The 57,514-nt window shown below is 69.9% G+C and carries 46 protein-coding genes and 2 riboswitches (1 of these 48 cut by a window edge); of the genes, 26 read left to right on the plus strand and 20 right to left on the minus strand.

Annotation, left to right across the window (positions count from 1 at the left end; translation table 11 throughout):
• Positions 1-620 precede the first annotated feature (620 nt).
• Both ASE35_RS10850 and ASE35_RS10855 read right to left on the minus strand, forming a co-directional pair.
• Positions 621-1,286: a hypothetical protein gene (locus ASE35_RS10850; RefSeq protein ID WP_057164027.1), complete on the minus strand. Its 666-nt coding sequence runs from the start codon at positions 1,284-1,286 to the stop codon at positions 621-623.
• 161 nt (positions 1,287-1,447) lie between these two features.
• Entirely contained in the window at positions 1,448-3,976 is a 2,529-nt protein-coding gene (locus ASE35_RS10855; protein ID WP_057163833.1) for a penicillin-binding protein 1A, read from the minus strand.
• A gap of 229 nt (positions 3,977-4,205) precedes the next feature.
• Here ASE35_RS10855 and ASE35_RS10860 point away from each other — a divergent pair, with 229 nt between their 5' ends.
• The 14 genes from ASE35_RS10860 (at position 4,206) to ASE35_RS10925 (ending at position 22,315) form a co-directional block, all read left to right on the plus strand.
• Positions 4,206-5,264: a pilus assembly protein PilM gene (locus tag ASE35_RS10860; RefSeq protein ID WP_056179307.1), complete on the plus strand. Its 1,059-nt coding sequence runs from the start codon at positions 4,206-4,208 to the stop codon at positions 5,262-5,264.
• The gene (locus ASE35_RS10865) at positions 5,264-6,118 is read left to right on the plus strand and encodes a PilN domain-containing protein (protein WP_057163834.1); all 855 of its coding nucleotides are present in this window, start codon (positions 5,264-5,266) and stop codon (positions 6,116-6,118) included. The genes ASE35_RS10860 and ASE35_RS10865 overlap by 1 nt, the downstream gene beginning before the upstream one ends.
• Positions 6,115-6,828: a type 4a pilus biogenesis protein PilO gene (pilO, locus tag ASE35_RS10870; RefSeq protein WP_056179314.1), complete on the plus strand. Its 714-nt coding sequence runs from the start codon at positions 6,115-6,117 to the stop codon at positions 6,826-6,828. The genes ASE35_RS10865 and pilO overlap by 4 nt, the downstream gene beginning before the upstream one ends.
• Before the next feature lie 53 nt (positions 6,829-6,881).
• The gene (locus tag ASE35_RS10875; RefSeq protein ID WP_056179320.1) at positions 6,882-7,376 is read left to right on the plus strand and encodes a pilus assembly protein PilP; all 495 of its coding nucleotides are present in this window, start codon (positions 6,882-6,884) and stop codon (positions 7,374-7,376) included.
• Positions 7,377-7,391: 15 nt separating this feature from the next.
• Positions 7,392-9,389, plus strand: coding sequence for a type IV pilus secretin PilQ family protein (locus ASE35_RS10880; RefSeq protein WP_057163835.1), 1,998 nt, complete (start codon positions 7,392-7,394; stop codon positions 9,387-9,389).
• A 159-nt stretch (positions 9,390-9,548) separates the two neighbouring features.
• Entirely contained in the window at positions 9,549-10,586 is a 1,038-nt protein-coding gene (locus tag ASE35_RS10885; RefSeq protein ID WP_082576491.1) for a MoxR family ATPase, read from the plus strand.
• A 51-nt stretch (positions 10,587-10,637) separates the two neighbouring features.
• Positions 10,638-11,534 (plus strand): DUF58 domain-containing protein, encoded by an 897-nt coding sequence (locus ASE35_RS10890; RefSeq protein ID WP_057163836.1) that lies wholly within the window; start codon positions 10,638-10,640, stop codon positions 11,532-11,534.
• Positions 11,534-11,989, plus strand: coding sequence for a DUF4381 domain-containing protein (locus ASE35_RS10895; protein ID WP_057163837.1), 456 nt, complete (start codon positions 11,534-11,536; stop codon positions 11,987-11,989). Before ASE35_RS10890 ends, ASE35_RS10895 begins: the two co-directional genes overlap by 1 nt.
• Positions 11,989-13,005: a VWA domain-containing protein gene (locus tag ASE35_RS10900; protein WP_057163838.1), complete on the plus strand. Its 1,017-nt coding sequence runs from the start codon at positions 11,989-11,991 to the stop codon at positions 13,003-13,005. The genes ASE35_RS10895 and ASE35_RS10900 overlap by 1 nt, the downstream gene beginning before the upstream one ends.
• A complete protein-coding gene (locus ASE35_RS10905) occupies positions 13,002-14,741 on the plus strand; it encodes a VWA domain-containing protein (RefSeq protein ID WP_057163839.1) in 1,740 nt (579 codons plus the stop codon). Before ASE35_RS10900 ends, ASE35_RS10905 begins: the two co-directional genes overlap by 4 nt.
• 14 nt (positions 14,742-14,755) lie before the next feature.
• Positions 14,756-16,462: a BatD family protein gene (locus ASE35_RS10910; protein WP_057164029.1), complete on the plus strand. Its 1,707-nt coding sequence runs from the start codon at positions 14,756-14,758 to the stop codon at positions 16,460-16,462.
• Between the two features lie 45 nt (positions 16,463-16,507).
• Complete coding sequence (locus ASE35_RS10915; protein ID WP_056179337.1) at positions 16,508-17,839, plus strand: dicarboxylate/amino acid:cation symporter; 1,332 nt, start codon at positions 16,508-16,510, stop codon at positions 17,837-17,839.
• 197 nt (positions 17,840-18,036) lie between these two features.
• The gene (gene tkt / locus ASE35_RS10920; protein WP_057160559.1) at positions 18,037-20,037 is read left to right on the plus strand and encodes a transketolase; all 2,001 of its coding nucleotides are present in this window, start codon (positions 18,037-18,039) and stop codon (positions 20,035-20,037) included.
• Positions 20,038-20,230: 193 nt separating this feature from the next.
• A complete protein-coding gene (locus tag ASE35_RS10925; protein WP_157489413.1) occupies positions 20,231-22,315 on the plus strand; it encodes a tetratricopeptide repeat protein in 2,085 nt (694 codons plus the stop codon).
• 9 nt (positions 22,316-22,324) lie between these two features.
• On the opposite strand, the gene ASE35_RS10930 is transcribed toward ASE35_RS10925, so the two are convergent.
• Complete coding sequence (locus ASE35_RS10930; protein ID WP_056179344.1) at positions 22,325-22,801, minus strand: hypothetical protein; 477 nt, start codon at positions 22,799-22,801, stop codon at positions 22,325-22,327.
• 303 nt (positions 22,802-23,104) lie between these two features.
• Here ASE35_RS10930 and ASE35_RS10935 point away from each other — a divergent pair, with 303 nt between their 5' ends.
• The gene (locus ASE35_RS10935; protein WP_056179347.1) at positions 23,105-23,443 is read left to right on the plus strand and encodes a hypothetical protein; all 339 of its coding nucleotides are present in this window, start codon (positions 23,105-23,107) and stop codon (positions 23,441-23,443) included.
• A gap of 51 nt (positions 23,444-23,494) precedes the next feature.
• Here the strand turns inward: ASE35_RS10935 and ASE35_RS10940 are convergent, their stop codons facing one another.
• The 3 genes from ASE35_RS10940 to ASE35_RS10950 all read right to left on the minus strand — a co-directional run bounded on the left by ASE35_RS10940 (position 23,495) and on the right by ASE35_RS10950 (position 27,567).
• A complete protein-coding gene (locus ASE35_RS10940; RefSeq protein ID WP_157489414.1) occupies positions 23,495-24,604 on the minus strand; it encodes a hypothetical protein in 1,110 nt (369 codons plus the stop codon).
• 172 nt (positions 24,605-24,776) lie between these two features.
• Positions 24,777-25,469 (minus strand): hypothetical protein, encoded by a 693-nt coding sequence (locus tag ASE35_RS10945; protein ID WP_056179352.1) that lies wholly within the window; start codon positions 25,467-25,469, stop codon positions 24,777-24,779.
• Between the two features lie 160 nt (positions 25,470-25,629).
• Positions 25,630-27,567, minus strand: coding sequence for an acetyl-CoA hydrolase/transferase C-terminal domain-containing protein (locus ASE35_RS10950; protein WP_057163841.1), 1,938 nt, complete (start codon positions 27,565-27,567; stop codon positions 25,630-25,632).
• Positions 27,568-27,652: 85 nt separating this feature from the next.
• On the opposite strand from ASE35_RS10950, the gene ASE35_RS10955 reads away from it, so the two are divergent.
• Positions 27,653-28,024, plus strand: coding sequence for a BlaI/MecI/CopY family transcriptional regulator (locus ASE35_RS10955; protein WP_056179358.1), 372 nt, complete (start codon positions 27,653-27,655; stop codon positions 28,022-28,024).
• Complete coding sequence (locus ASE35_RS10960; protein WP_057163842.1) at positions 28,011-29,693, plus strand: TonB family protein; 1,683 nt, start codon at positions 28,011-28,013, stop codon at positions 29,691-29,693. Before ASE35_RS10955 ends, ASE35_RS10960 begins: the two co-directional genes overlap by 14 nt.
• A 33-nt stretch (positions 29,694-29,726) precedes the next feature.
• Here the strand turns inward: ASE35_RS10960 and ASE35_RS10965 are convergent, their stop codons facing one another.
• The 7 genes from ASE35_RS10965 to ASE35_RS10995 form a co-directional block, all read right to left on the minus strand.
• Entirely contained in the window at positions 29,727-30,350 is a 624-nt protein-coding gene (locus ASE35_RS10965; protein ID WP_157489443.1) for an ATP-binding cassette domain-containing protein, read from the minus strand.
• Positions 30,351-30,361: 11 nt separating this feature from the next.
• A complete protein-coding gene (modB, locus tag ASE35_RS10970) occupies positions 30,362-31,054 on the minus strand; it encodes a molybdate ABC transporter permease subunit (RefSeq protein WP_057163844.1) in 693 nt (230 codons plus the stop codon).
• Positions 31,055-31,067: 13 nt separating this feature from the next.
• Positions 31,068-31,850, minus strand: coding sequence for a molybdate ABC transporter substrate-binding protein (modA, locus tag ASE35_RS10975; protein ID WP_057163845.1), 783 nt, complete (start codon positions 31,848-31,850; stop codon positions 31,068-31,070).
• Positions 31,851-31,973: 123 nt separating this feature from the next.
• Positions 31,974-32,495 carry a hypothetical protein gene (locus ASE35_RS10980; protein WP_057163846.1) on the minus strand — a complete coding sequence of 174 codons (522 nt, stop codon included), beginning with the start codon at positions 32,493-32,495 and terminating at the stop codon, positions 31,974-31,976.
• A gap of 7 nt (positions 32,496-32,502) precedes the next feature.
• Positions 32,503-33,366, minus strand: coding sequence for an MBL fold metallo-hydrolase (locus tag ASE35_RS10985; protein WP_057160566.1), 864 nt, complete (start codon positions 33,364-33,366; stop codon positions 32,503-32,505).
• A gap of 74 nt (positions 33,367-33,440) precedes the next feature.
• Positions 33,441-34,235 (minus strand): S1/P1 nuclease, encoded by a 795-nt coding sequence (locus ASE35_RS10990; RefSeq protein WP_057163847.1) that lies wholly within the window; start codon positions 34,233-34,235, stop codon positions 33,441-33,443.
• Positions 34,236-34,349: 114 nt separating this feature from the next.
• Positions 34,350-34,976, minus strand: a complete 627-nt coding sequence (locus tag ASE35_RS10995) for an OmpW family outer membrane protein (RefSeq protein ID WP_056179385.1) — start codon at positions 34,974-34,976, stop codon at positions 34,350-34,352.
• 183 nt (positions 34,977-35,159) lie between these two features.
• Between ASE35_RS10995 and gap the strand changes: the two genes are divergently transcribed.
• Positions 35,160-36,164, plus strand: coding sequence for a type I glyceraldehyde-3-phosphate dehydrogenase (gene gap, locus ASE35_RS11000; RefSeq protein ID WP_056179388.1), 1,005 nt, complete (start codon positions 35,160-35,162; stop codon positions 36,162-36,164).
• A gap of 1,169 nt (positions 36,165-37,333) precedes the next feature.
• Here the strand turns inward: gap and metE are convergent.
• The 4 genes from metE to ASE35_RS11020 all read right to left on the minus strand — a co-directional run bounded on the left by metE (position 37,334) and on the right by ASE35_RS11020 (position 44,246).
• Positions 37,334-39,613, minus strand: a complete 2,280-nt coding sequence (metE, locus tag ASE35_RS11005) for a 5-methyltetrahydropteroyltriglutamate--homocysteine S-methyltransferase (protein ID WP_057163848.1) — start codon at positions 39,611-39,613, stop codon at positions 37,334-37,336.
• 209 nt (positions 39,614-39,822) lie between these two features.
• A riboswitch (cobalamin riboswitch) is annotated at positions 39,823-40,030 on the minus strand.
• A gap of 85 nt (positions 40,031-40,115) precedes the next feature.
• Complete coding sequence (locus ASE35_RS11010; RefSeq protein ID WP_057160570.1) at positions 40,116-40,496, minus strand: acyl-CoA thioesterase; 381 nt, start codon at positions 40,494-40,496, stop codon at positions 40,116-40,118.
• A gap of 234 nt (positions 40,497-40,730) precedes the next feature.
• Complete coding sequence (locus ASE35_RS11015; protein ID WP_057163849.1) at positions 40,731-41,747, minus strand: ribonucleotide-diphosphate reductase subunit beta; 1,017 nt, start codon at positions 41,745-41,747, stop codon at positions 40,731-40,733.
• A 153-nt stretch (positions 41,748-41,900) separates the two neighbouring features.
• Positions 41,901-44,246: a ribonucleoside-diphosphate reductase subunit alpha gene (locus ASE35_RS11020; RefSeq protein WP_235567237.1), complete on the minus strand. Its 2,346-nt coding sequence runs from the start codon at positions 44,244-44,246 to the stop codon at positions 41,901-41,903.
• 368 nt (positions 44,247-44,614) lie between these two features.
• Positions 44,615-44,897: riboswitch (cobalamin riboswitch) on the minus strand.
• A gap of 127 nt (positions 44,898-45,024) precedes the next feature.
• Here ASE35_RS11020 and ASE35_RS11025 point away from each other — a divergent pair.
• From ASE35_RS11025 to ASE35_RS11045, 5 genes are all read left to right on the plus strand, one after another.
• Positions 45,025-47,802, plus strand: coding sequence for a DUF2339 domain-containing protein (locus tag ASE35_RS11025; protein ID WP_057163850.1), 2,778 nt, complete (start codon positions 45,025-45,027; stop codon positions 47,800-47,802).
• On the plus strand, positions 47,799-49,181 hold the full coding sequence (locus ASE35_RS11030; protein WP_057163851.1) for a DUF3999 domain-containing protein: 1,383 nt from the start codon (positions 47,799-47,801) through the stop codon (positions 49,179-49,181). Before ASE35_RS11025 ends, ASE35_RS11030 begins: the two co-directional genes overlap by 4 nt.
• A 193-nt stretch (positions 49,182-49,374) precedes the next feature.
• The gene (locus ASE35_RS11035; protein WP_057163852.1) at positions 49,375-50,550 is read left to right on the plus strand and encodes a phosphoglycerate kinase; all 1,176 of its coding nucleotides are present in this window, start codon (positions 49,375-49,377) and stop codon (positions 50,548-50,550) included.
• Between the two features lie 2 nt (positions 50,551-50,552).
• Positions 50,553-51,203 carry an HAD hydrolase-like protein gene (locus ASE35_RS11040; protein WP_056179412.1) on the plus strand — a complete coding sequence of 217 codons (651 nt, stop codon included), beginning with the start codon at positions 50,553-50,555 and terminating at the stop codon, positions 51,201-51,203.
• 223 nt (positions 51,204-51,426) lie between these two features.
• Positions 51,427-51,657: a DUF6289 family protein gene (locus ASE35_RS11045; protein WP_056179417.1), complete on the plus strand. Its 231-nt coding sequence runs from the start codon at positions 51,427-51,429 to the stop codon at positions 51,655-51,657.
• Positions 51,658-52,054: 397 nt separating this feature from the next.
• Here the strand turns inward: ASE35_RS11045 and ASE35_RS11050 are convergent, their stop codons facing one another.
• Entirely contained in the window at positions 52,055-52,642 is a 588-nt protein-coding gene (locus ASE35_RS11050) for a GNAT family N-acetyltransferase (protein WP_082576496.1), read from the minus strand.
• A 71-nt stretch (positions 52,643-52,713) separates the two neighbouring features.
• Between ASE35_RS11050 and pyk the strand changes: the two genes are divergently transcribed.
• From pyk to ASE35_RS11065, 3 genes are all read left to right on the plus strand, one after another.
• Positions 52,714-54,180, plus strand: a complete 1,467-nt coding sequence (pyk, locus tag ASE35_RS11055; RefSeq protein ID WP_056179421.1) for a pyruvate kinase — start codon at positions 52,714-52,716, stop codon at positions 54,178-54,180.
• A 172-nt stretch (positions 54,181-54,352) separates the two neighbouring features.
• Positions 54,353-55,363: a class I fructose-bisphosphate aldolase gene (locus ASE35_RS11060; RefSeq protein WP_056179423.1), complete on the plus strand. Its 1,011-nt coding sequence runs from the start codon at positions 54,353-54,355 to the stop codon at positions 55,361-55,363.
• Positions 55,364-55,661: 298 nt separating this feature from the next.
• On the plus strand, positions 55,662-56,186 hold the full coding sequence (locus tag ASE35_RS11065) for a hypothetical protein (RefSeq protein ID WP_056179426.1): 525 nt from the start codon (positions 55,662-55,664) through the stop codon (positions 56,184-56,186).
• A 362-nt stretch (positions 56,187-56,548) separates the two neighbouring features.
• On the opposite strand, the gene ASE35_RS11070 is transcribed toward ASE35_RS11065, so the two are convergent.
• Together ASE35_RS11070 and cysK are read right to left on the minus strand one after the other, a co-directional pair.
• Positions 56,549-57,178, minus strand: coding sequence for a DUF6498-containing protein (locus ASE35_RS11070; RefSeq protein WP_057163853.1), 630 nt, complete (start codon positions 57,176-57,178; stop codon positions 56,549-56,551).
• 25 nt (positions 57,179-57,203) lie between these two features.
• A protein-coding gene (cysK, locus tag ASE35_RS11075) for a cysteine synthase A (RefSeq protein WP_056179432.1) crosses the window boundary here: on the minus strand, positions 57,204-57,514 show its 3' portion. 646 nt of this gene lie beyond the right edge of the window; only the last 311 of its 957 coding nucleotides appear in the window; its start codon lies off the right edge, out of view — the gene reads right to left on this strand; its stop codon occupies positions 57,204-57,206.

The following is a 57,514-nucleotide window of genomic DNA, read 5'->3' on the forward strand; positions in this document are numbered from 1 at the left end:
TGGGCGAGGATTCGCTTTTGCCTCGCCTTAGGCTCCCTCCTTTGGAAAAGGAGGGCTGGGGAGGATTTGCTGTTGCTTTGCTTTGCGTCTGTTCTTCACGGAAGTCAAAGGCTTCCGCGCGCTGCGCGCATGGGTCACTTTCTCTTGCTAGCCCAGGAGTCCGTCTGGATTCCCTTCGGTCAAAAGTAACCAAAGAGAAGGGCTAGCGTGACCTCCCCTGCGGGTTCGGGGCTGGCGCCGGGATTTCTCGATAGGACATCCCTGTCCTATCGAAAAACGGCGCGCGTCCTGCGCGCCGCCCTTCGGGTCTACGGGTGTCTGTGTGAGTGCGGTGCTTTTGGACTTCAATGCCGCGGCAACGGCAACGGCGTTAACGCCATAGCCCGGCCTTTTTTTGCCGTCATCCCCGCGAAGGCGGGGATCCAGTGACTTCAGCGCGCAGTTGGAGCGCCGACGTAGTCGCGCGTGCTCGGCGGCAGGCGTCGATGTTGCGTCTCCGCATCTCACGGCAAAGCAAATCCCCCTCAATCCCCCTTTTTCAAAGGGGGAAGACGAGCGGGTGCGAGGGGCGCGCGGGCGAACCGCACCATCGCGCCCGCTCGCTGCTCACTCCTCCACGCTCACTCCTGCCTCAACCCCTCGTACCCCGCGATCTCCTCGTCCGCCAGCAACTGTCGCAGCTGGGCGGCCGAGGCGCGCTTCATCGGCTTCTCGTCCACGCCCGACAGCGGGGCCTGGCGCAGCACGTCCAGCGGCAGCACGGTCAGGTCGAAACTCAGATCTTCGGCGCTGAAGATCCAGACCGGGAAGTCGTCGCTGCGTTCGCGATCCAGGCGCAGGCGACGGCTGCGCGCTTCGGCCGGGATGCCGTGCTGGTCGAGGAAGCGCGGGGCGGCGTCGGCGTCGTCGCTGTACAGCTGCAGCGCGACCGGGCTGCGCGCGTCGGCGGTGCCGTCCAGGACCGGGCCGACCAGGCGCGGTTCGAACGCGGCGAAAAACTCCATCGCGCGCAGCGCGGCTTCGCGGCGCTGGCGCAGGCCGGTCGCGTTGTCGCGCTGGAACAGACGCTGGTACTCGCGCAGCGCGTCCTCGATCTCGCGATTACGCGGCAGCGAGGCGTCGTCGAAGATGCCCAGGCGCTCGGCGGCCTTGAGCTTGGCCTGGTGGTAGTCGCGGATGCCGCCCTCGGCCATCAGCCGCGCGGCCTCGTGGGCGAGGCGGTGGCGGCGTTCGCGGGTGCGGGTTTCGGCGTGCTGCTGTGCGTGCTGACGGGCGTGATGTGGCATGACGACCTCCGCGGCGGGCACGGCGTCGGCGAGGGGACTCGCCGCGGCCGGCGACGCGTGCCGGCGGTTCAACGCTATCACGCCGATGTGGTTTTTCTCATCACATCGGCGCCGGAACGGTGGACGCCCGCGTCGGGGCGGGCGTCCGTTGCGGATCGGGCTCAGAAGATGTCGAAGGACTCTTCCGACGGCGCGGCTTCGGCCGGGCCGTAGTCGACGTAGGACTGCATCTTGTCCAGGTCCTCGGCCTTGACCCATTCGGTGATGCCGCCGCCGCCGTCCGGCATCAGCGCGCCGTTGGCGCCGACCGAGACCTTGACCATGCCCTGCGGCGGTTCGTTGGGGGCGATCGGCTTGTCCTTGAGCGCGGCGCGCATGTAGTCGATCCAGATCGGCAGCGCGGCCTTGCCGCCGTATTCGCGGTAACCCAGCGACTTGTAGTTGTCGCGGCCGACCCAAACCGTGGTCACCAGCGGGCCGCCGAAGCCGGAGAACCAGGCGTCGCGGTGGTCGTTGGTGGAGCCGGTCTTGCCGCCGATGTCCTCGCGGCCGAGCACCTTGGCCGCGGTACCGGTGCCGCGCAGGACCACGTCGCGCAGCATCGACACGATCTGGTAGGCGATGCGGTCGTCGATCGCGCGCGGCGCCATCACCAGGTCCGCCGGCGGCTTGGCCGCGGGCTTGGCCGGCTCGGAGGCCTTGGCGCTGGCCTTGGGATCGGGCTTGGCCTCGCCTTCGGGGCCGAAGTTGAAGCCGTCGACCACGGTGCTGGAGCGCACGCTGGTGCCGGGGCCGCGGCCGCCGCATTCCGGGCAGGCGGTCGGCGGCTTTTCCTTGAACACCACCGCGCCGGCGCGGTCCTTGATCTCGTCGATGAACCAGGGCGTGATGCGAAAGCCGCCGTTGGCGAAGGTGGCGTAGCCGCGGGCGACCGACAACGGGGTCAGCGAGGCGGTGCCCAGCGACATCGACAGGTTGGGCGGCAGCTGTTCGATGTCGAAGCCGAAGTTGGCGATGTACTTGCGCGCGAAGTCGACGCCCATGGCGTCGAGCAGGCGCACCGAGACCAGGTTGCGCGACTGCACCATGGCTTCGCGCACGCGCATCGGGCCGGCGAAGTTGCCGCCGTCGTTCTGCGGGCGCCAGATATGGCCGCGACGGTCGCGGAACACCACCGGGGCGTCGAGCACGATCGAAGCCGGGTTGTAGCCGCGTTCGAACGAGGCCGCGTAGACGAAGGGCTTGAAGCTGGAGCCGGGCTGGCGGCGGGCCTGGGTGGCGCGGTTGAACTTGGCGCCGGCGAAGCTGAAACCGCCGGACAGGGCGCGCAGGGCACCGTTGGACGGTTCCAGCGAGACCAGCGCGGCCTGCGCCTGCGGCAGCTGCTCCAGGCGGTAGCCCAGCGGCGCGCCGACCACGGGCGGGGCCGCCGCGACCACGGCGTCGGGGTTCTTGGGGTCGGGTTTGGGCGCCGGCGGTTCGATCCGCTCGATCCGGACCAGGTCGCCGCGCTTGACCAGGCTGCCCGGGCTGCGGCCGCCCCAGCCCTGGTTGGGCGCCAGCGTCACTTCGCTGCCGTCGGCCAGGGCCAGGCGCGCGCCGCCGCCCTCGTTGCCGAGCACGATCGCGGGCAGCAGGCCGGCCTGGGCCGGAATCGAGCGCAGGCGCTGCTTGGCGGTGGCCGCGTCCTCGTTGGCGGCCAGGTCGAAGTGCTGCTCGACCCCGTGCCAGCCGTGGCGGCGGTCGTAGACCTTGAGGCCGTCGCGCACCGCCTTGTCGGCCGCGACCTGCAGGGTCGGGTCGATGGTGGTGGTGACGTGGTAGCCCTTGGTCAGGGCCTCGGCGCCGTAGCGCTCGATCATCTGCTGGCGGACCATTTCGGCCACGTAGGGCGCGTAGACCTCGACCGGGCGTTCGTGCGGGGTGGCGTGCATCGGCACCGCCTTGGCCTGGGCGGCCTCGGCGGCGCTGATGTACTTGAGTTCGGCCATGCGGTCGAGGATGTAGTCGCGGCGTTCCTTGGCGCGCTCGGGGTTGCTCAGCGGATTGCCGCTGGACGGGAACTTGGGAATGCCGGCCAGGGAGGCCATTTCGTCGAGCGCAAGCTCGCTCATCTTCTTGCCGTAGTAGAACTCGGCGGCGGCGCCGACGCCGTAGGCGCGGTTGCCGAAGAAGCTCTTGTTCAAGTACAGCTCGAAGATCTCGTCCTTGCTCAGCTCGCGCTCCATGCGCATGGCCAGCAGCATTTCGCCGAGCTTGCGCTTGTAGCTGTATTCCGAGCTCAGGAAGTACTGGCGCGCGACCTGCTGGGTGATGGTGGAGCCGCCCGGGACGCGCTTGTCGTCGGTGGTCGCGAGCAGCCAGACGGCGCGCCCGATGCCCTTGTAGTCGATGCCGTGGTGCTTATAGAAGCGGGCGTCCTCGATCGAGATGAAGGCCTGCTTGAGCCGCAGCGGCACGTCCTCGATCGCCACCGGGTAGCGGCGGGTCTCGCCGAACATGGCCATCAGGCGGCCGTCGGCGGCGTAGACGTACATCGGCTCCTGCAGCTCGATGGTGCGCAGGGTCTCCACGTCCGGCAGCTTGGGGGCGATCAGGTAATACAGGGTGCCGGCGGCGATCACCCCAAGCAGGGTCAGGCCGGCGAACGCATACAGCGCCCAGCGCAGAAGGCGGCGAAGACGGGGCATCGAAGCGGGTTCCGATTGCGGGTTGTAGTGGCCGTGGAGTATAGAGGAGCGGGGACACGGACCGCCCCAGGGGGCAGGCGGCCGGTGATTTCCGCTAAGGCCGTTACGCAAAAAAGGCGGTCTAGGTTGGCATTCCTGAAAGAAATGGTTGCCAGCCTGTGAAAAGTCCGTTATCTAAGGCGGGGCCACACGAAGTGCGCGTAAGCGCTTGTGGCATGGGGAGAAAACAGTGGGCGTCATCACAAAAAGCCAGCCGGCCCTCGTCGGCGTGGATATCAGTTCGACCGCAGTGAAGCTGTTGCAGCTCTCCCGAGCCGGCAACCGCTACCGGGTCGAGCATTACGCCGTCGAGCCGCTGCCGCCGAACGCCGTCGTCGAGAAGAACATCGTCGAGGTCGAGGCCGTGGGCGAAGCGATCAAGCGCGCGGTCGCGAGGTCCGGGACCCGGGCCAAGCACGCCGCCGCGGCGGTGGCCGGGTCCTCGGTGATCACCAAGGTGATCCCGATGCCGGGCGACCTGGACGGCGAGGAACTCGAGTCCCAGGTCGAATTGGAGGCGGTGAACTACGTGCCGTATCCGATCGAGGAAGTGAATCACGACTTCGAGGTCCTAGGCCCGATGCCCAACAGCCCTGACATGATCCAGGTGCTGCTGGCCGCCTCGCGCTCGGAGAACGTCGAAGTGCGCGCCTCGGCGCTGGAGATCGGCGGCCTGACCCCTCGGGTCATGGACGTCGAAGCCTTCGCGGTCGAGAACGCGTTCGCGCTGATCGCCGACCATCTCAGCACGCCGCGCGACGGCATCGTCGCCCTGATCGACTCAGGCGCGACCATGACCACGCTCAACGTGCTGCGCAACGGCCGCAGCCTCTACAGCCGCGAGCAGGTGTTCGGCGGCAAGCAGCTCACCGACGAGGTGATGCGCCGCTACGGTCTGAGCTACGAGGAAGCGGGCCTGGCCAAGCGCCAGGGCGGCCTGCCCGAGAGCTATTCGGCCGAAGTGCTGGAGCCCTTCAAGGAAGCGATGGTGCAGCAGGTCAGCCGCCTGTTGCAGTTCTTCTACGCCGGTAGCGAGTTCAACCGCGTGGACCAGATCGTGCTCGCCGGCGGCTGCGCCTCGATTCCCGGCATCGCCGAGATGGTCGAGGAGCAGTTGGGCGTGCCCACCATCATCGCCAATCCGCTGGCGCACATGACGCTCGGTCCGCGCGTGCAGGCGCACGCGCTAGCGCAGGACGCGCCGGCGTTGATGATCGCGTGCGGCCTCGCCCTGAGGAGCTTCGACTGATGGCACGCATCAATCTTCTCCCGTGGCGAGCCGAACGCCGTAAACAGCGGCAGAAAGAGTTCGTCACCATGATCGTGGCGGCCGTGTTCGGCGCCCTGGTTCTGTCCGCGCTGATCGTCATGTTCTACAACGGCCAGATCGACGGTCAGAACAACCGCAACAACTACCTCAAGGACCGCATCACCGAGGTCGACAAGCAGATCAAGGAGATCGAGGAGCTCGACAAGAAGAAGTCGAAGCTGCTGGCGCGCAAGGAAGTGATCGAGCAGTTGCAGTCGAACCGTTCGCAGATGGTCCACTTGTTCGATTCGCTGGTGCGCACGATCCCCGATGGCGCGGTGCTGACCGCGATCAAGCAGGATTCGGACACCCTGACCCTGGAAGGCCGCGCGCAGTCCAACGCCCGCGTCAGTACCTATATGCGCAACCTCGAAGGCTCGGGCTGGATGACCAATCCGGACCTGTCGATCATCGAGGCCAAGGGCACCGACAAGGGCCTGCCGTACGAGTTCAAGTTGCAGGTCAAGCTGGCTAACCCGAACGCGCCCAAGGACGAGAACGGCGACGGCCAGCCCGATGCTCCGGTCGCTGGCGCCGACGCCGCGACGGCCGACGCCGCTGCGGCCAGCGCGACCGCTCCGGCCGCGACGCCCGCCGCCGCGGCGCCTGCCGCGAATGCTCCGGCCGGCGCCGCCGCACCGGCGGCGATCGCTCCGGTGGCTCCGGCAAGCCCGGCCGCCGCGCCCGCCGCCGCACCGGCTCCGAGCAACGCTCCGGGCGGCGTCCCGACGCCGGTCCAGGAACAGCCCGCAGCGGCTCCGGCCGCAGGCAACAACAAGGGGGCCGAATCGTGAGCCAGAAGAAGATGTCGCTCAAGGACCTCGACTTCAACAACATGGGGTCGTGGCCGCAGCAGGCCAAAATCGGCTTTTGCGTGATCATCGGCCTGGTGATCGTGGGCCTCGCTTGGTACCTGTTCGTCAGCGACAAGCGCACCCAGCTCGAAGGGCTGGAACGCACCGAGAACGACCTGCGCGCCGAGTTCGAAACCAAGCAGGGCCGCGCCGCCAACCTGGAACCGCTGAAGCAGCAACTGGTGCAGATGGAGCAGCAGTTGCAGCAGATGCTGCGCCAGCTGCCGAGCAAGACCGAAATGCCCGACCTGATCGTCGACATTTCCCAGACCGCGCTGGCCACCGGCATCACCAACGAGCTGTTCCAGCCCGGCCCGGAGCAACCCAAGGACTTCTACGCCGAGAAGCCGATCGCATTGCGCATGGTGGGCACTTACCACCAGTTCGGCGCCTTCGTCAGCGGCGTGGCCTCGCTGCCGCGCGTGGTCATCATGACCATGCACGACATCTCGCTGCGTCCGCGCGGCGCCGCGGCCGGCGACAAGACCGCGGTGATCACGCCCAACAGCCCTCTGGAACTGGCCGGCACGGTCAAGACCTACCGTTACCTGGACGAAGAAGAAGTGTCGGCGCAGGAAAAGGCCAACGGCGATCCCAATGCCGCGGCCGCGCCTGCCGCGCCCACTGGCGACAAGAAGGAGGGCGGCTGATGCGTACGACATTCAACGCGGGCGCTCGCGGCCGTCTCCTGATCGCGGCGACGATGCTGCTGGCGGCCACGGCCTGCTCGCGCGGCATCACCAGCACGCCGGGCGACGCGCCGAACCTGGAAAAGTGGATCGCCGAAGTCAAGGCGCGTCCGGCGCCGCCGCTGGACCCGCTGCCGGTGATGCAGCAGTTCGAAACCTTCGAATACGCCGCGCAGACGCTGCGCGATCCGTTCAGCAACGCGTTCACCGACCAGGGCGGCGGCAGCGGCCCGCGTCCGGACTCGACGCGTCGCAAGCAGACCTTGGAGCAGTTCCCGCTCGACAGTCTCGACATGGTCGGCACGCTCGGCCGCGGTCCTGGGGTGATCGCCCTGGTGATGGCGCCCGACAAGGTGACCTATCGGGTACGGCCGGGCGCGTACATGGGCCAGAACGACGGCCGGGTGACCAGCGTGTCCGAAGACCGGATCGAGCTGGTGGAACTGGTGCCGGATGGCGCGGGTGGTTGGCTGGAACGTCCAGCCACCGTGGCGTTAGAAGACAATTGATTGGGGGATAGCACGATGACCGTATTCAACGCCAAATGCTCGCGGCCGGCCCGGCGCCCCTTGGCTTTCAGCACGCGTAGCGCCGGCCTGGTGGTCGGCCTGCTCGCGGGACTCAGCGCCGCGCACGCCGCGACGCCGGCGTCCGAAGCCGCGGCACCGGTCGCGGCTCCCGCCGCGCCCGTGGTCGCTCCCGCGCACAGCCTCGACCCGGCCAAGCAGCTGCCGGGCGCGATCTCGGTCGCGAACATCGATTTCAAGCGCGGCGAAGGCGGCTCCGGCAAGCTGATCCTGAAGTTCAGCGGCGACGGTGCCGCGCCCGACCTGCGCAACCAGGGCTCGAGCGTGATCATCAACGTCGGCAACGCGCAGTTGCCGGCCGCGCTGCAGCGACCGCTCAACGTCACCGACTTCGCCACCCCGGTGCAGCGCATCGACGCGCGCGCCAGCGGCAACGGCACCCAGTTGGTGCTCAACACCAACGGCGGTTTCGAGTCGCTGGCCTACCAGACCGGTCGCGAGTACATCGTCGAGATCGTGCCCAAGTCGGCGGCCGCGGCGTCCAGCCGTGCGGTCGGCGCCAGCACCATCAGCAGCACCACCGATGCCAGCAAGCGCGGCTACAGCGGCCGTCCGGTGACCTTCAACTTCCAGGACGTGCCGGTGCGCACCGTGCTGCAGTTGATCGCCGAAGAGTCCAATCTCAACGTGGTCGCCGCCGACACGGTCCAGGGCAACGTCACCCTGCGCCTGGTCAACGTGCCCTGGGACCAGGCCCTGGACATCGTCCTGCAGGCCAAGGGCCTGGATAAGCGCCGCAGCGGCAACGTGGTGTGGATCGCGCCGCAGGCCGAGATCGCCAAGTACGAACAGGACAAGGAAGACGCGCGCATCGCGCTCGACAACCGCGTCGATCTGGTCACCGAATACATTCAGGTCAACTATCACAACGCCGGTGCGATCTTCAAAGCGCTGACCGATGCCAAGGGCGTCGGCGGTGGCGGTGGCGGTGGTAGTGGCGGTCAGAACCAGAGCGAGAACGGCTTCCTCTCGCAGCGCGGCCGCCTGGTCGCCGACGAGCGCACCAACACGCTGATGATCAGCGACATCCCGAAGAAGGTTCAGCAGATGCGCGAACTGGTTCGGGTGATCGATCGCCCGGTCGACCAGGTCGTGATCGAGGCCCGCATCGTGATCGCGACCGAATCGGTCTCGCGCGAGCTCGGCGCCAAGTTCGGCATCAGCGGCAACAAGGACAACTCCTACTTCAGCGGCAACCTCGACGCCAACACCGCGACCCGCAACTCGCAGGTCGCCGCCGATACCGCCTACGCCAACGCCTTCCGCGACTGGCTCAACGGCGGCTCGGTCGGCAGCCCGCCGGTGCGCACCCTGGGCGCGATCACCCGCGGTCTGATGACCAACCTGGGCGTCGACAACCCGGCCGGTTCGCTGGCGCTGTCGATCCTCAACGCCGGCTACCTGCTCGACATCGAGCTGTCGGCGATCCAGGAAGAAGGCCGCGGCGAAGTCATCTCCAACCCGCGTGTGGTTACCAGCAACCAGCGCGAAGCGGTGATCAGCCAGGGCCAGGAAGTGGGTTACGTGACGATCTCTCCGCAGCAGGGCGGCAACAACACGCCGATCCCGAACGTCCAGTTCAAGGACGTGCTGCTGGAGCTCAAGGTCACCCCGACCATCACCAATGACGGCCGCGTGTTCCTGAACATGGCGGTCAAGAAGGACGAGGTCGACGGCCAGCTCAACACCTCGATTGGTCAGGTGCCGATCATCGCCAAGCGTGCGGTCAACACCGCCGTGCTGGTCGAAGACGGTCAGACCGTGGTGATCGGCGGCGTGTACGAGTTCCGCGACCGCAGCGACATCACCAAGGTGCCGTTCCTGGGCGACATCCCCTTCCTGGGCAACCTGTTCAAGAAGAAGGGCCGTTCCAAGGAAAAGGCCGAGCTGCTGATCTTCGTCACCCCGAAGGTGCTCAAGGTCGCGCAGCGCTAAGCGCCCGCCGCCGCAGCCGAAATACGCGAGAGGGCCTACGGGCCCTCTTCGCGTTTATGGAGCCGGGCGGACGGCCGGGAACTGAACGTGCCATCGGTTGGGTGAACCCGGGCCGCCAAGTTCGGTCAAAATCGGACCTCGCCCCGCGTCGGACCCTCGATGGATACCCCCGAAAGCCTCGCCGGCCCTGCGCCGGACCGTACGCCCGTCCTCCCCGACGCCGAGTTGGCGCGTCTGCACGACGCCTTCCGCGGCCTGCGCGAGGCGCTCGCGGCCGAGATCGTCGGCCAGGCGGCGTTGATCGAACGCCTGCTGATCGCCCTGCTCGCCGACGGCCATCTGCTGGTCGAGGGCGCGCCCGGTCTGGCCAAGACCAGCGCGGTGCGCGCGCTGGCGGCGCGCCTGGAAGCCGACTTCGCGCGTGTCCAGTTCACCCCCGACCTGCTGCCGGCCGATCTCACCGGCACCGAGGTCTGGCGCCCGCAGGACGGCCGCTTCGAATTTCAGCCCGGGCCGATCTTCCATCCCATTCTGCTCGCCGACGAGATCAACCGCGCCCCGGCCAAGGTCCAATCGGCCTTGCTGGAGGCGATGGGCGAGCGCCAGGTCACGGTCGGGCGCGCGACCTACGCGCTGCCCTCGCTGTTCCTGGTGATGGCGACCCAGAATCCGATCGAGCAGGAAGGCACCTTTCCCCTGCCCGAAGCCCAGCTCGACCGCTTCCTGATGCACGTGCGCATCGGCTACCCGGAAGCCGCGGCGGAAGCCGAGATCCTGCGCCTGGCGCGCGAGCGCGCGCGCGATTCGCTGCGGGCGACGGCGCCGATCGAAAACCGGATGCCGCTGACCGACGTGTTCGCGGCGCGCGCGGCGGTGCTGTCGCTGCACGTGGCGCCGGCGGTGGAGCGTTATCTGATCGAACTGGTGCTGGCCTCGCGCGACGCCGCGCGCTACGACGGCGCGCTCGCGCGCCGGATCGCCTGGGGCGCGAGCCCGCGCGGCTCGATCGCGCTGGAGCGCTGCGCACGCGCGCACGCCTGGCTGGCCGGCCGCGACTACGTAACCCCGGACGACGTGCGCGCGATCGCGCCCGAGGTCCTGCGCCATCGCATCCTGCCCAGCTACGAGGCCACCGCCGAAGGCTGGGACGGCGATCGTCTGGTCGCCGAGCTGCTGCAGCGCGTGCCGCTGCCCTGATGGTCGGGAGCGCGCGTTCGTGATTCGCGATCGAGCCCTGCGGGGCGACGCATGAGCGACGGCATCGTCCCCAGCCTGGCCGAGCTGGTCGCCTTGCGCGCCGCCGTCGGCGGCCGCCGCAACGCGCGCCTGGGCCGCCACGGCGTGAGCGGGCATGCGCTGTCGCCCCTGCGCGGGCGCGGCATGGAGTACGCCGAGTCGCGCGAGTATTCCAACGGCGACGACGCCCGCCATATCGATTGGCGCCTGACCGCGCGCACCGGGCGCGCCCATACCAAACTGTTCCAGGCCGAGCGCGAACGCCTGAGCCTGATCGTCGCCGACACCGCGCCGGCGCTGTACTTCGGCACCCGCGTGCGCTTCAAGTCGGTGCAGGCCGCGCGCGCGGGGGCGATCGCCGCCTGGGCCGCGGCGCGCGACGGCGACCGTATCGCGGCTTTGCGCGGCAGTCTGCGCGAGGCGCCGGTGCCGCCAGCCTCAGGGCCGCGCGGCGCCTTGCGCGCGCTGGACGCGCTGGTGCGCTGGTACGCGCGTCCGCCCGAGGACGACGCCGGGCTCGCGGTCGCGCTGGATCACGCCGAACGCCTGCTGCGGCCGGGGTCGCGCCTGGTGGTACTGGCCGATCCGCGCAGCCTGGCGCTGGTGCCGGAGCGGCGCTGGCCGGCGCTGGCCCAGCACCACGAAGTGATCGTGCTGCTGCTGACCGATCCGTTGGAACACGCGCCGCCGTCGTCGGCCTTGGCTTTCCGCAGCGGCGAGCGCCGGATCCAACTGGATCTGGCCGTGCCCGCGCAACGCCAGCGCTGGGCCCAGGAGTTCGTTGCGCCGGTCGCGGCGGCGCTGGAAAGCCTGCCGCTGCGCGGCGTGCGCGCGCAGGCCTTGTCCACCGACGCGCCCAGCGAGTCCTGGTTGCCTTTGCTGGGCCGGGCGCGGCCGCTGGTGGCGTGATGGCCGATCCGACCCTGCTGCTGCGCGATGTGCACGACAGCGCGACGCCCTCGTGGTGGCCGCCGGCGCCGGGCTGGTGGATGGTGTTCGTCGCGGTGGCGCTGATCGCCGCTGCGGTGTGGTTCCTGCGCGCGCGCCGCCAGCGCAAGCGGCGCACGGCCGAGCGTTTGTTCGACGACGCGATCGCGGCCGCGGCCTCGCCGGCGGCGCAGGTCGCGGCGATGTCGGAACTGCTGCGCCGGGCCGCGCGCCGGCGCGACGGCGCGGCCGATCGTCTGCAGGGCGAGGACTGGCTGGCTTTCCTCGACCGCGGCGCGAAGTCGCCGCAATTCGTCGAGGCCGCGGGCCGGCTGCTGCTGGACGGCGGTTTCCGCCGCGACGTCGATCCCCTGCATGTGGAAGCGCTGCGCGAGCCGGTACGCGCGCGTTTCCTCGAACTGATGGGCGTGCGCTGATGGACGCGCTGATGCGCGCCCTGAGCGATGCGCGCGATGTGTTCGCGTGGCCGTGGTGGCTGCTCGCCTTGCCGCTGCCGTTGCTGGCGCGCTGGTGGCTGCCGGCGGCGCGCGATGGCTCGGCGGCCTTGAAGGTGCCGTTCGGCGAGCGCCTGGATGCGGTCGCCGCGGTCGGCGGCCACGGCCTGCGCGGGCGCGGCCCAGGCTGGCTGATGTGGGCGGCGTGGGTCCTGCTGTGCATAGCCGCCGCGCGCCCGCAACAACTCGGCGACGCCGTGCAACCGCCGCAAGTGGGACGCGACCTGATGCTGGCGCTGGACCTGTCGGGCAGCATGCGCGAGCCGGACATGGAACTGGGCGGGCAACCGGTGGACCGCCTGACCGCGGCCAAGGCCGTGCTGTCGGATTTCCTCGACCGACGCGTCGGCGACCGCGTCGGTCTGCTGGTGTTCGGCCGGCGCGCCTATGCCTTGGCGCCGCTGACCCTGGACCGGGCGACCGTGCGCGACCAACTCGCCGACAGCGTGGTCGGCCTGGCCGGCCAGGAGACCGCGATCGGCGATGCGATCGCGCTGGCGGTCAAGCGCCTGCGCACGCAGCCGGCCGAGCAGCGCGTGCTGATCCTGCTCACCGACGGCGTCAACACCGCCGGCGCGATCGAACCCAAGAAGGCCGCCGAACTCGCCTCGGCCGATCAGGTGCGCGTGCACACCATCGCCTTCGGCGGCGACGGCGCCCTGTCCCTGTTCGGCATCAAGCTGCCGATGCCGGGCGCGGGCGACGACATCGACGAGACCACCTTGCGCGCGGTCGCCAAGCAGACCGGCGGCCGCTTCTTCCGCGCCCGCGACACCGCCGAGCTGGCCGGCATCTACGCCGAGATCGATCGCCTGGAGCCGATCCAGCGTCCCGGCCAGGCCGTGCGTCCGCGCATCGAGCGTTACGCCTGGCCGCTCGCGGGCGCGTTCGCGCTGGCGCTGCTGGCGTTCGCGCTGCAGGGGAGGCGACGCGCATGAGCGACTGGTTGAGCGGCTTGGCGAGCGCGTTCTCGCACTTGCATCTGCTGCGCCCGCACTGGCTGTGGGCCTTGCTGGCGCTGCCGCTGCTGGCGTTGTGGTGGCGCGCGCGCCGACGCCGCGCCAACGCCTGGCGCGATGCGGTCGATCCGCATCTGTTGCCGCACCTGCTCGAGTCCGGGCAGGACCGCCGCACGCGCTACGGCGTGTGGCTGGCGATGCTCGCCGGCGTGCTGGCCGTGCTCGCGCTGGCCGGCCCGAGTTGGCGCCAGACCGAACAGGCGCTATGGCAAAGCCGGGCACCGCTGGTGATCGCGTTGGACCTGTCCAGCGCGGCGCTCGCCGCCGATCTGCCGCCTTCGCGCCTGGCCCAGGCGCGCGCCAAGATCGCGACTCTGCTGCGCGAGCGCGACGGCGGTCAGGTCGGCCTGGTCGTCTATGCCGGCGACGCCTACACCGTGGCTCCGCTGACCGACGACGTCGCCAACGTGGCGCTGTTCCTGGACGCGCTCAATCCCGATGTGATGCCCGTCGACGGCCAGCGCGGCGATCGCGCGATCGCCTGGTCGGCGCGCCTGCTGCGTCGCGCCGGCTTCGAGCGCGGCGACATCCTGCTGCTCAGCGACCACAGCGATGCGCGCACGCGCGCGGCCGCGGCGGAGGCGGCGGGCGAGGGCTATCGCGTATCCGCGCTCGGCCTGGGCAGCGTCGCCGGCGCGGCGATCCGGCGCGGCGATGGCAGCATCGTCGGGGTCAAACTCGATCCCGGTTCGCTGCGCGATCTGGCCGCGGCCGGCGGCGGCGCCTATGCGGCCGTGGTCGGCGGCGACGAGGATCTGCAGGCGCTGGGCGTGCTCAAGCCCAAGCCCACCGACGCGACCGCGGCCAAGGGCGAGAAAGGTCGGATCTGGCAGGACGAAGGCTATTGGCTGTTGCCGCCGCTGCTGCTGCTCGCGCTGTTCGCGTTCCGTCGCCGTGGCGGCGCGCTGGCGGTGCTGCTGCTGTGCGCATGGTGGCCGCTGCAACCGGCGCGCGCGGCAGAGCTGTGGCAGCGCCCCGATCAGATCGAGCACAAGCGCATGCAGGAAGGCAGCCGCGCCTACCGCGGCGGCGACTACCCGGGCGCGGCGCAGTTGTTCCGCGGTTCCGACACGGCCGACGCGCACTACAACCTCGGCAACGCGCTGGCCAAGGCCGGGCAGTACCCGCAGGCGATCGCGGCCTACGATCGCGCCTTGCGCCTGCAGCCGGGCATGCCCGACGCCCTGGCCAACAAGCGTGCGGTCGAGGCGGCGATGAAGCGCAAGCCGCCGCCGCAGGACAAGTCCAAGCAGAACCAGTCCTCGCAGGGCGGCAAGGGCCAGCCCCAGCAGCCGCAGCAGGATCCGCAGCAGGGCCAGCAGAAACAGCAGAAGCCGGCGCCGGGCCAGCAGAAACCCGAGCGCGACGAGTCCGCCTCCAAACCCGAGCAGGACCCGGCCGCCGCGGCCAAGGCCCAGGAGCAGGCCGACCGTGCCCAGCGCGAGCGCATGCAGCGCGCGCTGCAGCAACAGCCGCGCGGCGAGCAGCCGGCGCAGGCGCGCGCGCGCGGCAAGGAAACGCCGCAGCAGCGCGAGATCCGCGTCGCCAACGAAGCCTGGCTCAAGCGCGTGCCCGACGATCCGGGCGGGCTGCTGCGCGAGAAGTTCCGTATCGAGCACGAACGCCGCCAGGTCCTGGGCGAGCAAGGAGATTGACCGCGATGCCGCGCATGCCATCCGCCCACGTCCGCACCGCCGCCGCGTTCGCGCTGTGGCTGCTGCTGTGCGCCGTCAGTTTCGGCGCGATCGCGCAGCCGCGCGCCTGGCTGGATCGCGACAGCATGAACGCCGGCGAGACGGTCACGCTCAATATCGAGACCACCTCGCTCAGCGGCGCCGGCCCGGATTACGCGCCGCTGGCCAAGGACTTCGAAGTCAGCAACAACACCAGCCGGCGTTCCTTCGAGCGCAGCAACGGCCAATTCGTGACCCGCTCGCTGTACGGCGTGGCGCTGCGCCCGCGCCGCGACGGGCGCCTGACCGTGCCCGCGCTGAGCGTGGGCGGCGAGCGCACTTCGGCGCTGACCCTGGTGGTCGCGCCGGTGGCCGCGCGCGCGCCGGCGCGCGCGGGCGACGATGTCTTCATCGAGAGCGAGGCCGACGACGCCGACCCCTATGTGCAGCAGGCGGTGGGCTGGGTGGTGCGGCTGTACTCGGCGGTGCCGATCGTGGCCGGCCAGCTCGATCAGCCGGCGCCGGAAGGGGCCTCGTTCCAGCGCGTCGGCGACGATGCCCAGTATTCGCGCGAGCTCGGCGGGCGCCGCTACAACGTGGTCGAGCGCCGCTACCTGCTGGTGCCCGAACGCAGCGGCGAAGTGACGGTGCCGGGCGCGCGCTTCGAGGGCCGCGGCGCGCCCAGCTTCTTCGAGGACATGTTCGGCAGCAACGGCGACAGCCTGCGCACCGCCGCCGCCGCCAAGCGCCTGCAGGTGCGGGCGATGCCGGCCAACGCGCCGCAGCCCTGGCTGCCCTTGCGCGATCTGCAACTGCGCTACCAATCCGCGCCGCAGGACCTGCGCGCGGGCAGCGCCGCCACCCTGACCGTCGAGGTCAGCGCCGACGGCGCCACCGCCGCGCAACTGCCGGAGCTGCAGCTGCCGCCGATCGACGGCGTGCAGGTGTTCGCCGAGCCGCTGCAGTCGGACGAGAACTTCGTCAACGGCCGGCCGCGGGTCAAGCTCACGCGCAAGTTCTCATTGGTGCCCACGCGCACCGGCGATGCGCGTCTGGACGGGCTGCGCCTGGCTTGGTGGGACGTGGGCAGCGGCAGCGCGCGCACGACGCAGCTGCCGGCACTGAGCTGGAAGATCGCGGCCGCCGACGGTTCGACCCCGGCGCCGTTGCCGGCGCCGGCCGGCGCCGATGCCAAATCCGCTTCGACCGCTTCGCCGATCGCGGCGATCGCCCAGGATCCGGCCGCGCGCTGGTGGGCGCTGGCGGCGCTGGTGTTCGCGGCGCTGTGGCTGGCGACCCTGGTCTGGGCGCTGCAGTTGCGCGCGCATCCGGCGCCGGCGCGCACCGGCGCGGCGGCCTTGTCCGCGGCCACGGGGGAGGGTGCCGCGCAGCCGATACCTGGCTCGGGCCGACGCGGCTCGCTCAAGCAGGTCCTGGACAGCGGCGATTTCGGCGAGGTCGCGGCCGCGCTGTGCGCGCTCGCGCAGCCGCCGGCGGTCGATGTCGACGAACTGATCCAGCGCCTGGACGATCCTGCCCAGCGCGCGGCCTTGCAGGCCATGCAGCGCGCGCGTTGGGTCGGCGGCGACGGCCTGGCCGCGCGCGCGCAGCTGCGCGCCGCGTTCGCATCCGGCCCGCGTTGGCGTGCCGCCCCCGCGCTGTTGGCCTCGCCCTTGCCGCCGCTGTACCCGCCGGGACGGTGACCGGGCTGGTGTACTCTTTCCGGCTGACGCACCCGGGAGTACCGCATGAGCCACGCCAGCCTGCCTGACGCCACGCCGTCCAAGGGCATCCCCCTGCACATCAAGGTGTTGATCGGTTTCGTCCTGGGCGCCGTGATCGGCCTGGTCGCGCACTTCGTCGCGCCGGGCTCGCCGTTGGTGTTGGGACTGGTCGCTTACGTTGCGCAGCCGATCGGCCAGATCTTCCTGGCGCTGCTGTTCATGCTGGTGTTGCCGCTGATGTTCTCGGCGCTGGTGCTGGGCGTGGCCGAACTGGGCGACGTCGCCAGCCTCGGCCGGCTCGGCTGGCGCACCTTGCTCTACACCGCGGTGGTGACCCTGATCGCGGTGGCGATCGGCTTGCTGATGGTGAATCTGATCGGACCCGGCCACGGCCTGGACCGCGCCATGCTCGACCAGGCCATGGCCCAGGGCGCGCAAAAGGCCGGCGAGATCGCCGCCACCGGTCAGCAGATGGATTTCATGAAGCTGCTGCTGGGCATCGTGCCCAAGAACGTGGTCGCCGCCGCGGTCGACGACAAGCAGAAGCTGGGCGTGATGTTCTTCGCCCTGATGATCGGCATCGGCCTGGTGATGACGCCGACGCCGGCCACCAAGGCCTTCAAGACCGCGCTGCAGGGCCTGTTCGAGATCTGCATGCGCTTGATCGGCATGATCATCAAGCTGGCGCCGTACGCGGTGGCCTGCCTGATGTTCGCCCTGTGCGCGCAGTTCGGCTGGGAGCTGCTGCTGGTGCTGGGCAAGTTCGCCCTGACCGTGATCCTGGCGATCGCGGTGCACATGTTCATCGTGCTGCCGCTGTGGGTGAAGTTCGCCGGTGGCATGAGCCCGCGCGCGTTCTTCCGCGGCAGCGAGGAAGCTCTGCTGACCGCGTTCGCGACCGCGTCCTCGACCGGCACCCTGCCGATCACCCTGCGCGTGGCCGAGCAGAACCTGCACCTGCCGCGCAAGGTCTCGCGCTTCGTGCTGACCGTGGGCGCCTCGGCCAATCACCACGGCACCGCGCTGTTCGAGGGCATCACGGTGCTGTTCCTGGCCCAGGCCTTCCAGATCGAGCTGACCCTGGTCCACCAGATCATGGTGCTGGGCCTGTGCCTGCTCGGCGGCATCGGCACCGCCGGCGTCCCGGCCGGCTCGCTGCCGGTGATCGCGATGATCTGCGGCGTGCTCGGCATCCCGCCCGAGGGCGTGGGCATCATCCTCGGCGTCGACCGCTTCCTCGACATGTGCCGCACCGCCCTCAACGTCACCGGCGATCTGGCGACCGCGGTGGTGGTGGCCAATCGCAGCGGCGAACTCGCCGACGAGGCGCCGGAAGCGCCCGAAACCGTCGCCTGAGCCCGGCGCCGCCGTCCGGCGGCGTCCAGCCAGGATGCGCAAAGCCCGCTACGGCGGGCTTTGCCGTTTTCGGGCCCGGCCCGCGCCGATCCGGCGCGACAGGGCGGCGCGCGGATGGGACAATGGCCGGTCCGCCCGGCTGGTCCAGCCGCTCGCGCGGGCGCCTCCCGCCTCCAGAAGACCCCGTGCCCGACGCCATGACGACGCCCAGCCGCCGCGACCTCGCCAACGCCATCCGATTCCTCGCCATCGACGCGGTGCAGGCCGCCAACTCCGGTCATCCGGGCATGCCGATGGGCATGGCCGACATCGCCGAAGTGCTCTGGAACGATTACCTCAACCACAACCCGAACAATCCGAAGTGGTTCAACCGCGACCGCTTCATCCTCTCCAACGGCCACGGTTCGATGCTGCAGTACGCGCTGCTGCACCTGGCCGGCTACGACCTGTCGATCGAAGAGCTCAAGCGCTTCCGTCAGCTCGAGTCCAAGACCCCGGGCCACCCCGAGAACTTCATGACCCCGGGCGTGGAAACCACCACCGGCCCGCTCGGCCAAGGCTTCGCCAACGCCGTCGGCATGGCGTTGGCCGAGAAGCTGCTCGCACAGCGCTTCAACCGTCCCGAGCTGGCCGTGGTCGATCACCGCACCTGGGTGTTCATGGGCGACGGCTGCCTGATGGAAGGCATCTCGCACGAGGCCGCGTCGCTGGCCGGCACCTGGGGCCTGGGCAAGCTGGTCGCGTTCTGGGACGACAACAAGATCTCGATCGACGGCAACACCGACGGCTGGTTCACCGACGACACCCCGGCCCGCTTCGAGGCCTACGGCTGGCGCGTGATCCGCAACGTCGACGGCCACGATCCGGTCGAGATCAAGACCGCCATCGACACCGCGATGGCCAAGACCGACAAGCCGACCCTGATCTGCTGCCGCACCACCATCGGTTTCGGTTCGCCGGCCAAGGCGGGCAAGGAGTCCTCGCATGGCGCGCCGCTGGGCAAGGACGAAGTGGTCGCCACCCGCGAGGCCCTGCACTGGCCGCATCCGGCGTTCGAGATTCCCGAGCCGATCTACGACGGCTGGCGCGCGCGCAGCACCGGCCAGGTACGCGAGGACCAGTGGAACCGTCTGTTCGACGCCTACGCCGCGCAGTACCCGAACGAGTCGGCCGAGCTGGTACGCCGCTCGCACGCCGAACTGCCGCAGACCTTCGCCGCCGATGCCGACGCCTACATCGCCAAGCTGCAGGCCGACGGCCAGACCATCGCCTCGCGCAAGGCCTCGCAGATGGCGATCGAGACCTTCGCGCCGCTGCTGCCGGAACTGATCGGCGGCTCGGCCGACCTCGCCCACTCCAACCTGACCTTGTGGAAGGGCAGCAAGTCGGTCGCCAGCGACGATCCGAACGCCAACTACATCTACTTCGGCGTGCGCGAGTTCGCGATGACCGCGATCAGCAACGGCCTCAGCCTGCACGGCGGTTTCATTCCCTACGACGCCACCTTCCTGGTGTTCAGCGACTACGCGCGCAACGCCGTGCGCATGAGCGCGCTGATGGGCGCGCACGCGATCCACGTCTACACCCACGATTCGATCGGCCTGGGCGAGGACGGCCCCACCCATCAGCCGATCGAGCATCTGGCCAGCCTGCGCTACATCCCGCACAACGACGTCTGGCGTCCCTGCGACGCGGTCGAATCGGCGACCTCCTGGCGCGCCGCCATCGAGCGCAAGGACGGCCCGAGCTGCCTGATCTTCTCGCGCCAGAACCTCACCCATCAGCCGCGCAGCGACGAACAGCTCAAGCAAATCGCGCGCGGCGGCTACGTGCTGCGCGACAGCGAGGGCGCGCCCGAGCTGATCCTGATCGCCACCGGTTCCGAGGTCGGCCTGGCCACCCAGGCCGCCGACGCGCTGAGCGCCGAAGGCACCAAGGTGCGCGTGGTGTCGATGCCGTCCAGCGACGTGTTCGATCGCCAGGACGCCGCCTACCGCGAATCCGTGCTGCCCAACGCGGTGCGCAAGCGCGTGGCGATCGAAGCCGGCGTGAGCGATTTCTGGCGTAAGTACGTCGGCCTGGACGGCGCCGTGATCGGCATCGACAGCTTCGGCGCGTCGGCGCCGGCCGAGGCGCTGTTCCCGCACTTCGGCTTCACGGTCGAGCGCGTGGTCGCGGCGGCGAAGGCGCTGGTCTGAGCCCAGGGGCCGCGCCGATGAGGCCGCCGGCACCGAAACTGTCGAACGCGGCTCGCGCAGCGCGAGCCGCGCGAGCCGCCGCCGCGCAAGGGCGCGACGGTTGATCGTCGCGCCGGCCCGTAGACGGTGCTCGCCGCCCGCGCGGCGTCGGCCTCTCGCGCTGGCCGCGGCTTGCGCCGCGCTGTTCCTGATCGTGATCGGCGGCGCGTCCGCCGCGCCGCCGCGGGTGCTGTGCGATGCCGCGCCGACGCCGCGTCCGCTGCCGGATCCGGCCACCTGCCCACGCCGGCTCGGCCTGCCCGCCACCGCGGCGGCGCCGACCGCGGCATCCACCGCCGAAGCCTTGCTCGCGCAGGCGCGCGAGCGCATCGGCGGCGGGCGTTTCGATGAGGCCGGGCAGGCCCTGGATTGCGCGGAGGCGACCCTGGGCCGCGATGCCGACTGGTCCTTGCACTACGAACTGGTGCGCCAGCGCGGCATCCTCGCGTATCGGCGCGAACTGATTCCCGAAGCCCTGAGCCGTTTCGAATGCGCGCTCAAACTCTCGACCGCGCACGAGGATCGTGACGCGATCGCGCGCGATCTCAAGAACGTCGGCAGCGCGCTGCGCCGGCTCGGCGATTTCCGCGGCGCCCTGCGCACGCTCACCGCCAGCCTGCGGATGCAACGCGCCCAGGGCGAAGTCGGCGGCGCGGTGCTCAACAACATCGCCGACGTCTACCGCGAGCTCGACGATTCCGACGAGGCGACCCGGCATTACCGCGAGGCGCTGGTCGCGTTCCGCGCCCAGAACAACCGCGTCGAAGCCGGCCACGTGCTGGAAAGCCTGAGCGAGCTCAGCCTGGACCGCGGCGACGCGGCGCAGGCGCAGCGCTGGCTGCAGGAGGCCTTGCAGACCTACCGCGAAGCCGGCAACCGCGCCTACGAGTTGCGCGTCTACGCCGGCCTGATGCGCACCGCCTTGTCGCGCGCCGACCTCGCCCAGGCGCGGCAGTGGCGCCAGGCCGCGTTCGCGATCGCGAGCGAGCACAAGCTCGGTCTGCCGGCCAGCCTGCAATTGCAGATCGCGCGCAGCGAACGCCTGGAAGGGCGCGCCGATGCGGCCGCCGAACGCCTGCGCGCGGCGATCGCGGCGCTGCCGGAAGGCGGCGTGGAACGCATCGCGCTGCTCGAGGAACTGTCGCTGGCGCAGGAGGCCGCGGGCGACCGCGCCGCCGCGATCGCGACCCTGCGCGGCGCCCACGAACAGGAACGCATGCTCAGCCGCGCGCAACAGGATCGCCAACTGGGCTGGCTGCGCACGCGTTTCGAAACCGCCGAACGCGACCGCACCATCGCCGGGCTGGAGAGCGAGAACCGCTTGCGCCGCGGCGAGCTGCGCCAGCGCACCTTGCTGCTATGGCTGACCCTGGCGGCGAGCTTGGCCGCGGCGCTGGCGGTGGGCCTGCTGTGGATGCGCCGGCGTCAGCGCGCGCGCCTGCTCGACGCCGAGCGCGAGGTGCGGGAAGAGGAGGCGCTGGCGCGTTACCGGCGCGAGACCGAGGCTCTGGCCGAAGACCGCAGCCTGCTGCAGGCCCTGCTGGACAGCCGCCAGGACGCGGTCTGCCTGATCGACGCCGAGGGCCAGGTGCTGGCCGCCAATCGCGCCGCCTGCGAACTGCTCGATGCCGACGCCGCCTCGCCGGTGGGCCAGGCCCTGGGCGACTACCTCGGCGAGGCCGATCGCGAAGCGTGGGCCGCGGCGCTGGAGGGCATGGAGGACGCCAGCGAACAGACCCTGGCCTGCGCGCGTCGCGATGGCGCGATCCGCCTGCAGGCGCGGCTCACGCCCTGGCTGCGCGGCGACGGTCTGATCGTGCTGGGACTCCGCGAGGACGTCGCCGGCGCGGTCGCGATGACGGGCTTGTCCGAAGCGACGGCCAACAGCGACGACTCCGCCCACGACGCGCACCTGCGCGAGGACTTCCGGCGCGCCCTGGTCGAACTGATGCTGGCGGTGGTCGAGAGCTGGGAGCGCAGCACCGGCAGCAGCCGATTGGAGCTGGCCGAACGCAGCCGCATCTGGCGGGTGACCGTCGACGACGGCCGTCTGCGGGTGCGGGCGATGGAGCGATATCTCAGCCTGGCGCGGCTGCCGCGGCGACCGCGTTGGCGCGACGTGCTGCGCTCGGCCTACTACGTGCTCAGCCACTGCACGATGACGGCCCAGGAGCGCGAGGACCTGCAGCGCCGGGTCGACGCGGCGCTGGCCTATACCCGGCGCCGCGCGCTGGTCTGAGGCGCGGCCTCAGCGATCGGGCAACAGCGGTGCAGCCTCGACCCGGTTGTCGACGCAGACCACGCATACGCCCTGCAGGTTGCCGTCCTTGAAACGGTAGAGGTCGTGGTGGTCGCCGTTGTCGGGGCTGAAATCGACGGGCCCCTGCACGAACGGCACCGCCTGCGCCGCGGGGTCGGTCGATTTGACGCCCAGCGCCGAGCACTGGTCGTGCGCCGCCTCGTTGGCCCAATACCACTCGTCGACGATGCCGCAGGTCTTTTCCGGCACGCAGTAGGTCGCGCCGGCCGTGCCCAGCAGCGGCGCGTGCTCGGTGCGGTACTGCGACAACGCCGCCGGCGTGATGCTGAAGGTGCTGACGATCTGGGGTGCGGTGTTCGGGTCCAGGCACCACTTCTTGTTCTTGGCCAGAGGGTCGTGGGCGTGGGCGCCGGTGGCGAACAGCAGGCTGAGGCTGAGCAGGCAGAGCAGGCGATGGCGCGTCATGGCTCGGTCACGGTAGGTGGATGGCCCGCTCAGTGTAGGCGCCGGCGCGGTCGCGGCTCCAACGGTTTCGGGGGCACAAACGGGGTACGAATCCGCGCCAAGCGATTGATTCTTCGAAGCATCGGCGCGATTCGTTCCCGCCGCGGTCCGATTTGGTCCCGTGCGCGCACTGGCCGCCGGGCGGCGCCGCTCCTAGCGTGATCGGACCCGGTCGGCCGTCGATCACGCGATCGCAAGGCCGGCCCCGGGACCCGCAACCGTCCAATACCGCCGTCGCCACGGCGGTCCCACCTGGAGATCGCTATGAAGCTCAAGCTGTTCAACCTGGCCCTGATGACCACCGTGCTGATCGGCGCCAGCCTCGCCTCCGTTCCCGCCGGCGCCGCCAACGGCGTGCCGGGCCGGGTCATCCACGACCGCGACGATCCGGTCGGCCCGGCCACCGGCACCTGGCGCGGCAGCTACTACACCCAGTACAGCGTGTGGGGCGACGGCATCGAACACATCGGCGAGATCGGCACCACCTTCCGCACCGGGCACGAGGTCTTCGGCAACTCGTACCAGAGCTGCCACAGCGCTCTGATCGCGGAAATGAACGCCGTCGGCGGCGTGGCCGGCTGGACCGACTGCTCGCAGCTGTAATCGTTTTGGGGAGTCGTCTCGGGGGATCGCGCGCCGTCCCCGCGGCCGCGATCAGCCGGCGGGTCGTTCGCCGCGCACGGTGACGCGTGTCGGCGGCTCGTCGGTCTCGAGGCGGCCCGGATACCTGTCGTACTCGGACATGGGGCTGTCCTGCGCGCAGCGCGCGTCGGGGAAACCGTAGCGCTGGCGCAGCGCCAGCCCGCATTCGGCCATGGCCTGGAAGGCCTGGCCGACCTGCATGCACTGCTTGTCGAAATCGCGCCGGAACGCATCGCGGCGGCGCATGAAATCCTCGCCGCATTTGCGCCCGACCCGGATCCGGTCGAGATCGTCCTGGGCCGCGTTGGTGCCGGCCAGGCCGTACTCCTTGAGCTCGGCCTCGCTGAGGATGCGCAGGTCGCGGTTGGCGACCGTCATCATCTGATCGGCGACCGCGGTGGCCACGCCGTTGCGCTCCAGATAATCGCGTACCTGGGTGTTGATGGCCTTGAGCTCGGCGCTGAGTTCGGCGCGCGAGGTGGCGGTGGAGCGGTCGCGGATCAGGCGGTGGATGCCGACCTTGCCCGAGATCGAACGGGTGTCGCCCGCGGCCAGCACCAGCACGCAGGCGCTGTGGCATTGCGAATCCTCGCGGATCCAGATCGCCCAGCGCGATTCGGCGATCGAGTCGCCGGCGCGGATCGCTTCCTCGACGTGGCCGCCGGTCGAATCCAGGTCGAGGATGCGGGTGGGGATTTCCATGCGGTCGGCCATCGCCGCCACGCGCTGGACCAGGGCGGTGAAGCCGGCGCCGATCTTGCCGCGGTAGCGCACCCGCACCATGCCCTGCGGCTGGCAGGCGCGCAGCGCGTCGACCAGGCTGAAGAACTCCAGCGAGGTCAGCGCTTCGCCGTCGCCGTGCTGGGCGTAGTCGTATTCGCAGCTGATCGAGGCCTCGCCGGAATCCAGCTTGGCCGGCGGCCAGTAGGTGCCTTTGAGCGCGTCGGCCTTGACCGGCGCCTGGTCGTCGGCGGGGGCCGCGGAGCGGTCGCCGGACTGGTCGCCGATGGTGACCGCCTCGGCCCGGGCCGTCGCATCGTCGCCGCTCGCCGGCCGCTGGCAGGCCGCGGCCAACAGGCTCAGTGCCAGCAGACCCGACGCGAACAACCACCTCTTCGACATGCCTTGCTCGTCCTGGTTACGGTTGCGGCCGACGCCCGCGCGCCGGTCGGCACGGGATTGGACCGTGCGGCCGGCGCCGAGTTTCGGCGACCGACCCGATCATGATCGCGCGCGCCGGATGAACGCGAGCGTGATCCCGGGCGGCGTGGACGGCGCCGCCCGGGCTGTCGCCTCAGGCCGACGGAGGCGGCGTGTCGTAGCGCTTGAAGTAGCGGTGGTGGCGCAGATGGTCGTGCTGCTGGCCGATCCCGAAATAGGCCTTGCCGCCGCGCCGCCCGGGCTGCAGGCAGGGCAGTTCGTGCTGGGCATCGGGGTTGTTGGTGTAGTAGGCCGGGATCTTGTCGATGAAGCGGCTGAGCATCTGCGGCCCGCACTCGACGCCGTCGTAGCTGTCGAAGCCGAAGCGCGGATGGCCGATGTTGAAGTCGTCGACGCAGACCACGCCGTTGTCGATCAGCGACAGCTCGCGCTCCAAGGGCCAGGCGTCGTACCAATGCGCATCCAGGTAATACAGCGGGCAGCGGAACTGGTCGCGGAACTTGGCGATCAGCTCCGGCGAGTCCAGCTTCTCCACGTGCGTATGCGGCATGAAGCCGACCCGGCGCTTGACCAGCTCGACATAACGGTCGACCACGTCGCAGGTGACGATGTTGAGGTGCGGGTAGGCGCGCGCGAGGTACTCGGTGGTGTCGCCGACGTTGGAGCCGGTCTCGATGATCGCGTCGCACTGATAGCGCTCGATCAGATAGTCGAACTCCAGCGCGGTGGTGATGTCGAAGCCGAACGGCCCGCCGTCGTCGCTGAGCTCGGCCGCGCCCAGGCGCATGGTGCGGTAGAAATGCTTGTAGACGTTATCCGACGACATCCGCGAGGCGCTCCCTGAAACCCGGTCAGTGACCGAAGTATATGCGGCGTCCGCCCCCGCTTCCTGTGCGAGCGGCGGCAGCCGCGATCGCGAACCCGACCCGGACCGCGCCCGCCACGACCGGCGCCGGCATGCTTTCGCTGCCGCGCCCGGCGATCGCTCAGGGCGCGCGCGTTTCGTGCAATCCCAGCGCCAGTAGTCGCGCCAGCAGGCGTTCGCCCAGGCCCGAGGGTGCGGCCAGGTCCATGCGCGCCAGCGCCTCGGCGTCGTCGCTGCGCGCGCCGGTCAGGGCGCGCGCGATCGTGGCCAGCTTGCCGCCGCGGCTGGCGGTGGCGGTTTTGAGCCAGCCCAACGCACGCACCAGGCGCTGTTCGACCGCGCTGAAATCGCTGCCCAGCGGATAGTCGGGCAGCAAGCCGTCGCGGCGCAGCGGCGCCAGCGCCGCGCGCAGGTGCTCGGGCGTATTGTGCCGCGCCGGCGCGGCGATGGCGTAATCGGCGCGCAGCTTGCCCTCGCGGCGCGCGGTGTCGAGCAGGCCGCCGCGGTAACGCGCGTCGGCGATCGCGGCCATGGCCAGCACGCAGTCCTCGTCGGCGCGGCCGCGCAGGTCGGCGATGCCGTACTCGCTGATGTAGATATCGCGCAGGTGGCGCGGGATGGTGGTGTGGCCGTAGTTCCAGACGATATTCGAGCTGGCCTGGCCGCCGGCCTCGCGGCTCGCGCGCAGCATCAGCACCGAGCGCGCATCGGGCAGCGCGTGCGCCATGGCGACGAAGTTGTACTGCCCACCCACGCCCGACACCACCCGGCCGTCGGCCAGCCCGTCGGACACCGCCGCGCCCAGCGCGGTCGCCATCATGCAGGTATTGAAGAAGCGCGCGTCGCGGCGTTGCAGGCGCTCCAGCGCCTCGTGGCCGCCGTAGAGCTCGTTGACCTCGCTGATCCGGCGCATGCCGATGCCGCGGCGCTGCTCGTCGGGCAGTCGGCGCAGCCAGTCGTAGAACTCCGGCGAGCCCAGATAGAAGCCGCCGTGCAGATATTCGCCGTCGCGTTCCAGCGCGGCACGGTCGGCGTCGTCGGCGCTGCCGTCGGCGAGGCGCCGCATCAGCGCTTCGTCGTCGACCACCTTGCGCCGGATCACCCCGACCTCGACCAGGCGACGGAAGCCCTCGTTGATCATCTCGCTGCAGCCGTACAGGCCCTCGGCGAACGGGGCCAGATCCGCGCGCGCGGCCAGCGCCGGATCCAGCGCGGCCAGCACGCGCCGGTAGCCGGCGTTGTCGGCGTGGCGCAGCGCCAGCGCGTGGCAGAGCGCGTCGGCGAGCGCGCCGATGCCGATCTGCAGGGTGCCGCCGTCGCGCACCAGGGTGCTGGCGTAGAAGCCGATCGCGTAGTCGGCGTCGGTGACCGGCTGGCGCGGCAAGCCGAACAGCTTGGGGTGCGGGCCGGGCGGGGTCAGTACCACGTCGAAATAGTCCTCGGCGACGGTGGCGCTGCCGCCCAGCCAGGGCAGTTCCGGATCGACCTCGGCGATCAGCAGCGGCCGCGGCAGGCCGCGCGCGACGATCGCATCCACCGCGTCCTGGGTCAGGTCGGTGTTGCACGACAGCGACAGGCGCGTATCGCCGTCGCGGCGCGCGACCTTCTGCACGATCGCGTTGACGCCGCGGTCGGCCAGCGCGCGTGCGACATGGGTGTAGTTGAGGCTGGCGTAGCGCTGCTGCGCCGGCGGCGAATGCAGCAGCGCGCCGGACTGCAGATAGAACTCTTCGATCTCGATGTGCGCGGGCAGGGCGTCGCGCTTGAGCGCGCTCACATAGCGCAGGCGCGGGAAGTCGTCGCCGAAATGGCGGCTCGCGAACGGCCCGATGAAGCGGCCCTCCAGGCCTTGGCCGGCGCCGGGCGGATCCAGCGACAGCGCGGTGTACAGATGCAGCGGCCGCGAAGGGTCGGCTTCGGCGCGCGCGTAGATCGCGTTCAACAGCCGGTGCGGCTTGCCCAGGCCCAGGGGCGCGCCCAGGTGCAGCGGGCCCTGGATGCGGGTGTAGAGGAAATCGACGGCGTCGTCGAGGCGTTCGTAATGGGCGGGGGCGGTCATGGCCAGGAGTATCGCATCGCCGCGGTGGCTGGCTTGACAACTTCGATTACGGGTGTAATCTCAAGAAAAATTACGGATGTAAACGATGCAGATCAGCGAAGCCGAATCGGTGGTGATGGACGTGCTCTGGCGCGAGCATCCGCTCGCCGCCGAGGACGTGGTCGCGGCCCTGGCCCAGCGCCAGGATTGGCAGGAGGCAACCATCAAGACCCTGCTCAACCGGCTCTTGAACAAGGGGGCGGTGCGCGCCGAGAAGCAGGGCCGGCGCTATCTCTACGCGCCCGTGCTCAAGCGCGAGGACTGGGTGCTGGAGGAGAGCCAGGGCCTGCTGCAGCGCTTGTTCGACGGTCGGGTCGCGCCATTGGTCGCGCACTTCAGCGAGCAGCGCAAGCTCAGCCGCAAGGACATCGCCGAACTGCGCAAACTGCTGGAGGAGCTCGACGATGAGCAGCGTTGATATCGCCGCCGTGCTGTTGGAAACCGCGCTGGCGAGCAGCTTCGCGATCGCCGTGGTGCTGCTGTTGCGGCGCCCGCTGCGGCGCGGCTTCGGCGCGGCCGCCGCGTACGCGCTGTGGGCGTTGGTGCCGGTGGCGGTAGTGGCCGTGCTGTTGCCGGCCGCGCCCGCACGCCTGCCGCTGGCCTTGCCGGTGCAGGCCATGGTCCAGGCCCCGTTGACGGTGGCCGCGCCGCAGGCGTCCGCCATCGCGCCGGCCGCCGCGGTCGTGCTGGTCTGGCTGGCGGGCGCGTTGCTGGCCTTGCTCGCCCTGGCCTGGCAACAGCGTCGCTTCGTGCGCGCGCTGGGCGTGTTGCGCGCGCGCGCCGATGGATCGCGCCAGGCCGACGCGGTGGCCGGCCTGCCGGCCGCGATCGGTGTGCTGCGGCCGATCATCGTCGTGCCCGAGGACTTCGAGCGGCGCTACAGCGTCGAACAGCAGGCGCTGATGCGTGCCCACGAGCGCGAGCACATCGCGCGCGGCGACCTGGCGCTCAACGCCCTGGTCGCGCTGCTGCGCTGCGTCTACTGGTTCAACCCGCTGCTGCACTACGCCGTGCGCCACTACCGCCACGACCAGGAACTGTCCTGCGATCAACGCGTGATCCGCCGACATCCGCAGGCGCGTCGCGCCTATGGCGAGGCCATGCTCAAAACCCAACTGGCCTCGCGCCCCGTGCCGCTGGGCTGCCACTGGGGCCACAGCCATCCGCTCAAGGAGAGAATCGAAATGCTGAAGCATGCGAACGTATCGTCGAAGCGCTGGATCGCGGGCGGCGCCCTGGTGGCGCTGCTGGCCGCAGCCACCGGCGCGGCCGCATGGTCGGCGCAGCCGCAACGCGCCCCGGCCGCCGCGGCCGCGTTGCCCGATGGCTATGCCCTGCTGAAGTTCGAGGTCAGCCTGGACGGCGGCGACCCCAGCACTTTCCGTGTGCTCGAACGCTACGGCGAATCCTTCGGCGTGAGCGGCGACGACGGCGGTTCGACGTGGTCGCTGCATGGCCGGGTATCGCCGCTGGGCGAAGGGCGGTCGCTGCTGGTGGCCTCGCTGCAACGCGACGGCAAGCCGCTCGGACAACCGCGTTTGACGATGCGCAACGGGGAACCGGCGCGTATCAGCATTGGCAGCGTGCGCGGATCTAGCAACGCCGAAGTGCTGCAAGGCATCGACATGACGGTGACGGTGAGCGCCGCGGCGGATGCGCGGCCCGTGGTCCAGCCGCGACCGGCGGCCGAACCGCGGGCCGTGTCCAAGCCCGCGCCGAAGCCGGTCCCCAACCCTTACGCACAAACGGTGGATATGACCGCCGCGGCCTACGGCGCACTGTCGCCGCCGCCGTACCCGAAGGGCCGCAAGGTCAACGGGCGGGTGCTGTTGGAGATCCAGGTCGGCAGCGACGGCGGCGCACAGCAGGTGCGGTTGGCGCAAAGTTCGGGCGATGCCGAGCTCGATGCCAGCACCGTCGAGGCCGCGCGCAAGTGGCGCTTCCAGCCTGCGACCCAGAATGGCCAACCGGTGGCGTCGTGGGTGCAGGTGCCGGTCGATTTCGCCGCCACGTCCGGTCCGACCGCTGCGGCGCCGTTCGACGCGGCGACGGTCGCCCTGGATCCGATCCAGGTCACGGACGAATGATCGCGGCCGCGTAGCGGCGCGCATCGAAGCGGCTTAGCCGCCGACGATATGAACCTCGTCGGCGATGCGCCGCACTTCGTCGGGGTAGTGACTGACGTAGATCATCGGCAAGGCCACCTCGTCGCGCACGCGCTGCAGATAGGGCAGCAATTCGTCGCGGCGGCTCATGTCCAGCATCGACAGCGGCTCGTCCAGCAGCAGGATCTGCGGTTGCGACAGCAGCGCGCGGCCCAGGGCCACGCGCTGCATCTCGCCGCCGGACAAGCCTGCGGTGGAGCGCGCCAGCAGCGCGCCTATGCCCAGCAGTTCGACGATCGCCTCCAACTGGAACCGCGGCGCTGCGCGCGCCTCGCCGCGCAGGCCGTAGAGCAGGTTGCGGCGCACGTCCAGATGCGGGAACAGCCGCGCGTCCTGGAACACGTAGCCGATCCGGCGCCGATGCGCGGGCAGGTCGATGCCGGCTTGGGCATCGAACAGGCAGCGCCCGCCGATCTCGATGCGACCGCGCTGCGGCCGCAGCAGGCCGGCGATGGCATGCAGCAGCGAGGTCTTGCCGGCGCCGGAATCGCCGACCAGGGCGATCACGCGCTGCCGGCTGCGGATGCTCACGCTGCGCTCGAACGCGCCGCGCCGCAGGGTGAAGTCGAGCACATGCAGCGGCGACTCGCTCATGCGCCGCGCTCGCGGCGCTGGCGCTGCACCAGCCATTCCGACAACAGCACCGCGCCGAACGAGATCGCCACCGCGACCACGGTCAGCCGCCACAGCCCCGATTCGGCGCCGGGCACCTGCAACATGCCGTAGATCGCCGAGGACAGGGTCTGGGTCTCGCCGGGGATGTTCGACACGAAGGTGATGGTGGCGCCGAACTCGCCCAGCGCCTTGGCGAAGGCCAGCACCGCGCCGGCGATCACGCCGGGCAGGGCCAGCGGCAGGGTCATGCCGAAGAACACCCGCCACGGATTCGCGCCCAGGGTGGCCGCGGCGTGCTCCAGGCGCTGGTCCACGGCTTCGATCGACAGCCGGATCGCGCGCACCATCAGCGGAAAGCCCATGATCGCGCAGGCCAGCGCGGCGCCGGTCCAGCGGAACGCGAAGCTCACGCCGAAGCTGTCGGACAGGAAGCGGCCGATCGGCCCCTGATTGCCGAACAGGATCAGCAGCACGTAGCCGGTGACCACCGGTGGCAGCACCAGCGGCAGGTACAGCATCGCGTCGAACAGCAGCTTGCCTGGGAAGCGCTTGCGCGCGAGCAACCAGCCCATCGCCACGCCCAGCGGCAGGCTGCACAACACCGCCACGCTGGCGACCTTGAGGCTGAGCGCGATCGCGGTCAGCTCGGCCGGGCTGAAATTGAACATGCGCGGCCCGCGTTTACTTCAGCACGCTGAAGCCGTGGCGGCGGAACAGGGTCGCCGCGGGCGCCGTTTTCAGCCAGCGCACGAACCCGGCCGCCTGAGGGTGTTTGCTCGCGCGCAGGCGCGCGACCGGATAGACGATGGCGGGATGGGTCGAGGCCGGGAAGGTCGCGAGCACGCGCACCTTGGGTTCGGCGCGCGCATCGCTGGCGTAGACCACACCCAGAGGCGCCTCGCCGCGCGCGACCAGCATCAGGGCCGCGCGCACGTTCTCGGCTTCGGCGACCTTGGGCTGCAACTGTGTCCATGCGCCCAGCGATTCGAACGCGGCGCGCGCGTACTTGCCGGCCGGCACGCTTGCGGTCAGCGCCAGGGCCAGACGGCCCTCGCCCAGCAAGGGGCGCAGATCGACGCCGGGCTTCAAGCTCAGCGGCCGAGCGGTACTGGTCTGCGGCGCGATCAGCACCAGCGTATTGCCCAGCAGATTGCGCCGGCTGGATTCGTCGATGAGCTTGCGCTGCTGCAGGTAGTCCATCCAGTCCAGGTCGGCGGACAGGAACACGTCGGCGGGCGCGCCTTGCTCGATCTGGCGCGCCAGCGCCGAACTGGCGGCGTAGGACACCCGCAGCGGTTGCCCGGTCTGGGCCTCGTAGGCGACCGCGGCTTCGTCCAGCGATTCCTTCAGGCTGGCCGCGGCGAACACCGTGATCGGCTCGGGCTTGGGTGGCGCGGCGAGGGCGGACCAGGACAGGGCCAGCGCGCAGAACGCGATGAGCCAGCGGCGACGCGACAGCAGCATGGCGGGGCTCCGATGGGCGACGGCGGCAGGGTAACGCGAAAAGCGAGGGGTGAGCGTGGAGGAGTGAGCGTAAGCAAGCATTGCACTTACTCACTCCTCACTCCTCCACGCTCACTTCTCGCTCTAAGGCGCGTCGATCACCCGGATCGATTCGATCTGGCGGATCCAGCGCGCCGGTCGCGATTCGCCCGGCGCGATCAGGCGCCAGGGGCCGTCATCGGCGTCGAGCGCGGTGCCGTCGCAGCGGTCGCTCAGGACCACCTCGCGCGCGCCCAGGCTGGCGTCGAGTTCCGCCAGCGAATACGCGACGCGGTAGCCGTCGCGCGCCGACACCACCACCATCCTCGCCAACTGCGCGCCGCGCAGCGGCTCCTCCGGCATCGCGCCGGACGCGCGCAGCAGCGCGGCCAGCGACACGCCTTCGCAGCTCAGGGTCTTGCCGTGCGCGGTGCCGGTGGCGGTCGTGCGCGGCAGGCCGGCGATCTTCGCCGCATCCAGCGCCACGTCGATCGGCGCCATGCGCTGCGGCGGGTCGGAGGCGTGCGCATGCGCGCTCTTCTCGGGCTCCGCTGCGGCCGCGATCAGGCACCAGCCCAGGCTCAGTGACAGACAGGCCATCGCGAGCGGCGTACGGGTCGGATGCATGACGGCCTCAGAGCTGGTTGAGCGGGATCTTGAGGTAGCGTACGCCGTTGTCCTCTGCCTCGGGCAGGGCGCCCGCGCGCAGGTTGACCTGCAGCGCCGGCAGGATCAGCGCCGGCACCGCCAGAGTCGCGTCGCGCGCCTCGCGCATGCGCACGAAGTCGGCTTCGGCGGTATCGGCGCGCAGGTGGATGTTGGCGCGCTTCTGCTCGCCGATGCTGGTCTCGCAGCGCGGTGCGCGGCCTTCGGGGCCGTAGTCGTGGCAGACGAACACGCGGGTGGCGTCGGGCAGTTCGTACAGGTGGCGGATCGAGGCGTACAGCATGGCCGCGTCGCCGCCGGGAAAATCGCAGCGGGCGGTGCCGCTGTCGGGCATGAACAGCGAGTCGCCCACGAACACGGCGTCGCCGATCAGGTAGGCCAGGCTGTCCAGGGTGTGGCCGGGCACGGCGAGGGTACGCGCGTGCAGTTCGCCGATCGCGAAGTCCTCGTCGTCCTCGAACAGGTGATCGAACTGGCTGCCGTCGGCCACGACCTTGGCGTCCAGGCCCAGCACCGGCACGAAGGTGCGCTGGACCTCGCGGATGCGCCGGCCGATCGCGATGCGCGCCTGCGGCAGGCGCTGCTTCAGCCAATGCGCGGCGCTGAGGTGGTCGGCATGCGCATGCGTTTCCAGCAGCCAGCGCACCTGCGCGCCGCAGGCCTCGGCGGCGTCCAGGATCGCTTGCGCGGAGGCGCCGCCGGTGCGGCCGGAGCGGGCGTCGTAATCGAGCACCGGATCGACGATCGCGGCCTGCGCGGTCGCGGGATCGACCACCAGGTAGCTCCAGGTCCCGGTGTCGGCATGATGGAAAGACTGCACCTGCGGGGACATCGGATTCCTCTTGCTGGGGCGTCCGTGCGATTCGTGCGCCCGCGCCGGGCTCGGCGCGCGGCGGTGTATTGCGCTCAGCGCTTCAGCGCGGCGTTGAGCACGGCGGCCAGATGGCTGCCGCCGCGGCGTAACTGCGCCTCGGCCTCGGGACGCCAAGTCTGCACGTAATTTTCGTCGACCGTCGCCTTGGCCGGATACAGGCCCGGCTGCAGGGCGATCCGGCACGAGGCCTGCGCCCAGGCGGGCGAGTCCGGCGGCAGCGCGGGCTCCGATACCGTCACCGCCAACGGCAGCGCGCGCAGGCGCAGCAGCCAGGCGTTCTCGTCCAGGCCGGCGGCGTTGAGCATGCCGCTGTCCCATAGCTGGTGCAGATTGCTGCCGCGGCCGTTGAACTGGATCTGCACGTCGCTGCCGCCCTTGTCGCGGGCATAGCCGGCGTGCAGCGGCTGGTGCACGTCGCCGACGAAATGGACCACGAACTTCAGCGCCTGCAAGCGTTCCTCGCGCGTGCGCTTGCGGTCGGACAGGATCTCGGTCTGCTTGCGGATCGCCTCGATCACGCAACCGCCCATGGGGCAGTCGCGCGCGGGCTCGTAGGCGCAGTTTTCTTCACCCAGATTGACGTAGTGCCACTTCGCGCTTTGCTTGCCCAGGTTGGGATCGTGAGCGCGCAGCTCGTCGGCCCAGTTGGCGATCCCGGCCAAGGTCGGATCGGGTTCGCCGACGAGCAGGGCGTCGATGTCGCGGCGCACGGCCGGATCGAGCTCGCCCAGGGCCAGCAGCGCGACCAGGCGATGGCCGAGCGTGCCCCAGGCCAGGGCGTCGAACGGCAGCAGGAACAGCAGGGCGATGAAGAGGGCGCGGATCATCCCGTCACTTTACTAGAGGCAACCGCGTTCCCGCGCCGCGCCGCGGCGCGCGGACGATGCCGCTCTTGTCGTTTCGCGCCCCGGCGTCGCGACCGCGGCGCCGGGGCGAGCGCCTCAGAACGTCCAGACGTAGGCGATGCCGTAGGTCAGCGGGTCGATCTCGGCGGTGCCGATCTTGACGCCGTTGAGCTGGACCTCGCTGTCGATGTCCATCCAGCGCACGTCGACGCGGATCGCGCCGCGATCGCCGAGCGGGAAGTCCAGGCCGGCGTGCGCGGCCGGGCCCCAGGAGTCCTTGAGCTTGAGCTTGGTGCCGGCCAGTGCGCCGCGGGTGTCCTCGCTGAAGAACGCGGTGTAGTTGAGGCCGACGCCGACGAAGGGCGAGACCACGCCGTGGCTGTTGAAGTGGTACTGCACCGACACCGTCGGCGGCAGGTGCTTGGTGCTGCCGACCCGGCCGACGCCGACCACGTCGATGTCGTGCTCGAACGGGATGGCGGCCAAGACCTCGATGCCGACGTTGCCGTGCACGAAGTACTCGAAGGTGATGGTCGGGCGCGCGTCGTCGCCGATCTCCAACTGCGCGGTGCCGCCCAGGACGGTGCCGTTGTCGGATTTGGGCGAGACCTGATGGGCGCCGACCCCGAGGGTCCAGGTTCCGGCCTGCTGGGCCAGGGCGGGTTGGGCCAGGCAGGCCAAGGCCAGGGCCGCGAGCGCGGCCCGCTGCGAACGCTTGTTCATTCCGTGAGTCCCCTGAGTGATCCGGCTTGGATCAGATGGCACTTTAGTGGCACGTTCAGCTTGGGAACCATGACTTTCGTTGCAATATCGCCCGCCCGGGGCTCCCGGACCGGGCCCAGGCCTGGGCTTGCTAGAATAGGGGTTTCCCATCCCACCGCTGTGCGGGCGCAGGAGCTTGAAGAAATGGCGATCAAGGTAGGCATCAACGGCTTCGGCCGCATCGGCCGCAACGTGCTGCGCTCGGCGGTGCAGAATTTCGGCGGCGAGATCGAGATCGTCGCGATCAACGACCTGTTGGAGCCGGACTACCTGGCCTACATGCTCCAGTACGACTCGGTCCACGGCCGCTTCAAGGGCGACATCGCGGTCGAGGGCAACACCCTGATCGTGAACGGCCAGAAGATCCGTCTGACCCAGGAACGCGACCCGGCCAACCTCAAGTGGGACGAGGTCGGCGCCGAGGTCGTGATCGAGTCCACCGGCCTGTTCCTCGACAAGGCCACCGCCCAGAAGCACCTGGACGCGGGCGCCAAGAAGGTCGTGCTGTCGGCGCCGTCCAAGGACGACACGCCGATGTTCGTCTACGGCGTCAACGACAAGACCTACAAGGGCGAGGCCATCATCTCCAACGCCTCGTGCACCACCAACTGCCTGGCTCCGCTGGCCAAGGTGCTGAACGACAAGTGGGGCATCAAGCGCGGCCTGATGACCACCGTGCACGCCGCCACCGCCACCCAGAAGACCGTCGACGGCCCGTCCAACAAGGACTGGCGCGGCGGCCGCGGCATCCTCGAGAACATCATCCCGTCCAGCACCGGCGCGGCCAAGGCGGTCGGCGTGGTCATTCCGGAACTCAACAAGAAGCTCACCGGCATGTCCTTCCGCGTCCCGACCTCGGACGTGTCGGTGGTCGACCTGACCGTCGAGCTCAACCAGGACGCCACCTACGCCGAGATCTGCGCCGAAATGAAGGCGCAGAGCGAAGGCGCGCTCAAGGGCATCCTGGGCTACACCGAGGACAAGGTGGTCGCCACCGATTTCCGCGGCGACACCCGTACCTCGATCTTCGACGCCGACGCCGGCATCGCCCTGGACGGCACCTTCGTCAAGCTGGTGAGCTGGTACGACAACGAGTGGGGCTACTCGAACAAGTGCCTGGAAATGGTCAAGGTGGTCGCGGGCAAGTAAGCCGCGGCGATTGTTGCGATACGAAGAGCCCCGCGCATGCGGGGCTTTTCTTTTGGGCGGGCGCGATATCTCTAGCCGGCTCCCCGTCGCCCCCTTTGAAAAAGGGGGCGGGCGCCCTTTGTGAATCGATATCGATTCTTTGCTAGCGGCGCCGGGGGATTTGCTGTTGCTGTTGGCGCCGGCCAAAAGCAAATCCCCCCTAGCCCCCCTTTTTCAAAGGGGGGAACTCGTGCGAAGGGGCCGCTTTCGAGCTCGACGTCAAACCGCCGCGGTCGCCGACTCGCGCAAACCCTGCGGCGCCTGCACCATCTCCATCGCCCCCTTTGAAAAAGGGGGCGGGTGCCTTGTGTGAGTCGATGTCGATTCGTGGCTAGCGGCGCCCGGGGATTTGCTGTTGCTGTTGGCACCGGGCAAAAGCAAATCCCCCCTAGCCCCCCTTTTTCAAAGGGGGGACTCGTTCGAAGGGGCTGCTTTCGGGCTCGACGTCAAACCGCCGCGGTCGCCGACTCGCGCAAAACCTGCGCCGCCTGCACCATCCCCATCGCCCCCTTTGAAAAAGGGGGCGGGCGCCTTGTGTGAGTCGATGTCGATTTGTGGCTAGCGGCGCCGGGGGATTTGCTGTTGCTGTTGGCACCGGCCAAAAGCAAATCCCCCCTAGCCCTCCTTTTTAAAGGGGGGAACTCGTGCGAAGGGGCCGCTTTCGGGCTCGACGTCAAACCGCCGCGGTCGCCGACTCGCGCAAACCCTGCGCCGCCTGCACCATCTCCATCGCCCCCTTTGAAAAAGGGGGCGGGCGCCTTGTGTGAGTCGATATCGATTCTTTGCTAGCGGCGCCGGGGGATTTGCTGTTGCTGTTGGCACAGGGCAAAAGCAAATCCCCCCTGGCCCCCCTTTTTCAAAGGGGGGAGCTCGTGCGAAGGGGCCGCTTTCGGGCTCGGCGTCAAACCGCCGTGGTCGCCGACTCGCGCAAAGCCTGCGCCCGCCTGCACCATCTCCATCGCCCCTTTGAAAAAGGGGGCGGGCGCCTTGTGTGAGTCGATGTCGATTCGTGGCTAGCGGCGCCGGGGGATTTGCTGTTGCTGTTGGCACAGGGCAAAAAGCAAATCCCCCCTAGCCCCCCTTTTTCAAAGGGGGGAACTCGTTCGAAGGGGCCGCTTTCGGGCTCGGCGTCAAACCGCCGCGGTCGCCGACTCGCGCAAAGCCTGCGCCGCCTGCACCATCGCCTTCAGCGCGGTGCGCACCTCCGGCCAACCGCGGGTCTTGAGGCCGCAGTCCGGATTGACCCACAACTGCGCGGGCGTGAGCACGTCCAGGGCTTTGTCCAGCAGTTCGCGCATCTCGTCCACGCTGGGCACGCGTGGCGAGTGGATGTCGTAGACGCCGGGGCCGATGCCGTTGGGGTAGCGGTAGCGCACGAACGCGTCCAGCAGCTCCATGCGCGAGCGCGAGGTCTCGATCGAAATCACGTCGGCGTCCAATGCGGCCACCGCCTCGATGATGTCGTTGAACTCGGCGTAGCACATGTGGGTGTGGATCTGGGTGGCGTCGTCGACGCCGCTGGCGGCCAGGCGGAAGGCTTCGCCGGCCCAGGCGAGGTAGGCCGGCCAGTCGACGCGGCGCAGCGGCAGGCCTTCGCGCAACGCGGGCTCGTCGATCTGGATCACCGCGATGCCGGCCGCCTCCAGGTCCAGCACTTCCTCGCGCAAGGCCAGGGCGATCTGGCGGCAGGTGTCGGCGCGCGGCTGGTCGTCGCGCACGAACGACCACTGCAGGATCGTGACCGGCCCGGTCAGCATGCCCTTGACCGGGCGCGGCGTCAGCGACTGCGCGTAGCGCGCCCAGTCCACCGTCATCGCGCGCGGGCGGGCGACCTCGCCGTACAGCACCGGCGGTTTCACGCAGCGCGAGCCGTAGCTCTGCACCCAGCCGTGGGCGGTGAAGGCGAAGCCGGACAGTTGCTCGCCGAAGTACTCGACCATGTCGTTGCGTTCGAACTCGCCGTGCACCAGCACGTCCAGGCCCAACGCTTCCTGTTCGCGCAGGCACAGCTCGGTCTCGCGCTCGAGGAAGGCGCGATAGCCGGCGTCGTCCAGGCGCCCGGCCTTGTGCTCGGCGCGCGCTTGGCGCACCTGCGAGGTCTGCGGGAACGAGCCGATCGTGGTGGTCGGGAAGTCGGGCAGCTTCAGACGCTGCGCCTGCACCTGCGCGCGCTGCGCATAGGCCGAATCGCGTTGGGTCATCGCCGGCACCACCGCGGCCAGCTTGGCGCGCACCTGGGCGTCGCGCAGCAGCGGCGAGGCCAGGCGCGCGGCGCGCGCGCTCGCGGCCGCGCCCAAGGCGCCCGCCGCACGGTCGTCGTCGGCCAGGGTGTCGGCGAGCAGGCGCAGTTCCTCGAGCTTCTGCTTGGCGTAGGCCATCCACTGCTGCAACGGCGGCGGCAGCTTGCGTTCCAGGCCCAGGTCGATCGGCACGTGCAGCAGCGAGCACGACGGCGCCAGCCACTGCGCGCGCGTACCGGCGCGGCGCGCCAGACTGAGCGCCGCGTCGAGATCGGCGCGCCAGATGTTGCGGCCGTCGACCACGCCCAGACTGAGCGCGCGGTCTTCGGGCAGCTTGGGCAGCAGCGCTTCGAGCTGGCCGGGCGCGCGCACCAGATCCAGGTGCAGGGCCTGCACGGGCAGGGCGGCGGCCAGTTCGGCGTTGTCGCCCAGCCCGCCGAAGTAGCTGGCGAGCAGGCGCGCGGGCGCGTCGACGCCGGCGAGCGCGTCGTAGGCGCGGCGATAGGCCCGGCGATCGTCGTCATCGAGATCCAGCGCGAGGCAGGGCTCGTCCACTTGCACCCATTGCGCGCCGGCCGCCTTCAGTCGCGTCAGCAGTTCGGCGTAGGCCGGCAGCAGCGCGTCCAGCAACTCGCGTGGATCGCCGCCGTCGCGGCGCTTGCCGAGCTTGAGCAGCGACACCGGCCCCAGCAGCACCGGCCGTGCCTGCAGGCCAAGCGCCTGCGCTTCGGCGAGCTCGGCCAGCGGCTTGTCGCCGCGCAGCGCGAAGCGCTGATCGCACTCGAACTGCGGCACCAGGTAGTGGTAGTTGGTATCGAACCACTTGGTCATTTCCAGGGCGCGCAGGTCGTGGCGCGCGTCCTGCAGGCCACGCGCGAGCGCGAAGTAACCGGCCAGGGGGTCGGCATCCAAGGTATCGCGATAGGGTGCGGTCACCGCGTCGAACAGGACGGCGGTGTCCAGCACATGGTCGTAGAGCGAGAAGTCGTTGCAAGGCACGACGTCGGCGCCGGCGTCGCGCGCCAGCGTCCAATGCCGGGCGCGCAGCGTGCGTGCGGTGTCGTGCAGATCGCCGGCCGCGGTCTCGCCTTTCCAGAACGATTCCAGGGCCTGCTTGAGCTCGCGTCGCGCGCCGATGCGCGGGAAGCCGAGGTGGGTAACGCTGATCATTGAAGTCTCCTGCGATGCGTGTGGGCATGAGCAGGGCAACGAAGGAAGGCGGGTACGCACGCGCGACCGCCCGCCGCGGATGCGGCGACGCCGGAGCACGACCTGCCTTCGACCTTCGCCCCCGCGGGCGAACCGGTCCCGTGGAGGGCGAGGGCGAACGGCCATGGCCGCACGCACGCGCCGACCCGCGGGGCCGGAGTCGGACGGAGGGCGGACCCTCCGGTCATGGCAGGTCTTCGGGCTTGGGGCATGGCGTGGTTCGACGCCGCCTACTGTCCGTCGCTTCCCGGGCTCGCACCCAGTGCCTGACGGAGGTCGTTCCCTATACCGCTGCGGGGCAGCTCCGGAATTGGACGCGAGTCCGTACCGGATTCCCTCTAGCCGTCGCCGGCGCGAACCGACGGCGTCTTGTCGCATCGCTTCATCTTTATGAAGCGATGGTCACCATGACGGCTGCCAAAGTACGCCTCGGGGCGGGGCGCGTCAATCGACGACTGCGGGTTCAGTCCGCGGCGGAATCCAGTGCGGGCACCGGCGTCGGCACGCCGTCGCGATCGAGCGCGATCATGGTGAAGCGCCCGCGCGTGGCCAGTTGCGATTCGCCGCTGAGCAGGTCCTCGCAATGCATCTCGACCTCGACCTGCATCGAGGTGCGGCCCACCGAGACCACGCGTGCGATCAGCTCCACCAGCGCGCCCTTGGGCACCGCGGTGTGGAAGTCGATCTGTTCCGAGCGCGCGGTCACCACCGTGCGGCGGGCGTAGCGCGAGGCGGCGACGAAGGCGGCCTTGTCCATCCAGGCCAGGGCCTGGCCGCCGAACAGGGTGCCCAGGTGATTGGTGTGATCGGGGAAGACGATCTCGATGATGCGGGCTTCGGTCATGGCTTTGTTTCCCGGCGGAGCGAGGAGAGCGACGTCGTAGCGAACAGTTCCCTCTCCCGCTTGCGGGAGAGGGATAGGGTGAGGGGCGCTTTTGCTTTAGCGGCTAGGAATCAAAGCAGAGGCATTCGCGCCGTTGGCGCTCACGCCCTCACCCCAACCCCTCTCCCGGGAGCGGGAGAGGGGCCTTAAGCAGGTCGGAGAGGTTTCGGCGCGCGGGTATCTCACCCGCCTAAATCAAAACGCCTCGTCGAACGCCACTTCGCCCTGTACGCCGACCTGATACGCCGAGACCCGGCGCTCGAAGAAGTTGGTCACTTCCTGCACGTCCTGCAGGTCCATGAAGCCGAAGGGGTTGGTGGCGCCGAAATGCTTGGGCATGCCCAGCTGGGCCATGCGCTGGTCGGCGCAGTACTCCAGGTACTGGCGCATGTCCTTCAGCGACAGGCCGACCACGCCGCCGGACAGCACGTCCTGGGCGAACTGGAGTTCGCAGTTCACCGCGTCCTCGAACATCTTCACCACCTGCGCGCGCAGGTCGGCATCGAACAGGTCGGGCTCTTCCTCGCGCGCGGTGCGGATCACCTCGAACGCGAACGCCATGTGGCAGCTTTCGTCGCGGAACACCCAGTTGGTGCCCGAGGCCAGGCCGTTGAGCAGGCCGCGCGAGCGCAGGTAATAGACGTAGGCGAAGGCGGCGAAGAAGAACAGGCCTTCGATGCAGCCGGCGAAGCAGATCAGGTTGAGCAGGAACTGGCGGCGCTGCTCGCGCGTCTCGATGCGCTTGAGGTCCTGCACCGAGTCGATCCAGCGGAAGCAAAACTCGGCCTTGGCGCGGATCGAGGGGATGTTCTCGACCGCGTCGAAGGCCTTGGCGCGCTCGTTCGGGTCGGGTAGGTAGGTGTCGAGCAGGGTCAGGTAGAACTGCACGTGCAGCGCTTCCTCGTACAGCTGCCGCGACAGGTACATGCGCGCCTCGGGCGCGTTGATGTGCTGGTACAGGTTCAGCACCAGGTTGTTGGCCACGATGCTGTCGCCTGTGGCGAAGAACGCGACCAGGCGTTCGACCAGATGCCGCTCGGCCGGGCCGAACTTGTGCTTGAGATCGTTGACGTCCTGCGAGAAATCGACTTCTTCGACGGTCCAGGTGTTGCGGATAGCGTCGCGGTACATCTCGTAGAAATGCGGATAGCGCATCGGCCGCAGGGTGAGATCGAAACCGGGGTCGAGCAGGCGGGGCGGGGCGAGGGACATGGGATTTCCTTGAATTGCTTTCCTTCTCCCGCGAGCGGGAGAAGGTGCCCGGAGGGCGGATGAGGGCGCTCGACAATCGGCTACGGCGCGAGTCGCAGGGCGGCCCTCACCCCAACCCCTCTCCCGCGCGGCGGGAGAGGGGCTAAAGCGGGTTTACTGGCAGGCTTCGCAGGACTCGGGGTTTTCCAGCGAGCAGGCGATCGCCTCGTCCTGGGTGTACTCCGGCTTGGGCGCGGCTACCGGCGCGCTGACCGTGCTCTTGGCGATCTTGGTGGCCGGACGCGAACGCAGGTAATACGTCGTCTTCAGGCCCTTCTTCCAGGCGTACATGTACATCGAGCTGAGCTGGCCGATGTTCGGGCTTTCGATGAACAGGTTCAGCGACTGGCTCTGGTCGATGTAGGCGCCGCGCTCGGCGGCCATGTCGATCAGCGAGCGCATCGGCAGTTCCCAGGCGGTGCGGTAGACCTGGCGCAGCGACTCGGGCACTTCGTGCACGGACTGGATCGAGCCTTCGGCCATCTTGATGCGGTCGCGCATCTCGGCGGTCCACAGACCGAGCTTCTTGAGCTCCTCGACCAGGTACTTGTTGACCACCAGGAAGTCGCCCGACAGGGTCTCGCGCTTGAACAGGTTGGACACCTGCGGCTCGATGCACTCGTAGCAGCCGGCGATCGAAGCGATGGTCGCGGTGGGCGCGATCGCGATCAGCAGCGAGTTGCGCAGGCCGTGTTCGGCGATGCGCGTGCGCAGGGTTTCCCAGCGCTCCGGCTGCGACGGGGTCACACCCCAGGCTTCGAACTGCAGCTCGCCGACGCTGGCGCGGGTGTCGTCGAAGGACGGGTGCTTGCCGTGCTCCATCGCCAGCTCGTTGGAGGCCGACAGGGCGTGGAAGTAGATCGCCTCGGCGATCTCCTGGGCCAGTTTGCGCGCCGGCTCGGAATCGAAGGCCAGGCGCAGTTTGAAGAACACGTCCTGCAGGCCCATGCTGCCCAGGCCGACCGGGCGCCACTTCAGATTGGCGCGGCGCGCGGTCTCGATCGGGTAGAAGTTCAGATCGATCACGCGGTCGAGCTGGCGCACGGCCAGGCGCACGGTTTCGGCGAGCTTGTCGAAATCGAAGGCGCCCTTGCCGTCTTCGTACATCTCGACGTGGTGCGACAGGTTGATCGAGCCCAGGTTGCACACCGCGGTCTCGTCCTGCGAGGTGACCTCGAGGATCTCGGTGCACAGGTTGGACAGGTGGATGACGTTGCCGTCGCGCAGGGTCTGGTTGGACGCGCGGTTGGACTTGTCCTTGAAGTTCATCCAGCCGTTGCCGGTCTGCGCCAGGGTGCGCATCATCCGGCCGTAGATGTCGCGCGCCTTGACCTTCTTGACCGCCAGGCCGGCCGCTTCGGCGGCGTGGTAGGCGCGGTCGAAGGACTCGCCCCACAGGTCGGTCAGCTGCGGCACCTTGGCCGGGTCGAACAGCGACCACTCGGCATCGGCCTCGACGCGGCGCATGAATTCGTCGGGAATCCAGTTGGCCAGGTTGAGGTTGTGGGTGCGGCGCGCTTCGTCGCCGGTGTTGTCGCGCAGTTCCAGGAACTCCTCGACGTCGGCGTGCCAGGGCTCCAGGTACACGCAGGCGGCGCCCTTGCGCTTGCCGCCCTGGTTGACCGCGGCCACCGAGGCGTCGAGCGTCTTCAGCCAGGGCACGATGCCGTTGCTCAGGCCGTTGGTGGAGCGGATCAGCGAACCGCGCGAGCGGATGCGGGTGTAGCTCAGGCCGATGCCGCCGCTGAACTTGCTCAGCTTGGCCACGTCCATGTAGCGCTTGTAGATCGCTTCCAGCGAATCGTCGGGCGAATCGAGCAGGAAGCAGCTCGACAGCTGCTCGTGGGTGGTGCCGGCGTTGAACAGGGTAGGCGAGGACGGGATGTAGTCGAGCTGGGCCATGCGGCGGTACAACGCGAGCGCGTCGCCGACGTCCTCGCTGAGGGCGCAGGCGATGCGCAGGAAGAATTGCTGCGGGGTCTCGATCACGGTGCGCGCGGTCGGATGGCGCAGCAGGTAGCGGTCGTACAGGGTACGCAGGCCGAAGTAGTCGAAGCGCGCGTCCAGGCTGCGGTCGATGGCGTCGTTGAGCTTGCGCGCGTTGGCCTGCACGAAAGTCAGCAGGCGGTCGTTGATCAGGCCCAACTCGTGGCCGCGCACGACCGACTGCGAGAACGCGTGGATCTCGATGCCGGCGACTTCCTTCTCGATCACGTTGCTGAGCAGGCGCGCGGCGAGGCGGCCGTACTCGGGCTCCTCGGCGGTGAGCAGGGCGGCGGTGCGGATCGACAGTTCGTCCAGCTCGCGCGTGGTCGCGCCGTCGTAGAGGCCGGAGATGGTGCGGGTGGCCACGCGCATCGGATCGACCGCGTACAGGCCCTCGCCGCAGCGGGTGACCGCGCGCACGATCTTGTTGAGGTCGACCGGTTCGCGGCGACCGCTGCGCTTGGTCACGCTCATGGTGAGGTTGGCCGCCGGCGGGGTCAGGGCGAAGCCGGGCGCAACGTCGGGCTTGCGCGCCGGTGCTTCGGCGGCGGTGGGGGAGGGGGAGGTGCTCGCAACGGCGGGCGCTTCGGTGGTGGTGGTCATAGGGGCTCCGATGCGTGGGCGCACGGGTCGTCGGCCTTCCCACGAGGGCCGACGTGCGCGGACGCAGACGCAACGCCGAGGGTCGGCGTTGCGGCTTGCGCCCCCGCGGGCGCGAAGTGTTCGAGGATGACGACAGGGTGTCGCGCGGGCCGAGACGGACCGCGGACCGCGACGGCGAACCGTGGCGGGGCGACACCGGCCGTCTTCCCCCGAAGACTCCTGAGCCGGTACCGCGCGGTGTGCGACGCGCGGTTGTCGGCAGGTCTTCGGGCTCGGGACTTGTAGCCAGGAACGAGTCGAGAGCAACGAGTAACGAATGGGTGCTCGTTACTCTCGACTCGTTCCTGCTACGCCTACTGGCGGCCGCTTCCCAGGCGCTGGGCGCCCAGTGCAATGACCGCGTTCGTTTCCCATACCGCTGCGGGGCAGCGCCGGCTTTGTCGCCGCCCTTTCGGGGCGGGTCCGCACCGGCTTCCCTTTTAAGCCGATCTCGCGATCGGCACCGACGGACACAACATATTAGGGGTGCCCCGATCCGTCAACACGATATGTGGTGAGCGACCGCAGATTCGCAACAAAAACTTCGGCGCCGTTGCGGCGCCGCGCTTGGTGTTAACGTGCGTGGCGACAAGGACAGGGATGGGGCGCGATGGAGGGTCTGTTGGCGTTGTTGGTGCTGGTGCTGCTGGCCGTGCCGGTGCTGTTGATCATCGCCTTGGTATCGATCTCCGGGCTCAAGGCCCGGGTCGGGCTGTTGGAGGCGCGCATCGCCGAACTCGCGCAGCGCGCCGCCGCGCGGCCGACGGCGGCCGTCGCCGTGGCCGACGAGCAGCCCGGCGAGCGCGAACCGACCCTGGGCGAGCTCATGCGCGACGCGCCGCTGCCGCCCGCACCCGTATCGCCGCCCAGCCCGGTCTCGAGCACGCCCCCGGGCCCGCCGCCGCGCGCGATTCCCGGCGAGCCAGCCGCTCTGACGCCGGCGGCCGAACCGGCCTCGGCGCTGCCGCCGCCGTTGCCCGCCTCGGCGCCGCGTCCGATCTTCGAGGAGTCGCCGCGCGCCGAGCCCGCCCGCGCCGCGCGCGCCCAGGTACGCGCGCCCGCGCAGCCGGACCCTATCGAGCGCATGGTCGGCGCGGTCAAGCGCTGGTTCACCGAAGGCAACGTGCCGGTCAAGGTCGGCATGCTGGTGCTGTTCGCCGGCGTGGCCGCGCTGCTCAAGTACGCCACCGATCAGGGCTGGATGCGCTTCCCGATCGAGTTCCGCCTGGCCGGCATCGCCCTGGCCGCGCTGGCCGGGCTGGTGTTCGGCTGGCGCCAGCGCGAACGCAAGCGCAGCTTCGCGCTGAGCCTGCAGGGCGGCGCGATCGGCGTGCTGCTGCTGGTGGTGTTCGCGGCGTTCAAGCTATACGGCCTGATCGAGGCCGGGCCCGCGTTCGCGCTCAGCATCGTGCTGGTCGCCGGCGCCGGCGTGCTGGCGGTGCGCCAGAACGCGATCGCGCTGGCGCTGCTGGGCATCTTCGCCGGCTTCATGGCGCCGATCTGGCTGTCGACCGGGCAGGGCAACCATGTCGCCTTGTTCAGTTACTACGCCGTGCTCAATGCGGCGATCTTCGTGATCGCCTGGTGGCGGCCGTGGCGCGCGCTCAACCTGCTTGGCTTCGTGTTCACCTTCGGCATCGGCACCGCCTGGGGCGTGCTGCGTTATCGCAGCGCGGACTTCGCCAGCACCGAACCCTTCCTGCTGCTGTTCTTCGTCTTCTATCTGCTGATCCCCATCCTCTACGCCTGGCGCCAGGCCGCGGGACGGCGCGATTTCATCGACGGCTGCCTGGTGTTCGGCACGCCGCTGGTCGCGTTCTCGCTGCAGGCCGGCCTGCTCGAAGGCGAGCGCATGCCGCTGGCGTTCTGCGCGCTGGGCCTGGCCGTGCTGTATGCGGCGCTGGCGTGGTGGCTCAAGCGCCGCGAGCACTTCGTTGCGCTGGCCACGCCGTATGCCTTGCTCGCGGTCGGTTTCGCGACCCTGGCCGTGCCCTTGGCGCTGTCGGCGCAAACCACCGCCTGCGTGTTCGCGGTCGAAGGCGCGGCGCTGGTGTGGCTGGGCCTGCGTCAGCAGCGCATCTTGCCGCAGCTGGCCGGCCTGGCCTTGCAGCTGTTCGCCGCCGGCGGTTTCCTGATCGGCATCAGCGACGGCCCCGAACCGCTGACCGCGGTGCTCAACGCGCGCTTCATGGGCGCCTTGCTGATCGCGCTGGCCGGTTTCGCCAGCGCCTGGAGCTATCGCCGCGCCGAGCAGCGCAATCCGGCCTTGGCGTATTACCTGTGGGGCCTGGCCTGGTGGTGCGGCAACGCCTGGGGCGAGTTCGACCGCTTCCTGCTCTCCGATCTGCGCGCCGACGCCAGCCTGGCCTTCGTCGCGCTCACCGCCTGGCTGGCCGCGGAAGCCTACCGCCGCCTGCCCACGCGCGCGCTGTCGTGGACGGTCGCGCTGGGCCTGGCCGCGGCCTTGCCGTTGGCGATCGCGCAGGAAACCGCGCATCTGCATCCGTTCGCCGGTTATGGCCTCGCCGCCTGGCTGGTGTACGCGCTCGCGGGCTTGCGCGCGCTGCGCTGCCTGCGCGATCGCGCAGGCGCTGAGCTCGCGTTCGCGCACGCGGCCTGGCTGTGGGCCTGGCCGCTGGCGGCCAGTCTGTCGCTGCACGAGTTCGTCGGCCGCGCCACCGTCGGCGACGGCTGGACCTGGGCCGCGCTTGCGCTGCCGTTCCTGCTGATGGCCGCGGCCCTGCAGTGGCGGCCCGAAGCCGTCGCGCCGCCGCTGAGCGAGCGCTTCCGGCAATGGCGCGGCGTGGTCCAGGGTAGCTTCGTGTTCGCTCTGGCGCTGGGCGCCATCGTCGTGCTGGGCCAGCCCGGCGGCAGCGCGCCGCTGCCCTGGGTGCCGCTGCTCAATCCGCTGGACCTGGTCCAGCTCGCGGTGCTGGCGCTGTTCGCGTTCTGGCTGGCCTCGCCGTCGGCGCCGGACGATCTGCGCGCGCGCCGGGTGCCGCTGCTCGCGGCCGCGGGCTTCGCCCTGATCACCGCGATCACCCTGCGCGCCACCCACCACTGGGGCGGTGTGCCTTGGGATGGGTCGATGTACCGCACCGGTCTGGTCCAGACCAGCCTGACCGTGGTCTGGAGCCTGCTCGGCGTGCTCGGCTGGGTGATCGGCTCGCGTCGCGGCCAGCGTGGGCTGTGGCTGGCCGGCGCGGTGCTGATGGCGGTGGTGCTGGCCAAGCTGGTGTTCGTCGACCGCACCCACCTGGGCAACCTGCTCGGGATCGCGTCCTTCATCGCTTACGGCCTGTTGTGCACCCTGGTCGGTTACCTCGCGCCGGCGCCGCCGGCGACGAGCGATGCACCCGCAGAGCCCCCTTCGGAGATGTCGGCATGAGCCTGGTCCGCGCTGTAGCGAGCATCGCGTTCGCCTTGTCGCCCGCGCTGGGCCTGGCCGGGCCGCGCGACGACTATGCCCAGCAATGGCCCTTGCAACTGAGCAGCGCGGACGCGGGCGCTTACCGCGTCGTGCTGGACGATGCGGTCTATCTGCAGGCGCGTCAGTCCGGCCTGCGCGACGTCGACGTGATCGACGGCACCGGCAATCCGGTGCCCGCGGCGATTTACCGGCCTGGCGCCAACGATGTGCGCGCGACCAGCAAGGTCAGCCTGCCCTGGTTCGCCTTGCCCGCGCGCGCGGCCGGCGGCGGGCAGGACTGGCAGTTGGTCAGCGAGGTCGAGGCCGACGGACGCCTGCGCCGGGTCGAGGCGCGCGGCATCGGCCGCGCTACCGCGACCGGCCCGCAGACCGCCTTGCTGATCGACGCCAGCACCGTGCGCACGCCGATCCGCGCGCTGGAGCTGGATTGGGCGCCGGGCACCGCGCTGGACGCGGCTTATCGGGTCGAGGCCAGCGACGATCTCGAGCGCTGGCGCGAGGTTGCCGCGAACGGGCGCCTGGTCGATCTGGAGCAGGGCGGTCGGCGTTTGCTGCAGCGCCGAATCGCGTTCGAGACCAATGGCCTGCGTGCGCGCTATCTGCGCCTGAGCCCGCTTAATCCCGATGCGGTGGCGCCGATCCGCGCGGTCAGCGCCGAGCTCAGCGCTAGTGCCGATCCCGCGCCGCTGCGCTGGCGCCAGCTCAAGGGCCAGCGCCTGGCCGCCGAAGGGGCCAAGGACAAGGGCGCGCGTTTCGAATTCGAACTTGACGGCCGCTTCCCGATCCAGCGCATCGACGTCGCGCTGCCCGGCAACTACGCGGTGCGCTGGACCCTGGAAAGCCGCGATCAGGCCGACGCGCCGTGGCAACGCCGCCTGGACACCTGGACCGCCTTCCGGGTCGGCGCCGACGGCCGCTCGTCCTCGCGTGCCTTGTCGGCGCGCACCGACGACCGCTATTGGCGCCTGCGCGCCGATGCGGCGGTGCCGGCCGAGCCGACCCTGCGCCTGGGTTATCAGCCGGAGATGGTGGTCTTCATCGCCCAGGGCGCGCCGCCTTACGCCCTGGTCGCCGGCAGCGCGCGCACCGCGCGCGACGACCTGCCGCTGCCGCAGGCGATGATGGCGCTGCAACAGGGCCGCGGCGCCGATTGGCGCCCGGCCGAGGCCAGCCTGGGTGCGATGAAGGCCCTGGCCGGCGCGGCCGCGCTGCAGGCGCCGGAGCCCGAGCGCAACTGGCGCACCTGGCTGCTGTGGGCGGTGCTGGTGCTGGGCGCGCTGGTGGTCGCGGGCTTCGCTTTCAGTCTGCTGCGCGGGAGCGCGCCGCCTGCGGCGTGATTTAGAAGCCGGGATTTGGGATTCGGGAATCGGGATTCGTTACGGCAAGAGCAAAAGCCCGCGGTTGCGGGCTTTTCGCTTTTTCGAATCACAAATCCCGAATCCCAAATCCCGGCCTTTACACTATCCGGCTACGGCGGCCGACCCCGCGCGCGCCGCCTTCCCCCTTATGTCCGTGCCCAGGAGGCCTTACGTGTCTATCGTCCGCATGACCGATCTCGATCTCGCCGGCAAGCGCGTGCTGATCCGAGAAGATCTCAACGTGCCGATCGACGCCGGCCGCATCACCTCCGAACAACGCATCCTGGCGGCGCTGCCGACCCTGAGGCTGGCGCTGGAAAAAGGCGCGGCGGTGATGGTGACCTCGCACCTGGGCCGGCCCAAGGAAGGCGTTTGGAGCGAGGCCGATTCGCTGGCGCCGGTGGCCGCGCGCCTGTCGCAGCTGCTGGGCATCGAGGTGCCGCTGATCAAGAACTGGGTCGACGGCGTGGACGTGCACCCCGGCCAGTTGGTGCTGCTGGAGAACTGCCGCATGAACGTGGGCGAGGGCAAGGACGACGAAGCCCTGTCCAAGCAGTACGCCGCGCTGTGCGATGTGTTCGTGATGGACGCCTTCGGCACCGCCCACCGCGCCCAGGCCTCGACCCACGGCGTGATCCGCCAGGCCAAGCTCGCCGCCGGCGGCCCGCTGCTGATGGCCGAGCTCGATGCGCTGGCCAAGGCCTTGGACAACCCGGCGCGTCCGCTGCTGGCGATCGTCGCCGGCTCCAAGGTCTCGACCAAGCTGGAGCTGCTGTCCTCGCTGGTCGGCAAGGTCGATCAGCTGATCGTCGGCGGCGGCATCGCCAACACCTTCATCGCCGCGCTCGGCCACAAGGTCGGCAAGTCGCTGGTCGAAACCGACCTGATCGGCACCGCTACCCAGATCATGGCCGACGCCAAGGCGCGCGGCGCCGATATCCCGGTGCCCACCGACGTGGTGGTGGCGCCGGCCTTCGCCGCCGACGCGCCGGCCACGGTCAAGGCGGTGGACGCGGTGGGCGATGACGACATGATCCTCGACATCGGCCCGGACACCGCCGCGCGTTACGCCGAGCTGATCAAGAACGCCGGCACCGTGGTCTGGAACGGCCCGGTCGGCGTGTTCGAGTTCGACGCCTTCGGTCACGGCACGCAGGCCCTGGCGCGCGCGATCGCCGCGTCCAAGGCGTTCTCGATCGCCGGCGGCGGCGACACCCTGGCAGCGGTCGACAAGTACGGCATCGCCGACGACGTCAGCTACATCTCCACCGGCGGCGGCGCCTTCCTCGAGTTCCTCGAAGGCAAGGAACTGCCGGCGGTCGCCGCGCTCAAGCAGGCGGGCGGCTGAGCGTGGCCGCGGCCACGCCGACGCTGTTCTTCGACCTCGACGGCACCCTGATCGACTCGGCGGTCGGCATCACCCGCTGCGTCGCCCATGCGTTGACCCGGATGGACCAGCCGGTGCCGCCCGAGTCGGAACTGCGGCGCTGGATCGGCCCCTCGCTGCGCACCAGCTTCGGGCCGTTGTTCGCCGAGCCGGCCCAGGTCGAACGCGCGGTCGAGCACTACCGCGAGCGCTTCGAGAGCCACGGCTGGGCCGAGCATGAGGTCTACGCCGGCATCGAACAGACCGTGGAATCGCTGCATGCGGCCGGCCATCGCCTGGCGATCGTGACCGCCAAGAACGAGCCGCACGCGCGCAAGATCATCGAGCACCTGCCGTTCGGGCACCGCTTCGACGACGTGATCGGTTCGACCATGGACGGCAGCCTCAGCGACAAGCCCGAGCTGATCGCCGAGGCGCTGCGGCGCTTCGCGCTGACGCCGCAGGATTGCTGGATGATCGGCGATCGGCGCATGGACATCGAGGGCGCGCGCCACCACGGCATGCGCAACATCGGCGTGCTCTGGGGCTTCGGCGGCGAGCACGAACTGCGCCAGGCCGGCGCGCACCTGCTGGCGGCGACGCCGCAGCAGTTGCCGGCGCTGCTCGCGGCCTGAGCCCAGGCCTAAGCGACCGCGAGCTGCGCCAGCGCATTCCGTGGCGCAGCATTCCGGACCCGCCGACCGCACCGCGCGTCGGCGCGCGCGGCTGCGGATGTGCCGATGCACGCAATTTGTGCCATTCACGTGCCCTGCTGTGAAGCGGGTCAAGGTTTGCGGCGCGCGCCGGGGGTAGCGTCTAGTTGCGGTCGTCCGATCGCGCAGACACGGAGTCCGCACCATGCGTCGCAAGGGCAGTGTGTTCCGGAATACCTCGATCGCCGTTGCCTTGCTCGGCTTGCTGATGGCCGGCGTCGCCGTCGCCGGGCGCGCCGGCGAAGGCTATTCGGTGATCTATTTCGACGACGCCGGCAACGAGGTCGGCGGCGCCACCGCCAACTGCGGCGGCCAGTACGTGTCCTGGGGCCTGCGCACCGCCCACTACACCCGCAATACCTGGATCTGCGACTGACGCCAGCGTCGGCGTTGGTCCCGCAGCCGCGCGCGGCATCGCGCGACGTTCGCGCCACCGTGAGCGCGAAGGCCGCATGCCGCGTCGCTTCCTCTCCCACGTAGGATGCGGTGAGTCCAGCGAACCCCGGTCATCGAGCACGGTCGGCGCGCGCGCTGGGTGCCGGCCTACGACGACGCCGCGCTTCGTGGCAGGACTCACCGCATCCTGCGGTTTCGCGGCGCGCCATCGCTGCTCGCACCCGCACGCCATACCGGCGCCTCGTGCCAGCGCCTCGTAGGATGCGGTGAGCGCAGCGAACCGCATCGTTACGCATCTCCCCGGCCCAGGCGCTGCGCACCGTAGCTTCGCGACGATGCGGTTCGCCTGACGGCTCACCGCACCCTACGGTGCCCGCTCAATCGCCGCGGGCCTGCCACTCGCGCGCGAGCAGGCCGTAGATCGCCGAATCCTGGCATTCGCCGGCGACCTGCCAGCGCTCCAGCAGCACGCCCTCGCGGCGGAACCCCAGGCGCTCCACCAGCCGGCACGAGGCTTGGTTGCGCGGGTCGATGTCGGCCTCGAGGCGGCGCAGCCCCAGGCGGTCGTAGGCATGCTCCATCACCAGCTGCAGGGCCTCCTGCGCGTAACCCCGGCCCCAATGCGCCGACCGCAGCGCATAACCGATCTCGGCCCGGCCCTGTTCGCGATGGATGTCGAACAGGGTCGCCGCGCCGATCAGGCGGTCGCTGTCGCGCAGCGCGATCGCCCAGCACAGCATGCTGTCGTTCGAGCGCGCGGCGATCGCGCGCGCCAGATAGTCCTCGGCCTGGCTGCGCTGGGTCCAGGCCGGGAAGCTCCAATAGCGCATCACCGCCGGATCGGCGTGCAGGGCGTAGAAATCGCCCAGGTCGTCGCTGCGGAAGCCGCGCAGGCGCAGGCGCTCGCCGCGCAGCAGGGGCAGGTCGTCGCGTTCGGCGGATTCGTCTCGGATCGGAGCGGACATGCGGGCGGAACCGATGGAAGGACGCGGCAGCTGTGCTAGCGTGGCCCGCAGTCACGGAACCGCAGTCTGCCATGCTCGCCAATCCTCGTCGCACCAAGATCCTCGCCACCCTGGGCCCGGCCACCGATCCGCCGGGCGTGCTCGACGCCCTGCTGACCGCGGGCGTCGACGTGGTCCGACTCAATTTCTCGCACGGCGATCCGTCCTCGCAGATCGCGCGCGCGACCGCGGTGCGCGAAGCCGCGCAGCGGGTCGGGGTGGAGGTCGGCATCCTGGCCGATCTGCCGGGCCCGAAGATCCGCATCGAGCGTTTCGCCGACGGCAAGGTCTTGCTCAAGGCCGGCGACCGCTTCGACCTGGTCGCCAGCACCGACGCGCCGCCCGGCAGCCTGCGCGAGGTCGGGGTGAGCTACCTGGGCCTGCCCAACGACGTCAAACCCGGCGACGTGCTGCTGCTCGACGACGGCCTGCTGCAGTTGCGCGTGGGCGCGGTCGAAGGCCAGCGCATCGTCACCACCGTGCTCAACGACGGCGCGCTGTCGGACCGCAAGGGCCTGAACAAGCAGGGCGGCGGCCTGTCGCTGGGCGCGCTGACCGAGCGCGACAAGGAGCTGATCGCGGTCGCGGCCGAGCTCGGCGCCGACTTCATCGCGGTCTCGTTCTGCCGCAACGCCGAGGACATGAACGAGGCCCGCAGGATCGCGCGCGCCGCCGGCAGCGACGCCGCGCTGGTGTCCAAGATCGAGCGCGCCGAGGCGATCGAGAACCTGGCCGAAATAGTCGAAGCCAGCGACGTGGTCATGGTCGCGCGCGGCGACCTGGGCGTGGAGATCGGCGACGCCGAGCTGCCCGGCCTGCAGAAGAAGATCATTCGCGAGTCGTTGGCGCGCAACCGCGTGGTCATCACCGCCACCCAGATGCTGCAGTCCATGGTCGACAGCCCGATCCCGACCCGCGCCGAAGTGCTGGACGTGGCCAACGCGGTGATCGACGGCACTGACGCGGTGATGCTGTCGCAGGAATCCGCGGCCGGCCGCTATCCGATCAAGGCGGTGGAGGCGATGGCGCGCATCTGCCTGGGCGCCGAGCGCCAGTTCGACCACGACACCGATTTCGAAGCCGCGCCGCGCAACCTCGAGCGCGCCGACCAGGCCATCGCGATGGCGGCGATGTTCCTGTCCGAGCACATCGGCGTGCGCGCGATCGTGGCCATGACCGAGTCCGGCGGCACCGCGCGCTTCCTGTCGCGCTTCCGCTCCAACTCGCCGATCTACGCCTTCTCGCGCCACGACGGCGCGCGCCGGCGCATGGCCCTGATGCGCGACGTCTACCCGATCGATTTCGACAGCCGCGGCCTGGCCTCGCGCGATGCCGCGCGCAGCGCGGTCAAGCAGCTGTTCGACAGCGGCAAGCTGGCGATCGACGAGCGCGTGATCTTCACCAGCGGCGACACCATGGAACAGCACGGCGCCACCAACACCCTGCGCCTGCTCCAGGTCGGCGCCGGCGGCTGCGCCGAGGGTCTGGGCGAGCTCTGAGCCTGGCCGGGCGTGCCGGCCCGCGGCACACCTTTGCGGTGCCGCGTGGCTCGACTTGAAAACGGTTACCGCCAGGCCCCGCAACGGACTGGCGGGTCTGAACGGCGCGCGGGGGCGGCTGCCGTCGCCAGCCGCTATAATTGCGGGCTTCCCACCGCTCCCCAGGACGTCCATGAGCATCGAACAGCTTGCCGAAACCGCCCAGGCCATGGTCGCCGCGGGCAAGGGCATCATCGCCATCGATGAGTCCAACGCCACCATCGCCAAGCGCTTCGCCGGCGTCGGCATCGAGAACAGCGAAGAGCAGCGCCGCGCCTACCGCGAGCTGCTGCTGAGCACGCCCAAGCTGGGCGACTACATCTCCGGCGCGATCCTGTACGACGAAACCATCCGCCAGTCGACCAAGGCCGGCGTGCCGTTCACCAAGCTGATGGCCGACAACGGCATCATCCCGGGCATCAAGGTCGACAAGGGCCCGCAGCCGCTGGCCGGTTTCCCGGGCGAAGTGGTCACCGAGGGCCTGGACGGCCTGCGCGCGCGCCTGGAGGAGTACTACAAGCTCGGCGCGCGTTTCGCCAAGTGGCGCGCGGTCATCAACATCGGCGACGACATCCCGTCCGGCACCTGCATCGAAGCCAACAGCCACGCCCTGGCGCGCTACGCCGCGCTCTGCCAGGAGCAGGGCCTGGTGCCGATGGTCGAGCCGGAAGTGATCATGGACGGCAGCCACGACATCGACACCTGCTTCGAAGTCACCGAGGTCGTGCTGCGCTCGCTGTTCGGCGCGCTGTACGAGCAGAGCGTGATGCTGGAAGGCACCATCCTGAAGGCCTCGATGGTGCTGCCGGGTTCGACCTGCGACGAGCAGGCCAGCGTCGAAGAAGTCGCCGCCGCTACCCTGCAGTGCCTGAAGTCGACCGTGCCGGCGACCCTGCCGGGCATCGTGTTCCTGTCCGGCGGCCAGTCCGACGAAGCCGCCACCGCGCACCTGGACGCGATGAACCGCATGGGCCCGAATCCGTGGCCGCTGTCGTTCTCCTACGGCCGCGCCATGCAGTCGGCCGCGCTCAAGCTGTGGTCGCAGGACCTGGTCAACAACGTCGCCTCGGCGCAGCAGACCGTGTTCGCGCGTGCGCGCGACAACGGCCTGGCCGCGCTGGGCCAGTGGCAGTCGGCCGCGTAATCCCGCCGCCCGCTGCAGCGAAAACGCCGGCCTCGTGCCGGCGTTTTCGTTTTCCGTTCCGTTTCCCTACTCCCGCAAGCGGGAGGAGGGCGCGCGCGGCGACCGATGAAGCGCGCGCGCAACGCGCTTGCGCGTCCCCGCCCAGCTCGCCAGAGCCGGCAGGGCAGGGGCCGGCGAACCTCGACCGTCATGCGCCGGCGGCGCGCGCATCCCCGCCCCGCCTAGCGCTATCGGGCTAATCGGGTCTCCCGCCAAAGCCGAGTAGACTGAGGCCAGTCGATGCGGGAGGCAGCGCGGCATGGCGGATTCCAAGAAGGTCGCGATTTCCCCGGAAGCCGCCGCGGCGGTCGCGCGTGGCGATCTGATCGCCGCGATCAAGCTGGTGCGCGACGCCAATGGCCGGATCGAACTGCGCCTGGCCAAGGAAGCGGTCGAGGCCTGGCGCGACAGCCGGCCCTTGCCCAGCGGCGGCACCTCGTCCCACGCCACGTCCAAGCCCAAGGCCGCGCCGACGGCGCAGGGCGGCCTGCCCGCGGCCGCCTTGCTGGCCCTGTCGCAGGGCAAGACCATCGAAGCGATCAAGGTCCTGCACCAATCCGGCCTGGATCTGCGCACGGCCAAAGAGCGCGTCGACGCGCATCTGCACGCGCACACCAAGACCGCAACGGTGGCGCACAATGCCGCCAGCGCGCGCCCCAGCGTGATCTCCGTGCGCACGCCGACCGTGCAGCACGACGAGAGCGACCGCAAGCTGGTGGTGTACGCCCTGCTGGCCGTCGCGATCGCGACGGTCGGCTATCTGTGGGAAGCGGGCTGGCTGTAGACGCCCGCGAAGCTCGGACTCGACCGTAAGGGGCGCAGCGAACCGCGTCGCTGTCGCGGCATCGCGGTGATGCGGTTCGCTGCGCTCACCGCATCCTACGGCCGGTGTCGCGGCTTTGCTTCCTGTAGGAGCGGCGTGAGCCGCGATTGGACTCCACTGGATCCGCGCAACCCCGCGACTGGGGATCGCGACTCACGCCGCTCCTACACGAGCGCCGGCGCTGGCGTCGCGCTGGATGCCGCAGCGCCTCGACTTCGACCGCCCCGTAGGGTGTGGTGAGCGCAGCGAACCGCACCGTGCGACGCTCCAATCGAGCGCTCGATGCGGTTCGCTGCGCTCACCGCACCCTACGAGTCGAACGCCTACTCCTCGCGTGCGGTGTCGCCGCGCGTCGCCGGCCGCCGGAGCGCGGCGCGTTCGGCCATGCGCCGGTCGATCGCGTCCAGGCCCAGATCCGAGGCGGTCTTGAGCGCGCAGAACACCAGCATCGCGAACGTGCCGTGGCCGCCGGCGCCGAACAGGATGGTCAGGTGCATCGGCAGCACGCGCAGATAGGGCGTGAACATCAGCGCGCCCAGGTTCGGCCGTCCGCGCAGATCGGCCGCGTGCTGGACCTCGTAGGTCTTGCGCTGCGACAGCGCGAACGAGACGCCGCAGGCCACCAGCACCAGCCAGTCGAACATGCCGGATACGCGGTGCTGGGCGAACAGGAACACCAGATAGCCCAGGTGGAAGAAGCCGTAGTGGAAGACGAAGAAGCGCGCGGTCGAGCGCTTGCCGGCCTCGTTCTCCGGCACCCGCTGGCCGCCGGAGGTGAAGCCCTCGGTGCTGAACTCGCGCAGGTTCAGCATGCGCTCGCGGGCGTAGTAGCCCACGATCACGCTCTGTATCCAGTAGGCCCACAACAGCCAACCCACGTTCCAGTGCAGCACCCAGGCCGCGACCAGGGTCGCGGCGTTGGACAGCAGCAGGTTGCGCGCCGAAGGCTGCATGCGTGCGCGGCTCAGCGCGCAAGACTCAGGACAGGCTGGCCAGCCATTCGTCGTCGGAGCCTTCGTTGACTCCTTCGAACAGGAGGGTGCTGAGGTAGCGCTCGCCGGTGTCGGGCAGCATGGCCAGGATCACCGAGCCCGGCGCCGCGCCTTGCGCGAGCTCGAGCGCGGCGGCCACGGTGGCGCCGGCGGAAATGCCGACGAACACGCCCTCCTCGGCCGCGAGCCGGCGCGCGGTGTCGCGCGCGAGCAGGTCGTCGACCGGCAGGATCGCGTCGGCGGCCTGCGGGTTGAGCACCTCGGGGATGAAGTCCGGGGTCCAGCCCTGGATCTTGT

Origin of the sequence: Lysobacter sp. Root916 (assembly GCF_001429785.1) — a bacterium.
In the GTDB taxonomy this organism is placed as follows: domain Bacteria; phylum Pseudomonadota; class Gammaproteobacteria; order Xanthomonadales; family Xanthomonadaceae; genus Lysobacter.

Coding starts and splice junctions, on each gene's coding strand:
- ASE35_RS10850 (WP_057164027.1), bottom strand. CDS start 1,286: ATGCCACATCACGCCCGTCAGCACGCACAGCAGCACGCCGAAACCCGC.
- ASE35_RS10855 (WP_057163833.1), bottom strand. CDS start 3,976: ATGCCCCGTCTTCGCCGCCTTCTGCGCTGGGCGCTGTATGCGTTCGCC.
- ASE35_RS10865 (WP_057163834.1), top strand. CDS start 5,264: ATGGCACGCATCAATCTTCTCCCGTGGCGAGCCGAACGCCGTAAACAG.
- ASE35_RS10875 (WP_056179320.1), top strand. CDS start 6,882: ATGCTGCTGGCGGCCACGGCCTGCTCGCGCGGCATCACCAGCACGCCG.
- ASE35_RS10880 (WP_057163835.1), top strand. CDS start 7,392: ATGACCGTATTCAACGCCAAATGCTCGCGGCCGGCCCGGCGCCCCTTG.
- ASE35_RS10885 (WP_082576491.1), top strand. CDS start 9,549: ATGGATACCCCCGAAAGCCTCGCCGGCCCTGCGCCGGACCGTACGCCC.
- ASE35_RS10890 (WP_057163836.1), top strand. CDS start 10,638: ATGAGCGACGGCATCGTCCCCAGCCTGGCCGAGCTGGTCGCCTTGCGC.
- ASE35_RS10895 (WP_057163837.1), top strand. CDS start 11,534: ATGGCCGATCCGACCCTGCTGCTGCGCGATGTGCACGACAGCGCGACG.
- ASE35_RS10900 (WP_057163838.1), top strand. CDS start 11,989: ATGGACGCGCTGATGCGCGCCCTGAGCGATGCGCGCGATGTGTTCGCG.
- ASE35_RS10905 (WP_057163839.1), top strand. CDS start 13,002: ATGAGCGACTGGTTGAGCGGCTTGGCGAGCGCGTTCTCGCACTTGCAT.
- ASE35_RS10910 (WP_057164029.1), top strand. CDS start 14,756: ATGCCATCCGCCCACGTCCGCACCGCCGCCGCGTTCGCGCTGTGGCTG.
- ASE35_RS10915 (WP_056179337.1), top strand. CDS start 16,508: ATGAGCCACGCCAGCCTGCCTGACGCCACGCCGTCCAAGGGCATCCCC.
- tkt (WP_057160559.1), top strand. CDS start 18,037: ATGACGACGCCCAGCCGCCGCGACCTCGCCAACGCCATCCGATTCCTC.
- ASE35_RS10930 (WP_056179344.1), bottom strand. CDS start 22,801: ATGACGCGCCATCGCCTGCTCTGCCTGCTCAGCCTCAGCCTGCTGTTC.
- ASE35_RS10935 (WP_056179347.1), top strand. CDS start 23,105: ATGAAGCTCAAGCTGTTCAACCTGGCCCTGATGACCACCGTGCTGATC.
- ASE35_RS10940 (WP_157489414.1), bottom strand. CDS start 24,604: ATGTCGAAGAGGTGGTTGTTCGCGTCGGGTCTGCTGGCACTGAGCCTG.
- ASE35_RS10945 (WP_056179352.1), bottom strand. CDS start 25,469: ATGTCGTCGGATAACGTCTACAAGCATTTCTACCGCACCATGCGCCTG.
- ASE35_RS10950 (WP_057163841.1), bottom strand. CDS start 27,567: ATGACCGCCCCCGCCCATTACGAACGCCTCGACGACGCCGTCGATTTC.
- ASE35_RS10955 (WP_056179358.1), top strand. CDS start 27,653: ATGCAGATCAGCGAAGCCGAATCGGTGGTGATGGACGTGCTCTGGCGC.
- ASE35_RS10960 (WP_057163842.1), top strand. CDS start 28,011: ATGAGCAGCGTTGATATCGCCGCCGTGCTGTTGGAAACCGCGCTGGCG.
- modB (WP_057163844.1), bottom strand. CDS start 31,054: ATGTTCAATTTCAGCCCGGCCGAGCTGACCGCGATCGCGCTCAGCCTC.
- modA (WP_057163845.1), bottom strand. CDS start 31,850: ATGCTGCTGTCGCGTCGCCGCTGGCTCATCGCGTTCTGCGCGCTGGCC.
- ASE35_RS10980 (WP_057163846.1), bottom strand. CDS start 32,495: ATGCATCCGACCCGTACGCCGCTCGCGATGGCCTGTCTGTCACTGAGC.
- ASE35_RS10985 (WP_057160566.1), bottom strand. CDS start 33,366: ATGTCCCCGCAGGTGCAGTCTTTCCATCATGCCGACACCGGGACCTGG.
- ASE35_RS10990 (WP_057163847.1), bottom strand. CDS start 34,235: ATGATCCGCGCCCTCTTCATCGCCCTGCTGTTCCTGCTGCCGTTCGAC.
- ASE35_RS10995 (WP_056179385.1), bottom strand. CDS start 34,976: ATGAACAAGCGTTCGCAGCGGGCCGCGCTCGCGGCCCTGGCCTTGGCC.
- gap (WP_056179388.1), top strand. CDS start 35,160: ATGGCGATCAAGGTAGGCATCAACGGCTTCGGCCGCATCGGCCGCAAC.
- metE (WP_057163848.1), bottom strand. CDS start 39,613: ATGATCAGCGTTACCCACCTCGGCTTCCCGCGCATCGGCGCGCGACGC.
- ASE35_RS11010 (WP_057160570.1), bottom strand. CDS start 40,496: ATGACCGAAGCCCGCATCATCGAGATCGTCTTCCCCGATCACACCAAT.
- ASE35_RS11015 (WP_057163849.1), bottom strand. CDS start 41,747: ATGTCCCTCGCCCCGCCCCGCCTGCTCGACCCCGGTTTCGATCTCACC.
- ASE35_RS11020 (WP_235567237.1), bottom strand. CDS start 44,246: ATGAGCGTGACCAAGCGCAGCGGTCGCCGCGAACCGGTCGACCTCAAC.
- ASE35_RS11025 (WP_057163850.1), top strand. CDS start 45,025: ATGGAGGGTCTGTTGGCGTTGTTGGTGCTGGTGCTGCTGGCCGTGCCG.
- ASE35_RS11030 (WP_057163851.1), top strand. CDS start 47,799: ATGAGCCTGGTCCGCGCTGTAGCGAGCATCGCGTTCGCCTTGTCGCCC.
- ASE35_RS11045 (WP_056179417.1), top strand. CDS start 51,427: ATGCGTCGCAAGGGCAGTGTGTTCCGGAATACCTCGATCGCCGTTGCC.
- ASE35_RS11050 (WP_082576496.1), bottom strand. CDS start 52,642: ATGTCCGCTCCGATCCGAGACGAATCCGCCGAACGCGACGACCTGCCC.
- pyk (WP_056179421.1), top strand. CDS start 52,714: ATGCTCGCCAATCCTCGTCGCACCAAGATCCTCGCCACCCTGGGCCCG.
- ASE35_RS11060 (WP_056179423.1), top strand. CDS start 54,353: ATGAGCATCGAACAGCTTGCCGAAACCGCCCAGGCCATGGTCGCCGCG.
- ASE35_RS11065 (WP_056179426.1), top strand. CDS start 55,662: ATGGCGGATTCCAAGAAGGTCGCGATTTCCCCGGAAGCCGCCGCGGCG.
- ASE35_RS11070 (WP_057163853.1), bottom strand. CDS start 57,178: ATGCAGCCTTCGGCGCGCAACCTGCTGCTGTCCAACGCCGCGACCCTG.